The 57,671-nt window shown below is 38.1% G+C and carries 50 protein-coding genes (2 of these 50 cut by a window edge); 28 read left to right on the top strand and 22 right to left on the bottom strand.

What is annotated here, in order from left to right; genetic code table 11:
* Positions 1 to 339: the 5' portion of a copper resistance CopC family protein gene (locus MHI10_RS10905; RefSeq protein ID WP_340785414.1), read on the bottom strand. 213 nt of this gene lie to the left of the window's left edge; only the first 339 of its 552 coding nucleotides appear in the window; it begins with the start codon at positions 337 to 339; the stop codon falls past the left edge of the window.
* A gap of 389 nt (positions 340 to 728) precedes the next feature.
* Here MHI10_RS10905 and MHI10_RS10900 point away from each other — a divergent pair, with 389 nt between their 5' ends.
* From MHI10_RS10900 to MHI10_RS10840, 13 genes are all read left to right on the top strand, one after another.
* Positions 729 to 1,091, top strand: coding sequence for a rhodanese-like domain-containing protein (locus tag MHI10_RS10900; protein ID WP_340785412.1), 363 nt, complete (start codon positions 729 to 731; stop codon positions 1,089 to 1,091).
* A gap of 249 nt (positions 1,092 to 1,340) precedes the next feature.
* Positions 1,341 to 2,495, top strand: a complete 1,155-nt coding sequence (locus MHI10_RS10895) for an RNA-guided endonuclease InsQ/TnpB family protein (RefSeq protein WP_340785411.1) — start codon at positions 1,341 to 1,343, stop codon at positions 2,493 to 2,495.
* Positions 2,496 to 2,661: 166 nt separating this feature from the next.
* Positions 2,662 to 3,705, top strand: coding sequence for a beta-carotene 15,15'-monooxygenase (locus tag MHI10_RS10890; protein WP_340785410.1), 1,044 nt, complete (start codon positions 2,662 to 2,664; stop codon positions 3,703 to 3,705).
* 154 nt (positions 3,706 to 3,859) lie between these two features.
* Positions 3,860 to 4,693, top strand: coding sequence for a copper amine oxidase N-terminal domain-containing protein (locus MHI10_RS10885; protein ID WP_340785409.1), 834 nt, complete (start codon positions 3,860 to 3,862; stop codon positions 4,691 to 4,693).
* Between the two features lie 148 nt (positions 4,694 to 4,841).
* Positions 4,842 to 5,420, top strand: coding sequence for a dienelactone hydrolase family protein (locus tag MHI10_RS10880; RefSeq protein ID WP_340785408.1), 579 nt, complete (start codon positions 4,842 to 4,844; stop codon positions 5,418 to 5,420).
* A gap of 102 nt (positions 5,421 to 5,522) precedes the next feature.
* Positions 5,523 to 6,350 carry a copper amine oxidase N-terminal domain-containing protein gene (locus MHI10_RS10875; RefSeq protein WP_340785407.1) on the top strand — a complete coding sequence of 276 codons (828 nt, stop codon included), beginning with the start codon at positions 5,523 to 5,525 and terminating at the stop codon, positions 6,348 to 6,350.
* 215 nt (positions 6,351 to 6,565) lie between these two features.
* On the top strand, positions 6,566 to 6,997 hold the full coding sequence (locus MHI10_RS10870; protein WP_340785406.1) for a hypothetical protein: 432 nt from the start codon (positions 6,566 to 6,568) through the stop codon (positions 6,995 to 6,997).
* Between the two features lie 95 nt (positions 6,998 to 7,092).
* Entirely contained in the window at positions 7,093 to 7,938 is an 846-nt protein-coding gene (locus MHI10_RS10865) for a copper amine oxidase N-terminal domain-containing protein (RefSeq protein ID WP_340785405.1), read from the top strand.
* Positions 7,939 to 8,210: 272 nt separating this feature from the next.
* Positions 8,211 to 9,041, top strand: a complete 831-nt coding sequence (locus MHI10_RS10860; protein ID WP_340785403.1) for a GNAT family N-acetyltransferase — start codon at positions 8,211 to 8,213, stop codon at positions 9,039 to 9,041.
* Positions 9,042 to 9,806: 765 nt separating this feature from the next.
* Complete coding sequence (locus MHI10_RS10855) at positions 9,807 to 10,055, top strand: hypothetical protein (protein ID WP_340785402.1); 249 nt, start codon at positions 9,807 to 9,809, stop codon at positions 10,053 to 10,055.
* Between the two features lie 205 nt (positions 10,056 to 10,260).
* On the top strand, positions 10,261 to 10,542 hold the full coding sequence (locus MHI10_RS10850) for a hypothetical protein (protein ID WP_340785400.1): 282 nt from the start codon (positions 10,261 to 10,263) through the stop codon (positions 10,540 to 10,542).
* A gap of 124 nt (positions 10,543 to 10,666) precedes the next feature.
* Complete coding sequence (locus MHI10_RS10845) at positions 10,667 to 10,966, top strand: hypothetical protein (RefSeq protein ID WP_340785398.1); 300 nt, start codon at positions 10,667 to 10,669, stop codon at positions 10,964 to 10,966.
* A gap of 219 nt (positions 10,967 to 11,185) precedes the next feature.
* Positions 11,186 to 11,665 (top strand): hypothetical protein, encoded by a 480-nt coding sequence (locus MHI10_RS10840; protein ID WP_340785397.1) that lies wholly within the window; start codon positions 11,186 to 11,188, stop codon positions 11,663 to 11,665.
* Between the two features lie 94 nt (positions 11,666 to 11,759).
* Here the strand turns inward: MHI10_RS10840 and MHI10_RS10835 are convergent, their stop codons facing one another.
* From MHI10_RS10835 to cydD, 6 genes are all read right to left on the bottom strand, one after another.
* Positions 11,760 to 12,326, bottom strand: a complete 567-nt coding sequence (locus MHI10_RS10835; protein WP_340785395.1) for an NADPH-dependent FMN reductase — start codon at positions 12,324 to 12,326, stop codon at positions 11,760 to 11,762.
* 12 nt (positions 12,327 to 12,338) lie between these two features.
* Complete coding sequence (locus MHI10_RS10830; RefSeq protein WP_340785393.1) at positions 12,339 to 13,394, bottom strand: LLM class flavin-dependent oxidoreductase; 1,056 nt, start codon at positions 13,392 to 13,394, stop codon at positions 12,339 to 12,341.
* 32 nt (positions 13,395 to 13,426) lie between these two features.
* Positions 13,427 to 14,365, bottom strand: a complete 939-nt coding sequence (locus tag MHI10_RS10825; RefSeq protein ID WP_340785391.1) for a ring-cleaving dioxygenase — start codon at positions 14,363 to 14,365, stop codon at positions 13,427 to 13,429.
* 25 nt (positions 14,366 to 14,390) lie between these two features.
* Entirely contained in the window at positions 14,391 to 14,825 is a 435-nt protein-coding gene (locus MHI10_RS10820; protein WP_340785389.1) for a MarR family winged helix-turn-helix transcriptional regulator, read from the bottom strand.
* Between the two features lie 232 nt (positions 14,826 to 15,057).
* Positions 15,058 to 16,740, bottom strand: coding sequence for a thiol reductant ABC exporter subunit CydC (gene cydC / locus MHI10_RS10815; protein WP_340785388.1), 1,683 nt, complete (start codon positions 16,738 to 16,740; stop codon positions 15,058 to 15,060).
* Positions 16,724 to 18,439 carry a thiol reductant ABC exporter subunit CydD gene (gene cydD, locus MHI10_RS10810; RefSeq protein WP_340785386.1) on the bottom strand — a complete coding sequence of 572 codons (1,716 nt, stop codon included), beginning with the start codon at positions 18,437 to 18,439 and terminating at the stop codon, positions 16,724 to 16,726. The genes cydC and cydD overlap by 17 nt, the downstream gene beginning before the upstream one ends.
* 757 nt (positions 18,440 to 19,196) lie before the next feature.
* Between cydD and MHI10_RS10805 the strand changes: the two genes are divergently transcribed.
* The 3 genes from MHI10_RS10805 (at position 19,197) to MHI10_RS10795 (ending at position 28,760) form a co-directional block, all read left to right on the top strand.
* A complete protein-coding gene (locus MHI10_RS10805) occupies positions 19,197 to 23,849 on the top strand; it encodes an S-layer homology domain-containing protein (protein ID WP_340785384.1) in 4,653 nt (1,550 codons plus the stop codon).
* A 95-nt stretch (positions 23,850 to 23,944) separates the two neighbouring features.
* Positions 23,945 to 24,376, top strand: coding sequence for a hypothetical protein (locus MHI10_RS10800; protein ID WP_340785382.1), 432 nt, complete (start codon positions 23,945 to 23,947; stop codon positions 24,374 to 24,376).
* A 778-nt stretch (positions 24,377 to 25,154) separates the two neighbouring features.
* Entirely contained in the window at positions 25,155 to 28,760 is a 3,606-nt protein-coding gene (locus MHI10_RS10795) for a BapA/Bap/LapF family large adhesin (RefSeq protein WP_340785381.1), read from the top strand.
* A 210-nt stretch (positions 28,761 to 28,970) separates the two neighbouring features.
* Here the strand turns inward: MHI10_RS10795 and MHI10_RS10790 are convergent, their stop codons facing one another.
* The 7 genes from MHI10_RS10790 to MHI10_RS10760 form a co-directional block, all read right to left on the bottom strand.
* Positions 28,971 to 30,134: an aminotransferase class I/II-fold pyridoxal phosphate-dependent enzyme gene (locus MHI10_RS10790; protein ID WP_340785379.1), complete on the bottom strand. Its 1,164-nt coding sequence runs from the start codon at positions 30,132 to 30,134 to the stop codon at positions 28,971 to 28,973.
* Entirely contained in the window at positions 30,131 to 31,246 is a 1,116-nt protein-coding gene (locus tag MHI10_RS10785) for a methionine biosynthesis PLP-dependent protein (protein WP_340785377.1), read from the bottom strand. The genes MHI10_RS10790 and MHI10_RS10785 overlap by 4 nt, the downstream gene beginning before the upstream one ends.
* A 231-nt stretch (positions 31,247 to 31,477) precedes the next feature.
* The gene (locus MHI10_RS10780) at positions 31,478 to 32,158 is read right to left on the bottom strand and encodes an ABC transporter permease (protein ID WP_445683183.1); all 681 of its coding nucleotides are present in this window, start codon (positions 32,156 to 32,158) and stop codon (positions 31,478 to 31,480) included.
* Positions 32,155 to 33,054, bottom strand: coding sequence for an osmoprotectant ABC transporter substrate-binding protein (locus tag MHI10_RS10775; protein WP_340785375.1), 900 nt, complete (start codon positions 33,052 to 33,054; stop codon positions 32,155 to 32,157). The genes MHI10_RS10780 and MHI10_RS10775 overlap by 4 nt, the downstream gene beginning before the upstream one ends.
* Positions 33,051 to 33,698, bottom strand: a complete 648-nt coding sequence (locus tag MHI10_RS10770) for an ABC transporter permease (RefSeq protein ID WP_340785373.1) — start codon at positions 33,696 to 33,698, stop codon at positions 33,051 to 33,053. The genes MHI10_RS10775 and MHI10_RS10770 overlap by 4 nt, the downstream gene beginning before the upstream one ends.
* Positions 33,695 to 34,834 carry a betaine/proline/choline family ABC transporter ATP-binding protein gene (locus tag MHI10_RS10765; protein ID WP_340785371.1) on the bottom strand — a complete coding sequence of 380 codons (1,140 nt, stop codon included), beginning with the start codon at positions 34,832 to 34,834 and terminating at the stop codon, positions 33,695 to 33,697. Before MHI10_RS10765 ends, MHI10_RS10770 begins: the two co-directional genes overlap by 4 nt.
* A gap of 397 nt (positions 34,835 to 35,231) precedes the next feature.
* Positions 35,232 to 35,426 carry a hypothetical protein gene (locus MHI10_RS10760; RefSeq protein ID WP_340785369.1) on the bottom strand — a complete coding sequence of 65 codons (195 nt, stop codon included), beginning with the start codon at positions 35,424 to 35,426 and terminating at the stop codon, positions 35,232 to 35,234.
* 195 nt (positions 35,427 to 35,621) lie between these two features.
* Here MHI10_RS10760 and MHI10_RS10755 point away from each other — a divergent pair, with 195 nt between their 5' ends.
* Entirely contained in the window at positions 35,622 to 36,287 is a 666-nt protein-coding gene (locus tag MHI10_RS10755; RefSeq protein WP_340785368.1) for an HAD hydrolase-like protein, read from the top strand.
* Between the two features lie 86 nt (positions 36,288 to 36,373).
* On the opposite strand, the gene mscL is transcribed toward MHI10_RS10755, so the two are convergent.
* A complete protein-coding gene (gene mscL / locus MHI10_RS10750) occupies positions 36,374 to 36,766 on the bottom strand; it encodes a large conductance mechanosensitive channel protein MscL (RefSeq protein ID WP_340785365.1) in 393 nt (130 codons plus the stop codon).
* A gap of 416 nt (positions 36,767 to 37,182) precedes the next feature.
* Here mscL and MHI10_RS10745 point away from each other — a divergent pair, with 416 nt between their 5' ends.
* A complete protein-coding gene (locus tag MHI10_RS10745; RefSeq protein WP_340785363.1) occupies positions 37,183 to 37,872 on the top strand; it encodes a lytic transglycosylase domain-containing protein in 690 nt (229 codons plus the stop codon).
* Between the two features lie 86 nt (positions 37,873 to 37,958).
* On the opposite strand, the gene MHI10_RS10740 is transcribed toward MHI10_RS10745, so the two are convergent.
* From MHI10_RS10740 to MHI10_RS10715, 6 genes are all read right to left on the bottom strand, one after another.
* Positions 37,959 to 38,831, bottom strand: a complete 873-nt coding sequence (locus MHI10_RS10740) for a glycine betaine ABC transporter substrate-binding protein (protein WP_340785361.1) — start codon at positions 38,829 to 38,831, stop codon at positions 37,959 to 37,961.
* A gap of 16 nt (positions 38,832 to 38,847) precedes the next feature.
* Entirely contained in the window at positions 38,848 to 39,699 is an 852-nt protein-coding gene (locus MHI10_RS10735; RefSeq protein WP_340785358.1) for an ABC transporter permease, read from the bottom strand.
* Positions 39,692 to 40,891: a quaternary amine ABC transporter ATP-binding protein gene (locus MHI10_RS10730; RefSeq protein WP_340785355.1), complete on the bottom strand. Its 1,200-nt coding sequence runs from the start codon at positions 40,889 to 40,891 to the stop codon at positions 39,692 to 39,694. The genes MHI10_RS10735 and MHI10_RS10730 overlap by 8 nt, the downstream gene beginning before the upstream one ends.
* Positions 40,892 to 41,294: 403 nt before the next feature.
* Positions 41,295 to 41,930 (bottom strand): TrkA C-terminal domain-containing protein, encoded by a 636-nt coding sequence (locus MHI10_RS10725; protein ID WP_340785352.1) that lies wholly within the window; start codon positions 41,928 to 41,930, stop codon positions 41,295 to 41,297.
* 713 nt (positions 41,931 to 42,643) lie between these two features.
* Entirely contained in the window at positions 42,644 to 42,901 is a 258-nt protein-coding gene (locus MHI10_RS10720) for a GlsB/YeaQ/YmgE family stress response membrane protein (protein ID WP_340785349.1), read from the bottom strand.
* A gap of 96 nt (positions 42,902 to 42,997) precedes the next feature.
* The gene (locus tag MHI10_RS10715; protein ID WP_340785347.1) at positions 42,998 to 43,543 is read right to left on the bottom strand and encodes a cysteine hydrolase family protein; all 546 of its coding nucleotides are present in this window, start codon (positions 43,541 to 43,543) and stop codon (positions 42,998 to 43,000) included.
* A gap of 606 nt (positions 43,544 to 44,149) precedes the next feature.
* Between MHI10_RS10715 and MHI10_RS10710 the strand changes: the two genes are divergently transcribed.
* The 10 genes from MHI10_RS10710 to leuD all read left to right on the top strand — a co-directional run bounded on the left by MHI10_RS10710 (position 44,150) and on the right by leuD (position 57,561).
* The gene (locus MHI10_RS10710) at positions 44,150 to 45,325 is read left to right on the top strand and encodes an alanine racemase (protein WP_340785345.1); all 1,176 of its coding nucleotides are present in this window, start codon (positions 44,150 to 44,152) and stop codon (positions 45,323 to 45,325) included.
* Positions 45,313 to 46,632, top strand: a complete 1,320-nt coding sequence (locus MHI10_RS10705) for a D-arabinono-1,4-lactone oxidase (protein WP_340785343.1) — start codon at positions 45,313 to 45,315, stop codon at positions 46,630 to 46,632. Before MHI10_RS10710 ends, MHI10_RS10705 begins: the two co-directional genes overlap by 13 nt.
* 541 nt (positions 46,633 to 47,173) lie before the next feature.
* Positions 47,174 to 48,844 (top strand): dihydroxy-acid dehydratase, encoded by a 1,671-nt coding sequence (gene ilvD / locus MHI10_RS10700; protein ID WP_340785341.1) that lies wholly within the window; start codon positions 47,174 to 47,176, stop codon positions 48,842 to 48,844.
* A gap of 598 nt (positions 48,845 to 49,442) precedes the next feature.
* Positions 49,443 to 51,194: a biosynthetic-type acetolactate synthase large subunit gene (gene ilvB, locus MHI10_RS10695; protein WP_340785339.1), complete on the top strand. Its 1,752-nt coding sequence runs from the start codon at positions 49,443 to 49,445 to the stop codon at positions 51,192 to 51,194.
* Positions 51,191 to 51,706 carry an acetolactate synthase small subunit gene (gene ilvN / locus MHI10_RS10690; protein ID WP_340785336.1) on the top strand — a complete coding sequence of 172 codons (516 nt, stop codon included), beginning with the start codon at positions 51,191 to 51,193 and terminating at the stop codon, positions 51,704 to 51,706. The genes ilvB and ilvN overlap by 4 nt, the downstream gene beginning before the upstream one ends.
* A gap of 80 nt (positions 51,707 to 51,786) precedes the next feature.
* Positions 51,787 to 52,800 (top strand): ketol-acid reductoisomerase, encoded by a 1,014-nt coding sequence (ilvC, locus tag MHI10_RS10685; protein ID WP_340785334.1) that lies wholly within the window; start codon positions 51,787 to 51,789, stop codon positions 52,798 to 52,800.
* Between the two features lie 2 nt (positions 52,801 to 52,802).
* Complete coding sequence (locus tag MHI10_RS10680) at positions 52,803 to 54,347, top strand: 2-isopropylmalate synthase (RefSeq protein WP_340789206.1); 1,545 nt, start codon at positions 52,803 to 52,805, stop codon at positions 54,345 to 54,347.
* Positions 54,348 to 54,430: 83 nt separating this feature from the next.
* Positions 54,431 to 55,531 (top strand): 3-isopropylmalate dehydrogenase, encoded by a 1,101-nt coding sequence (gene leuB / locus MHI10_RS10675; RefSeq protein ID WP_340785332.1) that lies wholly within the window; start codon positions 54,431 to 54,433, stop codon positions 55,529 to 55,531.
* Positions 55,532 to 55,547: 16 nt separating this feature from the next.
* Positions 55,548 to 56,957 (top strand): 3-isopropylmalate dehydratase large subunit, encoded by a 1,410-nt coding sequence (gene leuC / locus MHI10_RS10670; protein WP_340785329.1) that lies wholly within the window; start codon positions 55,548 to 55,550, stop codon positions 56,955 to 56,957.
* 13 nt (positions 56,958 to 56,970) lie between these two features.
* Positions 56,971 to 57,561, top strand: coding sequence for a 3-isopropylmalate dehydratase small subunit (gene leuD, locus MHI10_RS10665; RefSeq protein WP_340785327.1), 591 nt, complete (start codon positions 56,971 to 56,973; stop codon positions 57,559 to 57,561).
* 102 nt (positions 57,562 to 57,663) lie between these two features.
* Here the strand turns inward: leuD and MHI10_RS10660 are convergent, their stop codons facing one another.
* Positions 57,664 to 57,671, bottom strand: partial view of a stalk domain-containing protein gene (locus MHI10_RS10660; protein ID WP_340785325.1) — the final stretch only. 1,381 nt of this gene lie beyond the right edge of the window; only the last 8 of its 1,389 coding nucleotides appear in the window; the start codon falls outside the window, past its right edge; it ends in the stop codon at positions 57,664 to 57,666.

Raw genomic sequence — 57,671 nt, 5'->3', positions numbered from 1 at the left:
TGTAAATGAATAATGTCCTGATAATGGGTGTCCGTCTTGGCTAATACTATTCCACTTTACTGTATACACGTCGTTTTTGAGCGGTTCCTCTAATTGGCCTGTTAATTTGCCGTTATCTACTGTAAACGAGCTGACAGGAATTTCATTGCCTTCACTGTCTTCGAGTGTAAAGAAACTACCCTCTTCAATTTTCCCAGAATAGTTTAATTCAATGGACTGAATGTCTGTTGTTACGATGTCTCCGTCTGCTGGTGTTGTTACATCCAAATAAGTATGTGCAAATGCTTGTGGTGAAAATAGTAAAAACAATGCAAATGCTGATAAAATGATTTTCTTCATAAGTGTATAAATCCTCCTGCTTGAAATTGTTATGACATTGATTATTGTAGCGGAAATATATTATCATTTCATTTTTTATGAATCTAAATTCATAGCAATCTTTGGACATTTGTCATATTAACGACCAAATTGTGAAATTCTTATGTTGAAATGAACATGCTATAATAAAAACATGAAGTTTGGAGGGAAAGAGATGTATATTTTATATATTATACTAGGCGTTTTTATCATCAATGTAGGCATTATGACACCAGTTAATTTCTTATTATCACTTACGCTAGGAATTGTGAGTATCGGTTTTGGGATCTATTACATGATGAAAATGCCAAAGCAGATCGAAAAACAGTCTGATAAATGATTTATGAAAAGAGATGTACGGAGGAAATAATATGGTAGAACTGATTATTATATTAGCCATTTGCGCGGGGATAGTCGTATGGAAAATGCGTCCGGTTGCTGGCGTGAAGACGATTACAACAGATGAATTGCAAACGATGCTGCGCGATCAACATAAGATTTTTATCGATGTGAGGAGTGCAGGGGATTTTAATAAAATGCACGTGGCACCGTTTTTGAATGATCCGCACGGGAAAGGCATTGCCGCGCTACCAAAGGATAAGGAAATTGTGGTCATGTGCCGCTCGGGTTTACGTTCATTGGAAACATGTAAAAAACTAAAAAAGCTTGGCTATGAGCGCGTGACGAATGTAAAAGGTGGGATTACGTCTTATCAGCAGCGGGGGGAGTTGTAGCGTGAGAAATTATGCGCGGTGAAATATGTTTTATTTGATTGGGTAAAAATGTATAATGGTGAAAAGGAGTAAATAACAGTTGTTTAAAGTGCGGAATTATGTGGTAAAACATATTATTAGATACCTATAAAGACAACTTATAAACGAAACAAATTCGCAAGTTTGATAAATGGTATTGTGAAAATAACGCAAAATTAGGATTATGCCAAAAAAGAACTCTTTATCGTCCCACAAAGGAGGTTAAAAGTTTTGAGGAAAGCCTATAAAACTGAACTCTTACTATCAGACACTCAACAACAAAAAGTGAATCAGACAATTGGTGTTTGTCGTTATGTTTATAATTTATACATTCAAACAGCCCAGGAAAACTATAAAAAAACAGGGAAACATTTATCGGGTTACGACTTTTCAAAATGGTTAAATAATGTGCATACAAAGGAAACAGATTCGTGGATTAAGGATGTTTCAAGTAAATCCGTGAAACAAAGCATTATGAACGGAGATAGAGCGTTTAAACAATTTTTTAAAGGAATAGCTAAGTTCCCCCGTTTTAAGAAGCGGAAAAATCAAGATGTGAAAGCTTATTTCCCAAAAAACAATGCCACAGATTTAACGGTTGAACGCCACCGCATAAAGATTCCGACAATCGGCTGGGTTAGGCTAAAGGAATATGGTTACATCCCGACTCGCGCTGAAGTGACAAGCTGTACCGTTTCTTACAAGGCGGGGCGCTATTTCATTTCAGTTTTATGCGAAGAAGATGCAATGCGAACTGTTGAACTATCCGAACATGACGGAATTGGAATTGATTTAGGTATAAGTATTTTTGCGGTTTGTAGTCATCACGTTGAATTTGAAAATATCAATAAAACGAAACGGGTGATTCAACTAGAAAAGCAATTAAAGCGTCAACAACGAAAATTAAGTCGCAGTTATGAACAAAATAAAAACCGAAAGAGAGGTGAATTCTGCGCTAAAAACAGGCAAAAACAGCAAATCGCTGTTCAAAAACTGCACGCTAGACTCGCAAATATCCGATTACAATACATTCTTTATGTTGTAAATATGCTGGTGAAAACCAAATCAACATATATTACGATTGAAGATTTGAACGTAAAGGGCATGATGAAGAATCGACATTTAGCCAAGGCAATTGCTCAACAAGGATTCTATACCTTTAAAAAATGGCTACTTGCAAAATGTCTGGAACACAAAATTGAACTAAGAATAGTTGATCAATGGTATCCATCATCGAAACAATGTTCAAGCTGTGGCACCAAGAAAGCTCGCTTAAGCCTTTCAGAGCGTATATTCAGCTGTGATCATTGCGGTATAGTTCATAGCCGTGATTTCAATGCTAGTTTAAATCTAAAATACGCGAAGGAATATACGGTACTCACTTAACGAAACCATATACATGTAGGATGGGCTACATCCGAATTTACGCCTGTGGAGTGCTAAAAAATTGTAGTAGCAAGCAATTGGCGAGGCAGAGTACGAAGAAGCAGGAAATTGTCTAGCGTAGGAGGATTTCTACATTCTTCTATGTTTTTAGTAGCAGTGATTTCAAATGACTTGGATTGAAAAGGGTAAACCGATTTGGCTCGTTCTGCTTCTACTCGTAGTTGGCAGTAATTTGGCACTTTATCAAACAACAATTGGCACAAGTATTTTACCGGAAGAATCGCAGTATGTTGTACTTGGTTCGTTATTCGATTTATTGCTTGTCGCACCAATATTATGGATGTTATACCGAAAACACTTTTCATGGAAAACAGCCATTGCGCTTATTGCATTCGGTTGTATAGGCATTCGTTTGTTTATTCCAAGTGACCTGTTAGCACCATTTTCGACGATTACATTAGTAGGCATCGGGATGGAAGTACTACTCGTTTTATTCGAACTTTTACTCATTGTTACATTGCTGCGCTATTTACCGAAAATTATTCAAGAAGTGAAGCATAACGAGCTACCTGTGTTATATACATTTAATACAGCCGTTGAAAAATATGTAAAAAACAACTTCCTTATTCAAATGGTTTGCTCCGAGCTGCTTATGGTGTATTATGCGCTAGCGAGTTGGAAGAAACCGATTCCAAACGGCATTACCTTGCATAAAAATTCAAGTTATATCGCATTTCAAGTGATGATGATTCATGCCATTATTGTGGAAACACTCGGCATTCATTATTTCTTACATGCAAAATGGCCGATTATTTCGTTTGTATTATTAATATTGAATGTTTATTCGATTGTCTTTTTCTTAGCGGATATACAAGCTGTGCGAATGAATCCAGTTCAAATTCAAGATGGAAAACTTTACATTTCACTCGGTTTAATGAAGCGAATGAAAATGGACTTACATAATATTGAAAGCATCATAGAAGACAGGGCGGTACTGGAACAAAAATGCACAAAAGACACACTTGAATTTGTCGCACGTGATTTTGAAAAAGTGTATCCTGATTTCATCTTAAAAATGAAACAGCCACAAAAGGCAACATTATTTTTAGGGAAGGAAAAGCACTACAACTATATTGCAATAAAATCCGATGACCCTGTGCGATTGAAACAAATGATTGCGTTAGGGATGGGAAGTAATACTGCAGAATAAAAATGAAATAATCTAATCTACTAAAAGGATATGGTGCTCAGTATAGCCGTATATCCTTTTTTCTTATGCGGGTTATATTTATTGAATATTTTAAATATGGTAAGTGGTGAATTAGTATAACGTTAATAAATTTACTGAAAGAAGGAGTGAAAAAATGAAAAAAATGTTCTTAGGTATGTTCCTCACGTTAGTTTTAATCCTTAACGCGTCACCTGGTTATGCGGCAACTACTCAAATTAAGGTGGACGGGGTAACGATTTCAACGGACGTGAATCCAGAAGTTAAAAATAATCGGACAATGGTTCCATTACGTGTCATTAGTGAAAATTTGGGCGCTACTGTCCATTGGTCGGATTCACAAGTCACACTTACTAAAAATGATATGAAAATAATCTTAAAACTGAATAGCAATAAAGTGGTGAAAAACGGTAAAACGGAACTTCTTGATGTAAAGCCCTATATGAAAAATAATCGTACTTTTGTTCCGATGCGTTTTATTGCGGAAACATTTGGCAGTAATGTTGATTACAAAAACGGCATAGTAACGATTGATACAAAGCCGTTTGCTATTGATGGTGTAATAGTAAGTGCGTTGCAATACGAATATCATATGACATTGGGGGGAGTAGTACAGAAAATCAATGGGAATGGTTATAACGAAGCTATTTACAATATATTTGTAGAAAATAATAGCCGAGAAGTCAAAGCTCCTATTTATCTTCCGTGGGACTTTTATCCTCTTCAATTAGAGGAATGGGACTATGAAAAGAATGCGCAATATGATTTTTTAGATCAAAATGGTGAAAGTATCAAACGTTTTGATACTTATTATTCGATACAAACAGGGCACTCCGAAATGTTAGTTCAAGAAGTTACCGAAAATCGTTGGTATGTGAATAGTGATTCCGCAAGATTATCTATACTCCAATTAATTGATAAAGCTGCGGAGAACGGCTTTGTAACAGTTATTAGTAATACAGTTCCATAATGAGAGAAGTGGTTTTTTGTTATGGAAACATATAGCGTAAGAAAGAAAAGGGCATAACATATGAGCTATGTTATGTCCTTAATTTTTTCAGTGTAACATAAGGTAAGCGTCTAAAAACGTAAAACTAAAAATGAAGGAATTCATGTTTATGGAATTAATACAAAAATCAAATCAATGCGTTATTTTACTACATGAAATATACGGAATAAATACGCACATTAAACATTATGCCCATGCATTTTATCAAAAAAGGTATGATGTTTATGTCCCGGATTTATTACAAAAAGATAAACCATTTTCATATGACGAGGAAGAACTTGCATATCAAAATTTTATGACAAACGTTGGTTTTGAAAAGGCGCAAAATGAAGTGAATTCTTTGATTTACCAATTATCAGGCAAATATTCACATATACGTATTGTAGGCTTTAGCATTGGTGCCACAATTGCCTGGCTTTGTAGTAATAATCCTTTCGTACACAAAGTAGTTGGCTTTTACGGCTCACGCATTCGGCAATATACAAAAGTAGTACCGAATGCAGAAACGATTTTAATATTCGGTACATGGGAGAAATCGTTTAATCCGATTGAATTGGAGAGGGAGCTTTCTAATCACTCTAATGTGGTTGTTGAAATTGTGGATGCTGCACATGGTTTTGCAGATCCTTACACTCCAAAATACGATGAAGAGATTACAAATAATCTACTATCCTATTTGTTTGATTAATTTACTGTGTATCCAATGTTTGATTGTTGCGCTTCCTTAGTTGGAAAATTGCTTTTTGTAGGAATGAAAATCATAAATTAGTCTAAAAAGGGGTTATCAAAAATGAAAAAAATGTTCTCAGGGGTGTTCCTAGCATTCATTCTAATCCTTACCTCGTCAACTAGTTATGCAGCAACTATTCAAATCAAAGTGGATGGAAAAACGATTGTAACGGATGCAAATCCAGAAATTAAAAATAATCGAACAATGGTACCTTTACGTGTAATAAGTGAAAATGTGGGTGCTACCGTTCATTGGTCGGATTCACAAGTGACGCTTACTAAAAACGATATGAAGGTAATTTTAAAACTGAAAAGTAATAAAGTCGTAAAAAACGGGAAAACGGAGTATTTAGATGTAAAGCCATATATGAAAAATAATCGTACTTTTGTTCCAATGCGTTTTATTGCTGAAACATTTGGTAGTCATGTTGATTACAAGAACGGCATAGTGTCGATTGGTACAAAGCCATTTACTATTGATGGTGTAATCGTAAGTGCATTGCAGCAAGAATATCATCTGTTTATGGGAGGGGTAGTAGAGCAAAGCAAGGGCAATGGTTATAACGAAGCCATTTATAATACTTTTGTAGAAAACAAAGGTAGTAAAGTCAAAGCTCCTGCTAATTACACGTGGGATTTTCATAATGTTTCTGCTGGGGACTATTATAAAAATGTGCAATTTGATTTTTTAGACCAAGAGGGGAACAGTATCAAACGTTTTGATCTTTATTCTTTACGCGGCTTGGAGCAACTTGAAATTTTACTTCATGAGCCTACAGAAGGTCAATGGTATTTATTTAGTGAAAATGCACAACAATCGATCTATCAATTATTAGATAGAGCCTCGATGAACGGCTTTGTGACGGTGATTAGTAATACAGCACCATGAGATAGACAAAGGTTTTTCTAGTTATGGTAATGAATTGCTTAAGAAGAGGCACAAAATAAAGAATGTTGTGTCCTTATTTTTTGGGGTTACCTTAATGTAATTGGATAATTTTGAATTAAACATTGTATACATCAATTATCAGAAAGTTGAAAAAGTGTAACTTCAATCCACTTGTTACGTCAAATTTATTAAGACCCTTAAGAAAGAGGAAATGGATGAAAACTTTTTATCATAGTTTAATCATGTGGATACCGTTTATATTGTTGTTTTCCATTGCAACAGTTGGATTAGAAACTGTAGAAGGGAATAAAATAAGGACAACAGAATATTTGGGGCTTGATGAAATAGGACCCGCATATTTGCTCCTTACAACAGCCTTATTTGTAATGTTATATCCGATTTCATTTTTATCTCTAACATTTATCGTAAACAAATATGTAATAAAATCAAAAGTTAAAATTGCTATGTTTACTTTACTTGGCGGTATGTTAGGCGTTCTTGTTTTTAAAATATTATACAATTCTCGTTTTGGTTTTATAGAAGAATATAATTTAAATATTTTAAGCGCCATTATTTTATTTGCCATTGCAGGTTTACTCTTTGCTTTAGCTGAAATTTCAATCAAAAAGAATATAAAATTTGTTTAGCTAAAGTAGAATGATCCCGAATGAACAAGTTTAAAAAGATTTAGATGCAATTGATCGTACGGTACAAATTTACTTAAAAATGGAGTGTTTAAATGATGAAAAAAGCAATCTCAGGGATTTTCCTTGCATTAATTCTAATCATTACCTCGTCACCTACTTATGCAGCAACCGCTCAAATAAAAATTGACGGTGTGACGATTGTTTCCGATGCGAATCCAACAGTTAAAAATAATCGTACAATGGTTCCATTACGTGTCATTAGTGAAAATTTGGGGGCTACTGTCCATTGGTCGGATTCACAAGTGACGCTTACTAAAAACGATATGAAAGTAATCTTGAAACTGAATAGCAATAAAGTGGTGAAAAACGGTAAAACCGAGCTACTTGATGTAAAATCATACATGAAAAATAATCGTACTTTTGTTCCAATGCGTTTTATTGCCGAAACATTTGGCAGTAATGTTGATTACAAAAACGGCATAGTAACGATTGATACAAAGCCGTTTGCTATTGATGGAGTAAAAATCAAAGCAATGCAATACGAATTTCATATGACAATGGGCGGAGTAATCCAGCAAATGAAAGGGAATAGTTATAACGAGGCCGCGTACAATATTTTTATAGAAAACAAGGGAAGTAAGGTTGAAGCGCCTGCTAATTATTCATGGTATTTCAATATTGATTCAGCTGGGGACTATTATAAAAATGCGCAATATGATTTTATAGACCAAGAAGGGAAAAGTGTAAAGCGTTTTGATATTTATTCTTTATCTCAGTCTTCAGATGGAACTGTGCTTAAGCAACCTCAAATTTTGATTCATGACGCTACTGAAAATCAATGGTATTTGTTTAGCCAAACCTCAAATCAATCAATAGATCAATTATTTGATAGAGCTTCGATGAACGGCTTTGTGACGCTTATTAGTAATACAGTTGTCTAAAGTAGAGAAAGTATTTAGTTGTAATAGTAATAGGAAGCTTAGTTGGCATAGTTAAGGACATAACGTAAATAATGTTATGTCCTTAACTTTTTTATAATGTAAAAGGTATTGGTTGATTTTGAATGAATTATTATTTTGTGTTTTTGCATTTTAGGGAGAGTCTAGTGGTTTTTAATACATGTGACCAAATGAAACTTTGGTAGTTTTCTTTAAAGTGTATTTGTAATTTATAGTTAAACTCTAATAAAACTAAAAAGTGAGGGGATTTTTTTATGATTACAGAATTAAATAGCTTAGAATTTTTCAAGTGTAAAGAACTATTATATGAGCATGGTCAATTAGAAGCAAATGCAATAATTGAAGGAATAAATCCAGGTAGAGTATTTGTAGATGATGTTGCTTCGCCAACATCTGGCCTTATTTGGCTAGGTAATAATGATGGTTTTATCTTTATTGGAGATGAAAAAAACGAAGCATTCAATAACGAATTAAATGCTTTTATTGACCAATTCATTATACCCGAGGCACTAAAGTTAGGTTTACATTGGTTTGAAGTTGTTGGTAATCATCCAAGATGGAATAAAGCGATTGAAAAATTGTTAAGTAATCGTGAATTAGGTAGCTGGAATCAACGTGTATATACGCTGCAAAAAGCTGATTATACATATAACAATGAACTCACAATTGGAAAAGAGTATAGAGCTGAGAAAATAACAAAACAGCTTTATGAAAATAAAGACAATGCAATAAAAAACATCGAATTTTTACATTCAAAAATTTTAGAGTTCTGGTCTTCGTCTGAACTATTTTTTGATCATGGAATTGGTTATTGTATCATTTATAAAAATGAAATTGTGAGTATTTGTGTTTCGTGCTTTGTCGTAAGAGAAGTGCATTGTATAAGTATTGAAACCTTAGAACTGCATCAAGGCAAAAAGCTAGGTCAAAAAATAGCAAAGTCTTATGTAGAAGAATGTTTACATTATAATCTCATTCCGTATTGGGACTGTATGGAATCAAACAAGCCCTCTATTGCTGTGGCTGAAAATTTAGGATTTACAATGACATTTAACTACATAGGATATGAATTTCCTTTTAAGTAAATTTAAATTTTCTATATAGAGCCTTCGTTCAATAAAGATTTATAAAATATACATAAATAAATTAAAAAACGTTCCCAAATCAAAGTTTGGGGACACAAAAAAAGCCAAGAACATTGGACTATCAGCGTTCTTGGCTTTTCTCGTGGCATATTGTTTATACATGATTTTATTCATGGATGTTAGAAATCCGTCATAGCGCGTGTTTACGAGTACGTGGCATCGGCCTACACATGCGAACGCCATGAATGAAATTGTGCATATTCTTAACGTCGTAAATACAGTTTTCTAACAGGACCGCTATATAATTCAAATTAATCCTGTAAATTGTCCTGTATTATTAATTATTTTATGTAATTTTCAACAAAATATCTTCCAAAGAAAGATGTTTTGCTAAAAGGTAATACAAAGATATTTCATTGGATGTAATAGAGTCTCTTAATGGCGAGCTTAATGCCGTTAAAAGTGAACCTGAAATCGTTGTTATAAATGATTTAGATGAATTCTAAGAAGGTGGCGATAGTAGCGACCCATAGTTATAACCTAAAAAGAAGCGAGTGATATTATTGAAAATTCAAGAGAGGGCTATGTTAAATAAAATTTTACAATTAATTGTCGTTTCGTTTGTTACTGCAATTATGTATTACTTATTAATTTCGTTTGATTTTCGATGTGGCAAATTTTTATCTTTTTTCCGTTAATGTGTGTTGTGTCCGTATTTATAAAGGGATGAAATTCTATATTTAATTCAATCAGTATTCCAATGGTGTGAAGCCAGAAGTATATGAGTTAAATAAAAAATGGACTGTTATTTATGAATTCGGCACACAAGAGGATCGTGAGAAAGGTGAAAAAGAATTTGCTACTAAGACTGCAAATTTCAATTTGGTTTCGTATACATCGTTTATTAAAAGAAATTTATTGATTTTTTACGTATACGAAGAGGATTTAAATTCAAATCAAATACCATTCTATACAGAAAAACAAGCAGTATTGGACAGTCTTTTTGAAGGGTAATCGGACAAAGTGTTACTGAATATGATACAAAATGTATATCTAAATAACGTTACCAAGTTAGGGAATCCTCCCATTCAATTGAATAGGGGAGCTGCTTATGAACAGTATGTAGCTTTTAAAGTCGTTGATTAAAGTTTTCTATGCAAATGATTTAAATTCGAAACTTCCATCATGTATATACGTATAAAGGGAGAGGAGGGTTTTTATGGGAATAAATATTATTGATGTTTTAATCCTGTTTATTTGTATTTATTTACTTGTTTCTGTCATTAAACTTAATGGTCGTATCAAAGGTTTAGAACATGTGATAGACCGGATATCTAGGCACATTGATGTACCTGAAATCTCAATAAATACTGAATTACGACAGCTTTTAAACGAAGATAATGATGTCAAAGCAGTAAAAAGAGTTAGAGAAACATTAGGGCTTTCATTAATAGAGGCGAAACAATATGTTGACGCTTTGAAACAGAAAGGGAATAAATAAAGGGGGCTAAAAAATGAAATTGCCTCATCTCAAATATGTTTTCTAAAATATATCTATCGCGAATGATTATGATATTTTTTTGGCTATGATGTTTACGAATGAATTTATAAAGTGAGGGATTATAATGGTTGGAATTATTATGACTGGTTTATTATTGATTTTCTCCATTATGAAATTTTATAAAAGCCGAGCTCTTTTTAAACAACTTTCAAAAAGGGAATGGTTACAGTATATTGTAGGTTTTTTATTTGCTTGGATTGTTGGTTTAATAATAATAATTGGTGGTTCGAAACTAACGAATAGTATTCAAATGGGCTGGTTCGATAATGTTTTTGCGATTTTATTTATTTTAATGGGATTAGCATCGGCTGGATTTATTATGAATAAAACTTTGCCAGAAAAGTTAAGAGGGTTTTACTCGTGATATTAAGGTTAAATAACACAATCGTACTGCATGGACTTCTACTAAATATACGGAATTTTGACTAAGTAGATAAATATGATAGTTCATAACATTTGAGTGAAAATTAATGGACTACATTTAATGTGTAAACAGGGGCATTACCACCAGTAATGTAAGGTGGGGGTTAATGGGGTCCACGGGAAACTGCAAAATGAATTTACATAGAAAGGTTCTGATTTTATGACACAATATACTGTTTTGGTTGCTGACAAACCTTTGAATGAGGCGGATTATACAGGATTTGACTACATTTCTGTACGTGAATTAAAAAAGCTATATCCAATTTCAGATGATTTCCCAGAGCAAGCATGGCATTCAATGGAGGATGATGTTGAAATTTTAAATGCTCCTGATGAAGATGCTTTTGCCAAATTAAATATTTTCCATTGGGAAAATCCATCTTATGATTTAGCATTGTATAGTGAAAAGCCGTACGTTTACGGTGTAGAAGGGCGTTGGGAAGGAGAATTTCTAGAGAATTTACTGACATATATAAGAGAACAGCTTACTCCTGATCAAAATGCCGAATTATTGCAATTTTGGGCGGGAGAAGATAAACCGCCAAAACTAACGAAACAAACAATTGCTATAAATGAAATCCAACATACGGACTTACAAAATTTTGCACAAAAGCAGTTTGCCCATGTTCAATTTGTCTAGTTGAAATATTTAGCGAAACCTAATAAAACACTTAAAACGTTGTTCTAGCAACGTTTTAAGTGTTTAATAATATTTATATATTTTTTATGAACATTCAAAAATCATACTGCTCATCCTTTTTCGCACGTAATGCTGCGTGGACTTCTACTAGATCCACCGTGTCGTCAATAAGGCGATCTAGGCGGAAGAGCACATCATCATTCACGATTTCTTTACGGTGAAAATCTTTTTCCTCCGCGAATACGTACGTTGGTACGATATGGGCTTTCATGTAAGATAAAATCGGTTTTAACTGCTGCTCGACCATCATGTAATGTTTTGAAGTACCTGCTGTTACAACGATGCTGACCACTTTATCGCGTAAGCCGTTAACAGGGAGTAGGTCAAACACATTTTTCAATGTCGCCGGGATCGATGCTTGGAATGTTGGTGTTCCGATAATAATAGCATCCGCCTGCATCATTTCCGTTGCAACAAACAATGTATCGCCTTCATATTCCGAATAATTGCGTCCATCACTAAAACGTACATCATAATTCGCTAAATCAAGCATTGTTACATCTGCTTGAGGGTATTTTTTTTGTAATAATTCGACTGTTGTTGCCATTGCTGTACGTGTTTTTGAGCCGATTGTTGAACCGACTAATGCTACGATTTTCATTGTACTGCCTCCTTATTTCGCTGTATGTTTTTTAATCGCTGGAATAATATCATTACCGATAATTTCAATATTTTTCATTAACTTATCGAATGGCACGCCGCCAAAATCGATTTGCGCCATAAAGCGTTGCATGCCAAATAATTCATGTTGATACAGGATTTTTTCAATGATTTCCTCTTTACTGCCGACCATTAATGCATCACGCACATCTGTTGATTGGGCAAATTGTTGCTTTGGATAGCCTGAGCCGCGGATTGCTTGGAAGCCTGCATTAATGTGAGGGTACATGCCTTGCAATGCTTCTTTTGTCGTATCGGCTACGTAAAATAAACTTGTCGTTGCAATCGGTAATGTCGCAGGATCAAAACCGCTTCTTTCTGCTGCTTCACGGTAAATATCAACAGAGGGCTTAAAGTTTATTGCTGGACCACCAAGTGTTGTTAACATCATTGGAATGCCCATGTAACCTGCTTTAATCGCACTTGCAGGAGGGCCACCAACCGCGCGCCAAATCGGTAATGAACCTTGTAATGGCTGTGGCAAAATTCGTGCATTTTCAAGTGGTGCGCGGTATTCACCTTGCCAATTCACAATTTCTTCATCATTAATTTTTTGCAGTAATTCTAATTTTTCCTCAAAAATTTCCTCGTAATCCTGTAAATCGACACCAAGTAAATGGTAGGCACCGACACGCGAGCCACGGCCTGCCACAATTTCTGCACGGCCATTTGAAATTAAATCGATTGTCGCAAAATCTTCATAGACGCGAACTGGATCAGAAACACTTAATACTGTTGCCGAGCTCGAAATTTTGATTTTTTCTGTTGCCTGCGCAATCGCACCTAGTACGACGGTATGGGCCTGCGTTGTGAAATACTGTTGATGACTTTCACCTACACCAAATACATCAATGCCCGCTTGCTCTGCTAATTGACTTAATTCAATGAGCTCCTGAATACGTTGGCGAGGGGATACTGTATGCCCTGTTAAAGGGTTTGGCATATGATCTCCTAACGAATAAAGTCCAAATTCCATGCCTTTTGATTGATCAATACGATATTTTTCCATTTTATATGCTCCTTTAATATATCCAATGTAAGTTAAACAATTGGGTGTAATTTTTCTACAATTTCATCACGGCGCGCTTCTAAAAAGTCTGGTAAATCTAATTGCTCGCCTAATGTTTCAACGTCACCATCTCGTAAAAATCCTGGTCCGTCTGTAGCGATTTCAAATAAGATGCCGTTTGATTCACGGAAATATAAGCTCTTGAAGTAGAAGCGGTCAATAATCCCGGATGATTGGAAGCCGCGCATTTTTACTTGCTCATCCCAATGCTGTAATTCTTCATCATTTTTCACACGGATTGCTAAGTGATGGATGCTACCTTTTCCTGGTTTTTCAGAAGGGCCATCTTGCTGAATGACATAAATTTCACCAAATACTTCGCCAGCTACTGATTGGAATAGGGCTTCCTGGTCATTGTTAAATACCTCATGATAGCCAAATATTTCAGTTAGTGTACGCGTTAATTTTGATAAATTTTTCACTGTCATTTCTACGGTACCCATTCCTTGAATTTGATGTTCATGAGGAACAGGGGAGCCATCATACGTTTCCCAATGTGCGATCTTTTCACCATTTGCAACGATAAGTGCCATGCGTAAACCTTCTTCATCTTCAAATAGCAGGGCAGGGCGGTTCGCATATGTGGAGATTCCTTCATGTTGTACTTCATACTCATCGAAGCGTTTCATCCAATAATGCAAACTTTCTTCAGATGGAACAATTAAGCCAATTTTTGTAATGGCATTTGTACCGCGATGTGTGCGTCCTACTAATGGGATTTCAAAGAACGATAATTCAGTACCTGGGCTCCCTGTTTTATCCCCGTAAAATAGGTGGTACATCGATGGTGCATCTTGGTTTACCGTCAATTTGACGCGGCGTAAGCCTAAAATTTCACGGTAAAAGTGGTTATTGTCATTTGCGTGTTTCGTAATCATTGAAATATGGTGATGTCCTGGAATGTTATACATAAAGTTTCCTCCTAATGTGTGATCGTTATTTAGTTTTATTTTCACTGTTTTTTTGTACACGAGATATTAATTCATATAATGTTTTTTGTTCATCCGTCGTTAAGCAATCATCAAAAAAGGATGATTGGAAGGCGAGCTGTGCATCAAATGCATTGGCTAAATGTTGTTTTCCTTTTTCAGTTAACGAAATGTATTTTGTTTTCCATTGTTGTGTGCGTTCGATCAATCCGTCCTGCTCAAGGCGTGACAACATACGAGAAATGCCACCCTGTGTAACGGTTACTTTTTGCGCTAAATCGGATTGTGTAATCGGTGCATAAGAATCAATTTGCATAAGCACGTCAAATTGGGCAGTCGTTAATCCAAATGGTTTTAGAAAATCATTGGATAATAAATTACTTTGATGCGTAAAACGCGTAATCCGTAACCAAATGAGCGAGCCGCGTGTGTTATTTTTCATGCCGTCACATCCTTTCGTTACTATCACTTTACTACTCAACTGATAAAATTGCAACACAAATATCTCGAATTTGAGATAAATTTTTAAAAGTTTTTTTGAATTACGGAAAGGTGAAAGGATTCTTCTATCATAGTGGACGTAATTTTGTTCGTTCATGCAGGATAAAAAGGAATGATTAAAAAGGGTGCTAGAAAATGTGAGATATGGCATATCTCGCATTTCCAGCATCCTATTAATTTGAATCTTGGAACGTATGAATATTTTTCATCTGATAAAATAAACCTTTTGCTACTAGAAGCTGTTCATAAGAGCCGCATTCCAAAAGTTGTCCATCTTGCATGACGAAAATCCGATCCATCTTTTCTAATCCGGCCAACTTATGCGTAATCAAAATGACGGTTCGTTCTTTCGTGCTCGTAAGTAATTCATGAAAGAGTGCACGCTCTGTTACGGTGTCTAGGCTTGTAAATGGTTCATCTAATAGCCAAATGGCACCATTTTTTAAAAGCACACGTGCAAAGGCCAGTCGTTGACGTTCACCACCGGATAAGTTTTCTCCTTTTTCTAAAATAGCTTCATCCAAGTTTTTTGGAAGCTGTGCGCGGTTTAATGCATCGACAAGTTGTTCGTCCGATGCTTGTTCATTCGCAAGTAATAAATTATCTCGAATCGTCCCTGAGAAAAAATGATTATGCTGCAATTGCACGCTTATCTGTGCCCACAAGGATGGTGCATATGTGTTAGCAAGGGGTTCACCACCGATCAATAATTCCCCACTCGTTGGCTCAAGTCCCTTTATAAGCAATTGAAAAAGGGTGGATTTTCCCGAGCCACTAGGACCAATAATGGCAATTTTTTCGCCGGGCTGTATCGTAAATTGAATCTCTTTTAAAATGGGTTTCGAAAGCCGGGCATATGAAAAATGCACATCATTCACTTGGATTGTGAAATCATTCGAAGATGGTAAAGGCTTTGTACCAGCTTCAGAATCTACTGCGACTTCCTGTAAGCGTGCCATCGCCCCCGCTGCACTTTTATAATGATGCGGCACAGTAGCGAGCGGAATCGCGGTTTCGAATACGGTGAGCGCGATTAATAACAGCATCGCCAAATAAAGTCCGTCTAGCTGATTTGTCGTCACAAAATAGGCACCAATTGTCACGATAAGAAATACCGTCAATAATGAGGCACTTTGATTGTAAAGTTGCATACGAACGAGTGCTTGCTGCTCTTTTTTGATTTCATCGGCATATGCATCACTTAACTGCAGCAGGTCTTTACTTTTTTGCGCGACTAGATGATGATTTTTCAATTCGCGAAAACCGTATAAAAACTCAGTTGTTTCGGTAAGCAGTTCACGTTTATAGGGGACAGGCTGTGTGTTCTTTGCGATTAAAAGCGTCGGAATAATGACCGCCACAAATAAAAAGCCAAGCACTAATAAAAGCGCTATCCAAATCGAAAAAAAGGATGTGAAAATGACCGTTCCGAAAAAGACGAGCAACGCAACGAGTGGGGGATAAACGACACGTAAAAAGAAATTTTGAAGCGTCGTCACATCATTCGTAATACGTGTTAACAATTCACCGCTTTGATAATGCAAAAATAACTGATTAGCAATAGGTTCTAGTCGGTCAAAAAATCGCATTCGAATCGCGGACAAAAGTGAAAACGTTACACGATGAGAAATAAAGCGTTCTGCATATTTACTCGTCGATTTTGCGACTCCGAATATTTTTAAAAAAGCGGTCAAAATTAAAATGACGTAAAACGGTGGCATGAGCGCGGCTTTTGAAATCAAAAAGCCACTTTGTGCAAAAAGGGCAACCGCTGTTAAGCCGCTGATTGTACCGGCAATTAACGCGAGAAGCATTTCTTTTTTCTCATGCCAAATCATTTCATAAAGCTCTTGCATCGGGCAAACCTCCTTTTTTCATCGCCTCAAAATACTTTTCCTGTTGCAATGCTTCCAGTGTCCCGCTCACATGAATTTTGCCATTTTCCAAAATGTATAACAGATCAGCATGTTGCAATGTTTCAAGGCGATGCGTGACGAGAACGACTGTTGCATGGGATTTTAATGTTTGAATCGCATGGGCAATGAGTTGCTCGGTTAATACGTCCAGTCCAGCAGTTGGTTCATCGAAAAATACGATAGTAGGCTGATGAATAAAAGCCCGAGCAATCGCAATCCGTTGTTTTTCTCCTCCAGACAGCCCGCGACCGGCTTCCCCAATTTTCGTATTGAAACCATCTTGTAAAGTAGTAAACCAATTACCTAATTGTGCTTTTTGTACTGCATGCCAAATTGCGTCATCGTCCATATTTTTTCCCATCGTTAAATTGTCCCGCAGTGTACCGGCAAAAACGTATGGATGCTGTGAGATCATTGTCATTTGTGCATACCAGCTTTGTTCACTGCATTTACTGCGCGCGATATCGTTAATGAAAAGAGAGCCGTCCGTTAGTTCCACCGCACTTGCTAGCATATTTAAGAGGGTCGTTTTGCCATGTCCAGTCGGTCCGATAATGGCTACCGTTTTCTTTGACGGGATGTCCATCGAAACCGGTCCAATCGTAGTACCGTCTGGATAATGGTACTCAGCATCCCTTAGTGCAAGAGCGGGGGCGGGCATGATTTGCTGTTGTCCCCATGTGACCGTCTGAACCTCTTTTTCAAGCTCTGTTTGAATGAGCTGCATTGCGCCAAGACTACCTTTTCCCGCATGAAACGCCGTACCTAATTCCTTTAAAGAGCTGTAAAATTCAGGTGCTAACGTTAAAACGAAAAATGCCGCAGCAAAGCCGAGCGTTTCAAATACAATCATTTGAAAGCCGATTTCAAGTGCGACAAGCCCGACACCAAGCGTAGTAATAAGCTCGATAAACAGCGTTGATGCAAACGCAATTTTTAACACATCGAGCGTCGTTTCCATAAAACGTGTATTGTAATGTTGCAAAATAGTTCGTTGTTTGGCGCTTTGCGAAAACAGCTTAAGCGTCTGCAAGCCTTGTAAAACATCTAAAAATTTTCCGGAAAAGCGGTTCATATTTTCAAGCTGTTGTTCCGATTTTCTTTTCGTTTGCACACCGATAATAATATAAGAAAGGGGAATAAATGGTGCCGTTATGAGCAAAATGACCGCGCTCATAGGATGGGCAAAAAATATGGCGATGAATAAAAACAATGGCACAACGAACGTTTTCATCGTTTGCGGTATATACTCCCGAAAATACGCATCAAGCTCATCGACCGTATCGACGAATAGCGAAACTTGATAGCCCGTTTGCTGTAATTTTATATTTTCAATAGAATCTTGCTCCCAGCGCGTTAAAAGCTGAGCGCGAATCTCCTTTTTAACATGTGCGGAAAGTTGATTGCCCGTCCAATGAAGAAGGAAATTAGACGCAACCCGAAGTGATATCGCCAAAAGTAGCGCAACTATATAAGGTAAAGTAGCTGAGAACTCGGTTTTTTGAATAAATACGAAATCAACAATTTGAATGATGCTATAAGCTTGTAAAACGATGGCAAGCCCGAGCAGAAGGGCAATAAAGATGAGCGTCAGACGGTATTTTTTCATTGCTGGCATCCATTTTTGAAACTGGCGCATTCTATTCCCCCTAAAATAAGCGTTATTGTTATTTATTTCACTCTTTTGGGTAGATTAAACACAAAAAAGATTAATGGTATGGGTTTTTTGGCTTTATTAATTCATTGCTGGATTATATAGAGAATTAAAAATAAGTTTGGTATTCAACTTCTAAAAAAGTGAAGGGCTTCAGTTGAGTAAAATTAATAAAGTGAAAAGTCATGTGTTTGCTTATAACACATGACTTTTTTGTTTTTTATATTCCCTTTTGGCATGCATATTTAAACTGCTTTTTCCTTTTTAGGTAATTAATATGTTTAAAGATTTTTATTTGAAGGTATATACTACCAGACCCTATTAATTGAGAAAGGAGTATATTGTAAAGCTGTGTTTCTCTTGAAGAAATTACAGCACATTTGAATAAAAATCGGAATGTAATCGATTTACCAATATCAAAATGGTCTAACAGAACAAAAATTTTAAATTTCTCACTTTTACTGCTTAGTTTGCACTATAGAGATTATGTAAATAAGGGAAATTAAAAGAATGGGGTGAATTTGCATTTTATTTTAAGGGAATCGTGAAGAACAATTGAAGAATGGTAGATTCATATTGGGTTCACGGGACTATGAACTTAAAACCATTTACATAGGATTTTATATACCTATAACTTTACTCGTGAATTTTTTAATTATGGATATATTTATTTTTATATAATTTTATGTTTGTAGTTCAGTTATCGTGATGTTGAGTTGATTAGTCTGGGAGGTTGGGGAAAATGAAGAAAATTTTTAGTACTCATTATAAAATTTATAAAGTATTAATTTCATTACTGCTTGTATTAGGTTCAGTAATTGTTGGTTTTTCGAATGTCGCAGATGCGTCTCAGATTACTAGATATCCTGATGTTAAAACGAGTGATTATTATTATGAATCAATAACAACCTTAACAAATCGAGGGATTCTCAATGGTTTTCCTGATGGACAATTTAAACCTGGTAATTTCGTAACCCGTGGACAAACCGCAAAGATTATTGCATTGTCGCTAGGTGTGGATGTAGAAAATGTTCAAAATCCAGGTTTTCGAGATATAAATAAATCGAACCCATATTACGGGTCGATTGCAGCGTTAGTTGAAATGGGGATCATTAATGGTTTCCAAGAAGATTCTACTTTCCGTCCAAATGAACTTTTAACGCGTGCGCAAATAGCTAAAATTCTTGCTATTGGATATGGCTTGAAAAATACGCCTTATAAAAATAATAAATTTATTGATGTGCAACCAAACAAGTGGTATTCGGATTATATAGAAACACTTGTCGCATATGAAATTACAAAAGGAAAAACGGCAACAACTTTTGAGCCGAATGCATATGTCACGAGAGGAGAAATCGCTTCATTTGTTATTAGAAGTGAAAATGCAAAAAATTCGGAGCAAGAAGAAGCGCCAAATGAAGTAGGAGTTAATGAGGCGGATGTTGAAGTTGCTGTAGCTAAAGCAGAAATTAGTAAAACAAAAGAAGATGTGTATGCTGCACAGCAACTCATTGATCAATTGAAAGAAGGGGCTGTAAAGGATAATCTCCAAAATCGACTAGATCAAATTAATACTTCAGATCTTGCAGGAGATTTTGGTCAAGGAGAAGCAAGTAGCGGTGGAAGTGGAAATGTAAGTGGTGGAGGTAGTGGTGGAAGTGGTGGTAGTAGTGGTAGTAGTAACGGCGGTGGTAGCGATGGCAGCGGAACTACAAATCCAAACCCACCAGACAATAACAACGAGATAGCGTATAGAAATGCTGAAATTGCGGTTAAAAAAGCAGAAGCATCTAAAACCCAAGCAGATAAAGATGTTGCACAAATCTTAGTAAATGGTTTGCCGAATGGTGCAGTTAAAAACGGACTCCAAGCTCGCCTTGATGCCATTGTGGTAGCAGGTGGTACAGGAAACGGAGGTGCATTGCAAAAAGCAACGGATGCTGTTCAAAAAGCAGAAACATCTAAAACGCAAACTGATAAAGATGCAGCACAAATATTAGTAAATGGCTTACCGAATGGAGCAGAAAAAGATGCGCTCCAAAATCGTTTAGATGCCATTATTGTAGATGGTGGTACAGGAAACGGTGGTGCCTTACAAGCAGCAACAGCAGCAGTTGAACAAGCAGAAATAAGTAAAACGCAAGTAGATGTAGATGCGGCGCAAACATTAGTCACTGCATTACCAGATGGAACAGAAAAAGATGAGCTCCAAAATCGTTTAGATGCCATCATTGTAGATGGTGGTACAGGGACAGAAGTAGTAGAAAAAGATATTCTGAAAATTGCTATCGCAGAAGCGACTGCATTACTTACGACTACGGATGTAGGTACGGCAGTTGGTGAAGTATCGCAAGAAGCGAAAAACGAGTTGGATCAGTCTATCACGGAAGCCAAAGCAGTAGTTGATAATGATACTGCAACGCAATCAGAAGTAGACGCTGAAATTAATAAGCTAGTTCAAGCGATTACGACATTTATTGCAGCTATAGAGAAAGACCCAGCAGTAAGTTTAGATGACTTAATTCAATCCATAACAGATGCCTCCAACTTACTTGCGTCTACAAATACGGGGGTGGGTGTAGGCGAAGTATCACAATCCGCAAAAGATGTGCTGGGCCAAGCCATACTAACTGCTCAAACAGTTGCTGGTAAAGCAGGGGTATCGCAAGCAGAAGTAGACGATGCGAAAGATGCATTAGCTGAAGCAATTGCGACATTTGAAGAGGTGATAGTGAAGACCCCATCAGTAAATTTAGGTGACTTAAACCAAGCAATCATAAAAGCAGAAGATTTATTTGCTAACACTGAAGTAGGTATGGGTGTAGGTGAAGTGTCGCAAGAAGCAAAAGACGCGTTATCTCAAGCAATTGAGGCTGCCAAAGAAGCAGTTGGTCAAGCAGATGTAACACAAGCGGAAGTAGATGCAGCGAAAGATTTATTAACTCAAGCAATTGCGACATTTGAAGAAGCGATAGTGAAAGATTCAACAGTAAATTTAGGTGACTTAAACAAAGCAATCACTGAAGCAGAAACTTTACTTGAAGATACAAATGTAGGACCAGGTGTAGGTCAAGTATCGCAAGAAGCAAAAGACGCGTTATCTCAAGCAATTGAGGCTGCTAAAGAAGTAGTTGGTCTAGCAGATGTAACACAAGCGGAAGTAGATGCAGCGAAAAATGCATTGAATCAAGCAATTGCAGCATTTGAAGACGAAATAGTGAAAGATCCATCAGTAAATTTAGGTGACTTAAACCAAGCAATTACAAAAGCGAAATCCTTACTTGCCAACACAGAAGAAGGAACTGGTGTAGGTCAAGTATCGGAAGCAGCAAAAGATGCGTTGAACCAAGCAGTTACAGAAGCTCAAGCAGTAGCGGATAAAGCAGATGTAACACAAGCGGAAGTAGACGCAGCAAAAGATGCATTGAATCAAGCAATTGCGGCATTTGAAGACGAAATAGTGAAAGATCCATCAGTAAATTTAGGTGATTTAAATCAAGCAATTACTGAAGCAGAAACTTTACTTGAAGATACAAATGTGGGACTGGATGTAGGTCAAGTATCGGAAGCAGCAAAGAATGCGTTGAGCCAAGCAGTTTCAGATGCTCTAGCAGTAGCAAAAAAAGCAGATGTAACACAAGCGGAAGTAGACGCAGCAAAAGATGCATTGAATCAAGCAATTGCGGCATTTGAAGACGAAATAGTGAAAGATCCATCAGTAAATTTAGGTGATTTAAATCAAGCAATTACTGAAGCAGAAACTTTACTTGAAGATACAAATGTAGGACCAGGTGTAGGTCAAGTATCGCAAGAAGCAAAAGACGCGTTATCTCAAGCAATTGAGGCTGCTAAAGAAGTAGTTGGTCTAGCAGATGTAACACAAGCGGAAGTAGATGCAGCGAAAAATGCATTGAATCAAGCAATTGCAGCATTTGAAGACGAAATAGTGAAAGATCCATCAGTAAATTTAGGTGACTTAAACAAAGCAATTACAAAAGCGAAATCCTTACTTGCCAACACAGAAGAAGGAACTGGTGTAGGTCAAGTATCGGAAGCAGCAAAGAATGCGTTGAGCCAAGCAGTTACAGATGCTCAAGCAGTAGCAAATAAAGCGGATGTAACGCAAGCAGAAGTAGATGCAGCGAAAAATGCATTGAATCAAGCAATTGCAGCATTTGAAGACGAAATAGTGAAAGATCCAGCAGTAAATTTAGGTGACTTAAACCAAGCAATTACAAAAGCGAAATCCTTACTTGCCAACACAGAAGAAGGAACTGGTGTAGGTCAAGTATCGGAAGCAGCAAAGAATGCGTTGAGCCAAGCAGTTACAGATGCTCAAGCAGTAGCAAATAAAGCAGATGTAACACAAGCGGAAGTAGACGCAGCGAAAGATGCATTGAATCAAGCAATTGCGGCATTTGAAGACGAAATAGTAAAAGATCCATCAGTAAATTTAGGTGACTTAAATCAAGCAATTACTGAAGCAGAAACTTTACTTGAAGATACAAATGTGGGACTGGATGTAGGTCAAGTATCGGAAGCAGCAAAAGATGCGTTGAATCAAGCAGTTTCAGATGCTCTAGCAGTAGCGAAAAAAGCAGATGTAACACAAGCGGAAGTAGACGCAGCGAAAGATGCATTGAATCAAGCAATTGCAGCATTTAAAGACGAAATAGTGAAAGATCCATCAGTAAATTTAGGAGATTTAAACCAAGCAATCACAAAAGCAGAAGCCTTACTTGCCAACACAGACGTAGGTGAAGTGTCGAAAGAAGTAAAAGACGCGTTATCTCAAGCAATCATAGCTGCCAAAGAAGTAGTTAGTCAAAAAGATGTAACACAAGCTGAAGTAGATAAAGCAGTAACAGATTTGAATTCGGCAGTAGCAGATTTCAATCAAGCAGTTAAAGATGCAGAACTAGCGGATGCTAAAGGTGCACTTGATTCAGCAATCGAAGAAGCTGGAAAACTTAAAGAGTCAGACTATGAAGCAGATGGCTGGACAAAGTTCGAAGAAGCTTTAGATGATGCGAACATAGCACTTGAAAACGGAAATTCAACAAAAGAAGAGTTAGATAAAGCATTAGAAGATCTAAACACTGCGATTGAAAGCTTAGTGGAAGTTGTAAGTATGACAGTAGCGGATCTTATATCTATTAATGCAGTCGAAATCGTGGCGAATCAATTCGGACATCAAATTGTTACGGTTATCCAGTCGGAATTACCTAAGGGTATGAAGATTTCTGAGGTTTATTATATAAATATCGAAGGGAGATCACCAGAAGAGATGGTGAAAAACCCATTTGCTCAAGGAAAGTTCACCGTGTCATTTGAACAAGAAGGTCATATTCCAACTGAGGAAGAGATTTTAAAGGCTACAGTTTCTATTAAATAATATCGGATTTGATAGAAGTGAAAAGAGATTTTTAATATAAGGAACAGCAAGGCTGTTCCTTATATTAAATTAAAAATAATTAGGGGTGTTAAGAAATGGCGAAAAATCGTTATAAAATATTATCTGCAGCAGCGATAGCGTCAGTTTATGGTGCATCAGCATTAAGCCCAGTAGCAGCTGAATCACCAGTGGTGAAGAAAATCGATACTGTATTTCTGGAGTACGAGGGTTTACCGTATGAGATATCATTAGAGAATTATAACTTTGCTTTAGCTGCGGGTATTACATTTAGTGGGGGAATTATTTATATTTCTTCAAATAAAAAGGTATATGATGTCAAGGATTATAATTTAGCTTATGCGGTAGCGAAAAGTATAAGTGGTGCCATTGAATTATTAGAACAGAATGGTGGATTCCATAAAGATATTATTGCTGGTGAGATTGAGATTGATGAAGATGGAAACGTAAGTTATATTGATTCAAACACTACTAAAGAAAATGAAACGAAACGTTACTTTATAAACTAGGAAACTGGTGAAATAAGTGGGGAGAATTTCTCTAACTATCATATGGAATAGATTGGTGAAATTCCAATCCATGATAACAGTCTATTAAGGTCATGGTGTCTAATCCTCCTGCATCCGGAGCGCGTCTAACAACGCAAAGGGGTGAAGTCAGGTGAAGTCGTACTCGGTAGTGCTGAGGCGGGGCTCCTTAAAAGGTCGCTATGGCTAGGTTGACGAATCCATGTAGAAGCACGGTAAGTTAGTGGATGTTGCGTATTGCTAGTAGTTCAGCATTCATCTAATTGTATGAAATGACAATTAGCGTTCAGTATAATTGAGACTGTTAAACTGAGACGTCCTTGCACGTGGAGAGTGGAAGCCTAAGGTGATCAAAAAAAGGGATACATATGGTGGAACGTTTGAAGTCTTATGTAAATAGGTGTGTTAGCGCCAATGAAGTACATAAGATGGCAGCGGGTTCGTAGTAGTGTAGATTGTTAGCCGTTTGTATTTGTATGGTAACATACGAAGAGGGAAAAACTAACAGGAGCGAAGGAACCTAGTCAATTGTCTAAGAAATAGTAGGAGTTTCCGTAGACAATTGATGGCACGCCGTATGCGATGAAAGTCGCTTGTGCGGTGTAGGCCCGAATCGAAATCCGTGAAAATGGTATAAGACGGGAATAGCGAACAATTACAAGCCGCAATTAATGCCGTTGTTCAAGCGGAAACAAGTAAAACACAAATAGATGTAGATACAGCGAATGTCCTTGTTGAGCAGTTATCAGATACAACAGAAGTGGAAGTAGCGAATAAACAGGAACTATTAGATCGCTTAGCAACGATTCAGGGCGATATTGATGCATTTAAAGCAGCAGAACAGGCCGTAAAAGCAGCGGAAAATGCATCCGATGAGGTGCAAGCTCTTGTTGATGCTGCGAAAGCTCTTGTAGAAAAACTCCCACAAGATACGGAAAATGAAAAAAAAGATAAAAAAGACCTTGATAATAGATTAAATACAATTCAAGAAAAAATAGATTTGGATTTATTTTCAGCTGCAAGGAAAGCTGTTGATGCCGCGCAAACTGCAGTAAATGAAGTAAAAGTAAAGTTGGAAAATGGAACTGATGGGCAAGACCTATTAAATGCAGTTGAAGAAGCGGAGCAAAGACTTAACCAGGCACAAATATTAGTAAGCGCACTATCTAATAAAGTAGAAAAGTCTATCCTTCAAAGGGAACTAGAAGACATTTTATTTAGTTATGTTGAAGAATACGTGATTCTAGCAGAAGATAAAATTACTCAGCAGTCTATTAATAAAGCGCAAGAACTTGTAAATAGGTTACCGAACGAGAAAAAGGACGATCTTCCGGTTAGATTGGCAGCTGTACAAGTACTAGTCAATACAATTAATGATGCGATTAAATTAGTTGATCAGCTTGAGAAAAACCCAAATCGTGATGAAATTACTGATGCCAGATTGAAAGTGGCTGAGGTTGGCAAAATACATGGTAAAGCGAGTTTAAGTGAATTGTTGGAAAGCCGTATAGATAATGTAGAGAGAAAGCTGTTAAAAACTGATTTAGAGTCGCTAATTGGTCAGGCAGAAGCAGCTGTAGTAGCCACATCTGATAATAATGGTAATGATATTTTAGTAGGCAATGATTGGGTAGATGCAGAAACTCAAGCAACATTTACAAACGCAATTGCAACTGCAAATAATGTGCTTAGTAATGAGAATGTAACTTTGGAACAGTATAAAGTAGCAATCGCTGAATTAAGCGCAGCCATTGCAAATTATAATGGGAAAAAGGGGAAGGGAACTTATACACTACTAAATGCAGCAATTACAGCAGTGGAAAAAGCAGAAACAATAGATGATAAAACTGCAAATGTAGAAGCTATGGCTTTATATGACACTGCAAAAAATTTGGTTGAACAATTAGAAAATGAACCAGAAAAATCAGGATTAGAAGATCGTCTCGTAGCAGTTGCTGCAATTATTAAGGCAACAGCTGCAGTTGAAAAGGCAGAGGCAACTCTAACTTTAACCAACATTAAAGCAGCAGAAGACCTCGTCAAGCTAATACAAGATAAAAATAAAATTATTAGAACTGCACTAGAAAATCGTTTGGAAAAACTTAAAGCAGGAGAGAAAGATGCAAACGATTTAAATGATGCAATAGCTGCAGCAAAACCGCATGTTGATAAGCAAAATGAAAATAATAATTTTTATACAGAAGAAACATTTGCAAAATTTAAATTAGCATACGATGTGGCGGTAAGCTTGAAAGAGAAGTTAGAACAGTCACCAGAGGAAGTTACATTAGAAGAAATCACCTTGAAAACAGAAAGTCTACTAGAAACAACGGTTAATCTAATAGAAGCACAAGGACCAGTTTTGAAAAATGATAATGAAAATCCGACTCCTGCTAGAAAAAAGTCAGTTGAATTAAATCTTCATCCAAGCATCACTAAGATAGCGGACAAAGAAGTGACTTCTGGTGGAGTACTAGGACTTGATATTGGAATTGTAGATCTTGGATTACTATCAGCAAGTCAATTGAATAAAGTGGCTGAAACGAACAAACATTCAGTTACGGTTGAGAAAGGCACTACGTATAATGCGAATGTAACGGTTGCAATTCATACGATACTAGGTGGGCAAGCATTCGATATTGGTATTTATAAAAAGGATATGACAGACGGAAATTATAAACAAATTAAAGTTCTTTCGGGTTCAAGTGGAGGGCTTTTAGGTATTGCAAATACTGCAAAATTTACATTAGACACACTTGAAGAAGGGGAATATGTATTTGTCCTCGATATAGGCGGTGGATTAGCCGTTGTTCAAGTGGCACCATTTAAACTTACAAATCAAGTAGTCCTCAACTATAATAAAACTGCTGAGGGGGTAAGTGTCACAGGTGATTTATTATCGGATTGGGATTTAGGTGGAAGGAATAAAGGTATAGTTTCCCATATTAAAGTTGGTGCGACGGATAGTAAACCGCAACAATTAGAGCAGTCAGAAGAAACAGTCATTCAAGGTCGTTATGGACAGCTCTTTATAAACCAAAATGGCACTTATAAATACTTACCAGCCAATGTACCGACGAATATCGGTAAAGTGGAAACCTTCGAATATGAAGTAACAAATACTCATAATGGTGTATCGGCGACAGCGGATTTACAAATTCGTATCAGTGCTGAAACGGTCGAATGGAATGAAGGAAACTGGGGGCAAGATGTAACAGTTGTGAAAGCTCAGCCTAAGGAACAATCAACTAAAATTGAAGTGAGTAATGCGACAAATACAGTCACATCACCAGACGCAAGAACACAATGGGCTTTATGGTATGATGGGACTTTACAATCTGGGGATATTAAAGTTCAAGACAAATCCTCAGTACTCACATTCGATGTTAGTAAAAACTTACCAGCCCAAAAAACTGCTACAGTACGAGTAATAAATTCAAGCAATGGAAATGTAGTTTATAATGAAACGATGGATATTTCGACGAATGCACAAAGCATTGTCGTTAGAGACTTAGATGCAGGGGCTTACAAAATTGCTGTGAAAGGCACGGGCTCAATGGGAGGTTCGACAGGTTGGTTAAAGAATATTAAAGTGAATTCATCAACTTGGGGACAATATATTGTAGACGAACTGACACCTTTAACAGGGAACATACGTAAAATCGAAGGGAATAAACTGGGCGAAAGTGATAGTCTGAAGACCGTTTTATCTATTTGGGGCTACTTAGTAGAAGACGATAATGTTGCAACTGTACAAACTTACCACAAGCTTGATAACGGATCGAAAGTTATTGCTGGAAAATATGGCGTGTTAACTGTTCAATTAGATGGTTCGTATAGTTATAAGCCTAATGCCAATATTAAAGTCGCAGGTCAGACAGATGTCTTTAATTATAAATTAACACATGCAAGTGGTATTGAATCGGAATCAACACTAACATTCAAGATTAATCCGCTTACAACTTATACAGACCAAGATGATATTTTAGCAGGAACAACAAATATGGATACATTTACAGGGGGACAAGGCTCTGACACGCTCGCGTACAATACGTTAAATGAGGATGCAACAGGTGGAAACAATCATGATATATGGTCAGATTTCCATTACGGTACAATTGCAACTGATCGCAATGCAGATCGTGTAGATTTACGCTTACTCTTTGAAGGTCAACATATTAATGATGTTTCTCAATATCTTCAATTAACTAAAAATGGGCAATCATTCATTTTAAAGGTTGACCGTGATGGTGCAGGCAGTTCATATGGATTTACAGATTTACTAACACTTAATATTTCTAATGGTACTGGTGAAGGGATTTCACTCAAAAGCTTAATTGATAATGGTCAATTGATTATACAATAAGCCGGTACAGTGTCCTAGGTGTACAACCAATCTGAAGTTTCCTTTACGTGGGATCAGCCCTTATACGTTGTAACTACTCCTTTAATACAATAATCAAAGCAAAAATCCATTTTGAGTGTTTTTCAAAATGGATTTTTGGTTATTATAAGATATTTTGAATTAATCTTTTTTCAAGACAACAAAATTTTGCTATTCCAAATTAATAAGAATTTATAAAATAGTACTAGCTTTCTCCAATGCTTGTTTAAAATCTTCCAGTAAATCATCTTCATTTTCCAATCCAACAGAGAAGCGTAGAAGTCCATCTGTAATCCCACGTTTTGCACGTTCTTCAGGTTCCATTGCCGCGTGACTCATTTTCGCTGGGTACGATAAAATGGATTCGACTCCGCCAAGACTTACGGCGAATACAGGAATTTTCATAGCTTCCACAAAAACTTTTGCCACATCATAGCTTGGTAAAGTAAACGATAAAACTGCGCCAGCCGATGTGCTCTGGCTTGCGTGAATTTCGTAACCTGGATGTGTTTTCAGCCCAGGATAATACACTTTTTCCACAAGTGGATGCGCATCTAAATATTCGGCAATACGCATGGCAACACGTGATTCTTCATTAAAACGAACGGCAGTTGTTTTAATATTTTGAATAAGTGTATAGCAATCTTGCACACCTAAAACAGAGCCAAAAGAGTTTTGGATGAAATAAATGCGATCAGCAAGTGCCTCATCTTTTGCTACGACAAGTCCTGCAAGAATATCGGAATGACCGGATAAAAACTTCGTTGCCGAATGAATGACAACATCCACTCCCATATCAAGTGAACGTTGATGAAGTGGTGTCATAAACGTATTATCTAAAAATGTCATCGCACCGTTCGCCTTCGCAATATCCACAACTGCTCGGATATCCGTAATGCCTAGCGTTGGATTAGAAGGCGTTTCAAGATAAATAAGCTTCGTTTCCGGTTTTACTGCTGCTTTAATTGCTTCGATATCCGTAAAGTCTACAAACGTATGCGTAATGCCAAAGCGCGGCAATATTTTCGTCACAAAGCGGTAAGTCCCACCGTATACATCTTCGGTAATGACGATGTGATCACCAGCAGATAAAATCATAAAGCACGCAGATACAGCCGCCATGCCCGTAGCAAACGCAAATCCGCGGTGACCACCTTCCAGCTCAGCAATCGCTTTTTCAAGGGCTGCTCTTGTTGGGTTGCCTGACCGCGCATAGTCGTACTCGCCAAATTCATCGATTGATTCTTGATGGAACGTCGAGGATAAATACATTGGCACATTAACCGCGCCTTTTTTATCCGCAAAACCTTCACGAACGGCACCGTGAATTAATGCAGTTTCGATGTGACTACTCATGCAAATTCACCTCGTAATGTGTCAAATACTTGCTGTAAGTCTGCAATTAAATCGTCTGCTTCCTCAACGCCAATCGAGAAGCGCAGGAGACGGTCACAAACACCGCGCGCGACACGTTCTTCATATGGAATATCCGCATGCGTTTGCGTTGCAGGGTATGTGATGAAGCTTTCCACACCGCCTAAACTTTCAGCAAATGTAATGAGTTGCATCGCTTTTAAAAATGGATTGACCATTTCGGCATCCTTTACGCGGAATGATAGCATGCCACCTTTTCCTGTATATAAAACATCTGTAACAAGTGGTTCAGTTGCTAAATAAGCAGCAATTTTTTTGCCATTTGCATCATGTTGTTTTAAGCGTAAATGCAATGTTTTTAATCCGCGAATTAAAAGCCAAGAATCCATTGGTGATAGTACTAACCCCATTCCGTTATGCATAAAGGCAAGCTTATCACAAAGTTCAGCACCTTTGGCAACGACAATTCCTGCAAGTACATCATTATGTCCACCAATATATTTCGTTGCACTATGTAATACAATGTCAGCACCTAATTCAATCGGACGTTGGAAATACGGTGTGTAAAATGTATTATCCACAATTAACAACAGGTCATGCTTTTTCGCTAACGCGGCATAGGCAACTAAATCAATTTCCTGCATTAACGGATTTGTCGGTGTTTCAATGAATAGCGCTTTCGTATTTTCTGTAATTAAGGCTTCCACTTCATTTAAATGAACAAAGGCATTATAAATAGGGCGGATATTGTAATTTTCCGCATATGTTTTAAATAAGCGGTAAGTGCCACCATATAAATCGTCCGGTACGATAATTTCATCGTTTGGCTTGAAAATAGAAAGGACTAATTGTACTGCTGCCATCCCAGAACTACATGCAAATCCTGCATCGCCATTTTCTAAATCGGCCATGCCACGCTCTAACAGTTCGCGTGTTGGATTTTTTGTACGTGAATAATCATAGCCTGTCGATTCACCAATCCCAGCATGCTTATATGCAGTCGACATATAAATAGGTGGGTTTACCGCGCCTGTTTTCGGATCGCTTAAATTACCAAGCTGCACTAATTTTGTATCAATTGAACGTTGTGACATGAAAAACACTTCCTTTTTGAATTTACGAAACATTTGCAATGAATCGATTATTACCTCAATTTAACATGAGAATGGGTTCGGGACAATAGGGGTTACAGCTGAAATGTGAAAAACAATGAAAATTCGATAAGAAAAGAAGGAATTAGTATGCAAGTAGGGAATGAATTAATAAAAAGAGGCATCTTCTATTTAAAATAGGTGATGCCTCTTCTTAATGAAAAATAGATTCGATTACACCGTACGAAGTTTTTTCCGTTTCGTAGGATCAAGGCGACGTTCTAACCATAAAAGTAAGATGTCTGCCAAAATCGCCATAAGAGCAGTAGGAATTGCACCTGCTAATATGATCGCTGTCCCATTCGTTGCATTCGTCCCGCGAATAATGATATCGCCTAAACCACCTGCACCGATAAAGGCACCGATTGCGACAATCCCAATCGCGATCACTAACGCAATGCGAATGCCCGTAATGATGACGGAAATGCTAAGTGGTAACTCTACCATATAAAGCACTTGAAGCTTCGTCATGCCCATCCCGCGTCCTGCATCCGTTAAGCTGCGATTAATCGTTGTAATGCCGACATGCGTATTTTTAATAATTGGCAATAATGAATAGAAAAAGACGGTTACAATGACGGTCGTTTTTCCAAGACCTAAAACAAGCATAATCATCGCCATTAATGCGAGCGTCGGAATGGTTTGAATAATATTTGCTAATGTAGTAATCGGTCCTGTGAAGCGCGGGAATTTCGAAATATAAATACCGATTGGAATACCAACAACCGAGGCGAGTAAAACACCATAAATGGATAACAAAAAATGACTTACAAATTGCGAAAAAATATACGAACCATTTTCGTTCATGTAGAAGAGAAATTGCTCTATAACAGATAGCTGTGTCATATCCGTCATGGCGTGTCACCTCCTGAGAAGTAATTATGTTCCATTAAAAAGTTTTTAGCGACAATACGAGGTTCAATTAAGTTGTTATCCGCTAAAAAGTTTAAGCGCTGCATTTCTGCGTTCGAAATTTGTCCGACAAGTAGTTGTAATATTTTTTCTACTTCTGGCTTTTCTTCTAATAAAGCGTTCGTTGCAAATGGAGACGCATCATATGGCGGGAAAAAATGAAGGTCATCTTCTAAAATGACTAAATCATACGATGCGATTCGGCCATCTGTTGTGTAACCAAGTACTGCATCAAGCTCGCCTTGTGCAACGGCATCATAAACAAGTCCGATTTGCATTGGGAAAACACGCCCAAATTCAAAACCATATGTGGTACCAAATGCTTTGTAGCCATCACCTTCACGATTCATCCATGACGTATCCACACCAACTTCCAAACTGGAGGCAATATTTTTAAAATCACTAACCGTTTTAAGTTGATATTTTTCTGCGGTTTCCTTTGTGACCATAAAGGCATACGTGTTATCGAAGCCGTAGGAATCATAAAATGTCATATCAAATTTCTCTTGGAAAAGTCGTTGAACAATTTCGAGTGCCTGCCCCGGATCGCTTATTGGCTCCTGTTTAAGCGCACCCATTAAATCTGTTCCGGTGTAGCGAACCGATGAAATATTCGCGTCTCCATTGACCATTGCTTGATGGAGTACGGTTGATGAGCCGAGATTATTAATAAGCACAACATCTTCATTCGTATAATGTTCAATCATATCTTTCAGCATATAACCTAAAATTTGGCTTTCTGTTGTAACGGCAGAAGCGATGCGAATTGTGCTGCTGTCATTACTTTTACACGCTGTTAGCAACATGATGACTAGGAAGAGAGGCAGTAATTTTTTCATGATGATCGTCCTCCTTGTATACGAAGCCCTTTTGGAATCATATTGCGTTCGATACGGCTTAAAATGAAATCAATCACGAGTGCTAATAGTGTTACGACAATCGCACCACCAACAATGAGGTCGATTTTAAATAAATTTAATCCATTAAAAATATAGTCCCCTAAACCACCAGCACCAATATAAGAGGCGAGTGTTGCCCAAGAAATGACATACACCGCAGACAGCCGAATACCAGACATAATGACGGGCATTGCTAGTGGCAGCTCAATCATACGAAGCGATTGAGCAGGTGTCATCCCCATCGCTTTCCCAGCAGCCTTGACACTTTCGTTGACGGACTGCATGCCTGTAAAGGTGTTATTTAAAATAGGTAGGAGGGAGTATATACACAATGCAACAATGGCAGGTACTTTCCCAATACCTAAAAACGGGATCATAATGGCGAGCAGTGCGAGGGAAGGAACTGTTTGCAGCATGCTTGTAATCGTGAGTACGATTTTTGTAACCTTTTTTGTTTTGGATAACAGGACACCTAAAGGAACGGCAATAAGTGTACCGAACAATAAGGCAATGAATGAAATATAAAGATGTTCCCACGTCTTAAATAAAAGTTCCGAAGCATTTTCTGTGAAGAAACTAATCATGAGTTCTTCAACTCCTGTTCTTCATCGCCCCAAATTGTTTCATAAACGATATCTACAATGTTCGCACGTGTAATAAGCCCGATTAAACGGTTATTATCATCGACTACGGGAATATTATTTAAATTACGCTTTAAAATACGGCGAACCGAATCTTGTAATTTAGAGCCGGTCTTCATATAAACAATGTCTTTAATATAAACTTCCGACACGCTTTTTTTCGACCTTGCATCACCTGTTAAGCTTTCTACGTTTAAATAACCGAGCAAGCGATTGTTGCCATCTGTCACAAATAACGTATCGACACGGGATTTGACCATTAATCGAATGGCTTCATCCAAACTGCGCTCAATCGTAATTGAAATGGCTTTAATCATTACTTCATCCACTGTTTTAAAGTTTGGTTTTTGCTGAATGAGACGGTGAGAGCCGATAAATTCCTTGACAAAATCATTGATGGGATTGGCTAAAATATTATCTGGCGTATCGAATTGAATGAGCTTTCCATCATGCATAATCGCAATTTTATCCGCTAATTTAATCGCTTCGTCCATATCATGCGTAACGAAAATAATTGTTTTATTTAAGTTTTTTTGCAGTTCTTTAATTAAATCTTGTAATGTATCGCGCGTAATGGGGTCAAGTGCTCCAAAAGGCTCGTCCATTAAAATGATATCTTGTTCGGCGGCTAATGCACGGATAACACCAATCCGCTGCTGCTGACCACCAGATAATTGAGAGGGGTAGTAATCTAAATAGGCTTCTGGCAAGTTTACTAATGAAATTAAATGTTTTGCCGTAGCTTCAGACTTGTCTTTTTGCCATTGAAGTAAACGAGGAACGAGCGTGATATTATCTCGGATGGTCATATGCGGCATTAAACCGATTTGTTGAATCACATAACCAATACTACGTCTCAGTGTAACGGGATTGATCTTCATCATATCTTTGCCGTTGATTGTTACGGTCCCACTTGTTGGTTCAACCATGCGATTTAGCATGCGAAGTGCGGTTGTTTTCCCGCTACCACTTGTACCTATGAAGGCGATGAATTCTCCTTTTTGAATGTCGAGTGTTAAATCATCGACGGCGACTTTTCCACCGCGATAAACTTTCCTTAACTTTTCAATATGTAGCATATTCTTCATCTCCTTGTGTGAATTGACGTTCTCTTTATAACTTATCCAAAATTCGAAAAACTATAAAGTGTTCTTTTATAATACCTTATTATTCTGAAAAATGACAATTAATCTTCATTAAATGCATATTTAAACACCTATTTATTGGTAGAATATTGACTCAAAAAGTCGAATCTCGAGATAATAGCAGAGTGAGGAATATCCGATTCATGAAGAGTTCAGGCTAAATATTTAGCTATTTTTTACTTTGTAGAAATTTCTGAAAATAAAAAAGGGAGGACTTTTGTAAAATGTAGAATACTAACCATTTACAAAAGAGTCCTCCCTTAGGGAAATTTCATTAATATTAAGATAATACTCTGTCTGTCATATGAATTCGGTTAGAATTTAATGTGAATTAAGCAGCTTTTTTGTCACTTTTCTTTTTCGCTTTTTTCTTCGCTACTAGTTTCGTAACTTTTTTCTTTTCTAATTTCTTCTCAGCTTTTTTCTTTTCTAACTTTTTCTCAAGTTTCTTTTTGTCAGCTTTTTTCTTTGCTTTCTTTTCTAGTACAACTTCTTCTACTTTGTTTTTTTTGATTTTTTTTGCCATGTTATTCTCACCTCTAGTTTATATTTGTGAAGAAAACATTCGACTTTAGTAGAATGCTTACATACTAGGATATATTATCCAGTTTATAAAAGCAATGAAGGTGTTTCGATATATTTGAATAATTAGTGAATTTATTCATCCAGGAACTTCCATGGAAAAGGAAACGTCCAATATAAAAAAGGGGAGGTAAACGTTATGCAAAATGCAATTATTTTTGATATGGACGGCACATTATTTCAAACGCATCTTATTTTAGAAGGGGCACTCGAACAAACATTTGAAAAATTGCGTGCTGAATCGTTGTGGGTGGATTCAACACCCATCGAAAAATATAAGGAAATTATGGGTGTACCGTTAGCGGTTGTGTGGGAAACGCTTTGTCCACAACATTCATTTGTCATAAGAGAGCGCAGCAATGAATGGTTCCAACAGTTTTTGGTACAGCAAATTGAAGCAGGGCGAGGTGGCTTATATGAAGGGGTTACAGAAACGCTCCAGCAGCTTTCAGAAGACTTGCCAATTTTTATTGCAAGCAATGGGCAGCCTGCCTATTTACAAGCGATTGTGACGCATTATGGGCTTGATCGCTGGATTAAAAAGGTTTACAGCATCGAACAAATAGCTTCACGTGATAAATCACTGCTTGTACATAAAGTTATCGAGGAAAATAAGTTAGTACGCGGCTATGTTATTGGAGACCGCTTATCGGATTTTCAAGCGGCTAAAGATAATAATTTACAATCCATCGGCGTGCGTTTTGATTTTGCACAGCAGCAGGAGTTGGAGACAGCTGATTTTGTTGTCGATCAATTTTCGGCAGTTCTTCCTATTATAAAAGAGGAGATAAAAATTCAAAAGTGATGGATAAATTAATTTTTCCGATATGCTAATTGAAAACTCCATACAAAAAGCTATTTTGACCGAAATCAAAATAGCTTTTTTAACTATTACTCAGCTTGTTCTTTCTTCAATAAATCGCGAATTTCTTTTAATAATTCTTCTTTTGGATCTACTGGAGGTGCCGGAGCTTCTGCAACTGCCGCTTCTTTTTTATGATTCAACTTCGCAATAATTCGTAAAACGATAAAAATAGCAAAAGCGATAATTAAGAAATCAATAATCGACTGGACGAATACGCCGAGTGCCACTTGTGCATCACCTCTACCAAATTTCCATTTATCCGTAAGGTCAATGCCACCTGTTAATATCCCAACGATGGGCATAATGATATTTTTTACTAAAGAATCAACAATTTTACCGAACGCCGCACCAATTACTACTGCAACGGCTAAATCCATCACATTCCCGCGCATCGCAAATGCTTTAAAATCTTTCCACATATGTTTCACTCCAAATTCTCGTACATTTCTTTATAACTATCTACTATACCAATTGTAGAAATGATTTTCAACTATGAAAAAAGTTGGCATAAGCCTTATAATAGAATAGAGTAATTCGTTTTTTAACTTGATTCAGCAATCCCGGCTTGAGGTAGGGGAACCTAGGCTAAGAACGCAGCATCGTGTGGCAACGCCTAAGTGACCAACGTCGTGTTGACCCAAACCCCAGCGGATGTCACAGATTTTTAAGAGAGGTTTTTAAAAGAGGAAGTCAGCCTAAAGACGTCACATCGTGTGACAACGGCTGACTGACCCACGTCTTGTGTGGGCCCTCGAAAAAATCTGGACGCAATTACACCTCGGTGTAATTGATTACAACAATTCATTACATAACTAGAAGAAGATTGGTGGCAATTATGGCAGCTAAGAAAAAGAAAAAACCATTCCTTTCACCTAAAGTGAAGCTATTTTTAATCGTGTTATTAATTCCGGTTGCGTTGACGCTTTATGTATTTACTTATTTTACGTGGCAACAATTTAAAGGACTTCCATTTGGGGATCAATTTACCGAAAAGTCCGTGTATCATCAAATTCAGGAGCATTTTGATTTATCTATTCCGATTGAATACATACCGATTTATGTCGCAGCTGAAGAAAAATATAATGTACCGTGGACATTACTGGCGGCCCATCACCGTGTGGAAACGCGTTTTTCGTCGATGAAAACACTTGTGTCTCCAGTTGGGGCAGAAGGGCATCTACAGTTTATGCCATGTACATTCGTTGGTTGGAAACACCCATCATGCAAAGGGCTCGGTCAAGGAGATATTCCCGAGAAGGATAAAACCAATCCTGCTGTTATTAAAAAGTATGGGGGCTACGGCATTGATGCGAATGGGGATGGGCTAGCAGATCCATTCGATATTGAGGACGCTGTTTATAGTGCAGCGAATTTTTTAGCGATTGCAGGTGTTAATAAAGGACAATTCAAAAAAGCAATTTATCAGTATAATCATAGTGATGCGTATGTTGAAGATATATTAAAATACTATAATCAATATAAAGATTACGATGATCAGCTGAAGCAAATTGCGTTAAAAGAATGAAAATAGTGCTAATGAAATGAAAAATGCCAAGTAGATTACTTCATCTACTTGGCATTTACTCTTTTACAATAGAAATTACGGACGTTTTATTTTACGTCTGCTGTCCATTGTTTAACAATATCTTGATTTTCTTTAATCCAATCAGCAGCAGCATCTTTCGGTTTTTTCCCATCATTTATTTCTAACATGACTTTTTCCATATCATCTGCTGTCCAGTGGAAGGCATCGAGTACTTTATATGCTTCAGGAGCTTTTTCTTCTAATTTTGTACTCACAAACGTATTAATCGTCTCTTCGCCACCAAAAACACCTTGTGGATCTTCTAAGTATTTTAAGTCATACGAAGCGAATTTCCAGTGTGGTGACCAGCCTGTAACGATAATATCTTCCTCATTGGCAATCGCTTGTTTTAAAGCAACTGTCATAGCACCTGATGAAGAAGGGAGTAATGACCATGAATTCAAGTTTGGATACTCTTCTAGTGCTTTTTCAGTAGCCATCATAATACCAGCACCAGGCTCGATTCCTGTAATTGTAGAACCCGCTTCATCTTTTAAGTCTGCAATCGAATTCACGTCCATATAACTAGGTACTACTAATCCGATTTTTGCACCAGATAAGTTTTCACCTAAATTTACTAAATTATCTCCGTACTTCTCTAACTGCGCAGCATGGGTAGCAGGTAACCAGCCAGCGACCATTGCATCCGCTTCACCTTTTGAAACAGCCTCCCACATAATCGCGTTATCAAGCGGTGTAAGTGATACATCGTAGCCAATGTCTTCTAAAACTTGACCTACAACATGAGTTGAGGCGATTTCCGTATCCCATTCTACATAAGCAAGATTAATTTTCCCAAGTGAATCGTCTTTTTCTGAAGAAGAACCACCTCCACAAGCAGCAAGCAGAAGACTCGCACCAATTGCTATTGAACTTAATAAATAGTTTCGTTTTCTCATCTAACATTCTCCTATTCTATATTGATTTTTTATTTAAGCTTTGCGTTAATCGGTCAACGATAATTGCAAAAATAACTAAACTAATTCCAGCGACAAAGCCGTTTCCGACTTGAGCACGTTGTAAAGCAGATAATACTTCGCGTCCTAAACCAGGAGCTCCAATCATTGAAGCGATTACGACCATTGATAATGAAAGCAATACCGTTTGGTTGATCCCAGCCATGATGGTAGATTTAGCAATTGGAAGCTCTACTTTTAGTAACTTTTGAAGACCCGTACTTCCGTATGAATCAGCTGCTTCTACTAATTCCTTTGATACTTGGCGAATACCTAAATTCGTAAAGCGAACAGTAGGGGGCAGAGCAAAGATTACGGATGCAAACACACCTGGTACAACACCAATCCCGAAAAATGCAACAGCTGGAATTAAATAGACGAAACCAGGCATTGTTTGCATAAAATCAAGAATAGGCTTAATAATATTGTCGGCAAGTGTGCTCTTAGACATTAAAATCCCTAAAGGAATCCCAATAATAATCGCAACGATACTAGCGAATAATACGAGTGTAAAAGTGTTCATTAATTGCTCCCAAAGCTGTTGGTTATAAATGAACAGTAAGCCGATTATTGAAAAGATTGCTAAACCAAATTTCTTTCCAGTAGCGAAAAATGCGAGTATCGCAACGAGTAATATAAAAATAATCGGAGGGATTGAAATGAGTAAATTTGTAACGGAATCCATTAACGCGGTTCCGTCCGTTTGTATAAACTTAAATACAGTTGAAAATGTATTTGTAAACAAATCCATTACTTTTTCTACTGCATCCCCAACAGGTAATGCAGGAATTTGATTTAGAAAATTACTCATGATCTTCCACCTCCTGAGTTGCAGAGGCAAGTGACTCAATAATGACACCACGGATAAGTATTCCGCGAAGTTTTCCTTCATCTACGACTGCTACCGGTGTTGGACAATCCGATATAATTGGTAATACGTCTTGAATGAGTGTTGAAGGTTCAACGATAGGCATATCGGTTTGAACAATTTCACGGATCGTTTTCTCACCACTTTGCGAAGCTTTAAGTGCATCATTCGCTGTAATATACCCTTTAAATTGGCGTTGTTTGTCAACAGCGATAAGCACACTAATTTCTTCCTCGCGCATGCGTTGTAACGCTACTTTCGGACCGTCATTTTCAACGTTAATCGTCATTGGACGGACCATCACATGTTCAGCAGTTAATACTTTAGATCGGTCAACATCCTCTAAAAACGTGCGGATATATGCATTTGCAGGGTTCGTTAAAATTTCTTCCCCAGTACCGATTTGAATAATTTTCCCGTCCTTCATAATCGCAATCCGATCGCCTATGCGAAGTGCTTCATTTAAATCATGTGTAATAAATATGATCGTTTTTTGGACATTTGCTTGAAGTTCTAATAATTCGTCTTGCATTTCTTTTCGAATTAATGGATCGAGTGCAGAAAAAGCTTCATCCATAAGTAATATTTCAGGATCATTAGCAAGCGCTCTTGCTAAACCAACGCGCTGCTGCATTCCGCCGGATAATTGGTGCGGGTACTGATCTTTATAATCAAGTAAACCTGCATTTTTTAAAGCCTTTTCTGCTTTCAATCTTCTTTCTTCCTTTGCAATGCCACGCACTTCTAAGCCGTATTGTGTATTATCCAAAATTGTGCGGTGAGGGAATAAGCCGAAATTTTGAAAAACCATGCTCATTTTTTCGCGACGGATAAGTTGCAGTTGGTTTTTCTTAAGGTGCGTTATTTTTTCTCCATCAATGTAAATTTCCCCGCCAGTCGGGTCAATGAGACGGTTTAATAGGCGGATGAGCGTAGACTTCCCGCTGCCCGATAATCCCATAATAACGAAAATTTCTCCTTCATTTACGGTAAAGGATGCATCATATACACCGACCGTTGCTCCTGTTTGTTGCAGGATTTCTGTTTTGCTCATTTTATTCTCGACAAGCTTCATTGCGTTAGCAGACTGCTTGCCGAAAATCTTGGTGACATTTTCCACCTTTAGTTTTTCCATGCCATCACTTCACCTTTCGTTTTACTGATCAATTGCGCCTCGGCGTAATGGCGTCCAGATTTTTTTGAGCGAGCTCGAAAAACTCCCTTAAATAAAAAAACTGTGACATCCACCGGGCTTGATCCTCGCTGAATTATGTTAAATTACTATGCTATGAATAAAGTAACAACCTAATGTTAACGCTAGGTTGTTACTATTGTCAAATAATTGATTCAAACTTTAAATCAATCCAAAATAAAGTGAAATTTCAATTAGTGGGAGACTTTTCCGAATGATTGGAAGCCTTCAGAAATCGAGTGTATACCTTGCTATGCTTGAATTCTCACTGCTTTATGGAAGCGCTTTTATGGCATAAAAAAACAGTTGAAACAATGTAGTTAATCCTACTTGTTTCAACTGTTAGCTATGGATGAAGTTGTAAAAATTGTTGAGCATTTGCCAAGGATTCATCATCACCAATGAAGTAAATTACATTTCCTGCATCGAGTGTTGCATAGGGACCAGGGGACATAATTAAATCGTCACCTTTTCTAATACCGACAATTGTTGCTCTTGTATTTTGCCAAAAATTAATTTCCCCAATGTTTTTTTTGAGGAAAGGGCAATTTTCCGTAATTTCTAATTGGGAAGGGATGAACGGATTAATGTTGCGAAATCGGTTCGTTCGATTAATCAATTCTTTTGTTGTTTCTTTTAAAGTATTTAATTCGTTAATTTGTTTGTTGATGCTTTGTTGCAACGTCGATTGCAATTCCCAAATGGATTGAACGCCTTCAAGCCGTTGAACAAATTTCGCGGCATTTTCATACGACGTAATAATAACGCCACTCCCTTTTGTTGCTTCTACAATTTCTAAATCTTGCAAAACGGCAATGGCACGGCGAGCGGTCTCTGCAGATACACCGTACTGGGATGCGAGTGACGAGCGTGCATAAATTTTTTCACCAACGATATATTTTTTTTCGACAATTTTGGAAGCGATATCTTCGGCAATTGTTTGATATTTAGGTTGTTTGATTTGTAGTTTCTTTGATTCCATTTGTTGAACCTCTTTCTATCGATCATCATTCCTATCGTACATCATTTTAGAGAAGAAGCATACTTAGTTTTTACAGGGGCGTTTTGGTTTCGATTCTTTTTTGGTTAAAGTAAATTTTATATTTCTCCGACAGAAGACTCCACCTGATTCGTGTTACGGACAAAGCCCAACGATTCAGGGGGAGATGAATGTCGGTTGGCGTTAGCTGAAACGTTTGTTCTGTGTTAAAATAATACGATACGTTGTTCCTTGATAACTGGATAGAGGGGGGTTGTGACAAGAAAAAGCTTTGTCACGTAAAATATCCAAGCACTTGTGAAAAACACGTAAAACCGTTGCTTAGGCACGGTCTAGTGGGTACGTCAACCATCCTTGTGTACTCGACTTGTCGGGGCTTGTACAGCTCTTCTTAGGGTAGTGCAAGTGGTACATTAAGTGCCGACCAAAAACAGTGATTTGAAAATCGTCACTTAGAGCGTCACTCGTCTCTCAGACGGAAAGACTTGAACTGGCGTTTTCAAGCCCCTACTGAATTGCTTTACCTCAGTGGGGGTTCGTTGACATTGCTATTAAAGGGATTTTCCCCTGTAATATTATTTTTCAAACTTGTATTGTTTATCAAATATCGTATAAACGCCTTTATTTTATTCATGACAAAAGGCACTCAGATGAACTTGCTTCTGAATGCCTTTTTTGAGTTGTTATTAAGCGAATTACATTGCTTTGCGCATTGATCTTAAAGCAAAGCTGACAATAAAAATTAAAACAACGGCACCGATTAGAGCAGGGAATACATAGAAGTCGGATACTTTCCAACCCCAGTTACCTAAAACCATACTACCAATCCAAGAGCCGACGATACCAGCGATAATATTACCTATAATTCCCCCTGGAACATCTCTTCCTAAAATAACGCCCGCTAACCAACCTAGCAAACCACCGATGATTAAAAACCAAATGAAACTGATCATGTTGTTCAACTCCTTTTGAAAGATTAAAATGATAACGGCATCTACTTAATTATTGCCTAACATTTTAAAAGTTAAACACAAGTTTTAAAAAAAAATTTAAATTAGTTTTGCACCAAGTGTGGATTGGAAATGCTGAAGTGCCCAATCATGCCCAACCGCGTTAAAGCTCGCCACTCCATCTTTTGGAACGGTAATCGTATATCCTAAATTATATGCATCAACGGCCGTATGTAATACACAAATATCGGTACAAACGCCGACGAGCACTACTTCGGAAATTTTGCGTTCCATCAATAATATGTTTAAATTCGTTCCCGCAAATGCGCTATAACGTGTTTTATCAAAAGAAATGACTTGATCTTTATATTTTTCATAGGCATCCTTAACTGTTCCGTATAAATCGCGCCCAGGTGTACCAATAATATTATGAGGTGGGAATAGCTTCGTTTCGGGATGAAATGGATCTTCTTTATAATGAATATCATTGGCAAACACGACCAATTCTTGCTGCTTCATAAACTGTTCGATGAACGAAGTAATAGTACCTTCGATTGCTTGTCCGGGTGCACCGCTCGTTAAGTTTCCATCTGTAGCAACAAAATCATACGTGTAATCAATTACAATTAAAGCTTTTTTCGACATTGGAAATTCCCCCTAAAAATGTATTGCTTCTATTATGACATGAAATGGGAAATACGGTATGAAAAAAACGTTCACAAATTGTTCGAAAAGTTTTGATTTTCCGCCTTGAATGTTGTATAGTTTAAATTAATTCAGCAGAAACCATTACTTGAATAAGTGGAAGGTGCATGCTGAATAGAGAACTTAGGCTAAGAACCCAGCGTACTGCGGTAACGCCTGAGTGGCCAACATCATGGTGGTCCAATGCCCCTTGGTGGATATCACAGATTTTAATTCAAATGAAGAGGTGATGAACATGGACTTAGCTGTAATGAAAAAACTAAATCGTCAAGGACTTGTTTTTGTTGGAATCCATAGTTTATTTATATTGAATTTTGCGTTTGAATTAATGTTATTAAAATAGAAAAATTAGAAAAGCTATTTTGATTGATTTCAAGATAGCTTTTTTTTGGTATAAGAACAAAAATTACGTTTACTTTTTTACATTCATTGGATATGTTTGTAATGTAACTTTACTTCTTTTTTAATTTGATTTCCGGTCAATAGCTACATTTATTACTCATTTTTTCGTAAGAATTAATTTTTAAAGTATGAAGGAGAATAAAGTTGGACAAATATGAACAAGCCTTTTCAGAAATAGAACGACCTTTTGCATGGCTTGATCTCGATGCGCTAGAGCAAAATATCGCATTTGTGAATGAAGCATGTGAACAAAAGAAAATTCGTATCGCGACAAAATCAATCCGTTCAGCGCCTATGTTGAATTATATTTCAAAGCGAATTCATCATTTCGCAGGCTTTATGACATTTACAGCAAGTGAAACGTTATTTTTACTTGAACAAGACTTGGATGAAATTCTAATCGGCTACCCAGTATATGAAAAACAGTCGATTACACGTCTTGCCGAATGGGTGAAAAGCGGTAAATCGATTACGTTTATGGTTGATGCGATGGAGCAAGCTGCTTTATTAAATAACATTGCACAAGCAGAAGGAATCGTTTTTGAAATTTGCATTGATGTCAATGTATCAACGGATTTCCAAGTGTTGTACTTTGGATCGAAACGTTCACCGATTGCCAATTTCGAAGCATTAAAAGAACTGACCGATCAATTACAAGCATTTAAATCGCTAACAGTTACTGGTGTGATGGGTTATGATGCACAAATAGCTGGGGTAGCGGATCAATCTTCGCAACTATTAGGTTTACAAACAACGCTTATCCGAACATTGAAAAAGCAATCAAAAAAGAAAGTAACGGCATTTCGTCAATTCGCTGTGGCACATGTGAAAAGCTTATATGATGTAAAATTTGTCAATGCGGGTGGTTCAGGGAGTATGCAATATACAGCACAGCAGCAAGATGTGACGGAAATTACAGTAGGTTCCGCATTTTTTGCACCAGCGTTATTTGATCGTTATGATAGCCTAGCTTTAGCACCAGCAGTTGGTTTTGCGCTTCGTGTGACACGCCAGTTTGCACCAAATATTGTCGTTTGCCATGGTGGTGGTTATATTGCATCAGGTGCGGTAGGAAAAGACCGATTGCCCACTTTTATGGAAGCGGATCGTTTTGAATTTTTACCTTTAGAGGGTGCCGGAGAAGTCCAAACACCAGTTGTCGTCAAAAAAGGCACGATCAGCATTGGTGATACGCTCTATTTGCGCCATTCAAAAGCTGGGGAATTATGTGAGCGATTTCAAGTATTACATGCAGTAAAAGATGGCAAGTACTTTGGCCAGATTCAAACCTATCGGGGGGATGGACAATGTTTTCTATAAAAAAATGGCGCAATGGAGCCAAGTGGACAAATTGGTCGGGAAATTATTTATCGTATCCAAGTCAATTTTATGCGCCACAATCAATTGAAGAAGTTTGTTCAATTGTTCAGGAGCACACATTTTCAAAAAGAACAATTCGCGTGACAGGTGCTGCGCATTCATTTAGCCCAGTTGCTATGCCGGAGCAATCCGCCTTAACATTACATAATTTAAGAGGACTCATTCATGTGGATAAAGCGGCGCACACAGCGACGTTTTATGCAGGGACTTATTTACATGAAGTCGGACCAATTTTAGCGGAACATGGATTAGCCCTTATTAATATGGGGGATATTCAATATCAAACATTAGCTGGAGCCATTTCGACGGGGACGCACGGAACGGGAATTACACTTGGTTCGTTCTCCTCAATGGTGAAACGTTGGGGTATTGTGACAGGTGAGGGGGATTATATCGAGCATGAGCGCGGACCGGATGCATTGTCAGAGGCATTGCATGTATCGCTTGGCTTAATAGGCATCCTCGTAACGGTCTCGATCCATGTTATGCCGTTATATAGTTTAGAATATACATCGGAAAGAAGTGATTTCCAAACAGAGGTAAATCATTTTAGGCAAACGATCCGTGAAAACCGTAATGTGGAATGGTTTTACTTCCCAGGAAGCGATCAAATCCAAGTGAAAAAAATGAAACAAGTGGAACCGATTACTCAACCCAAATTGCAAAAGATGGTGGACCGTACGAAGCTACAAATCATTGAGAACGGTGCATTTTTTGTTGCATCGGAAATTTGTAAGTGGAAGCCTTCTCTTAGTATACCGGTTAGTAAATTATGTGCCATAGCGGTTGGACAAGAGCAGCGCACGGATATTAGCTATGAAGTTTATCCGTCACCGCGCAGCGTAAAATTTGTAGAAACGGAATATGCGATTCCTGTGGATCAGTTTGAAGCGTGTATTGAAGAAGTGAACTCCGTATTTGCGCGTCAGCAATTTGATGTCCATTTTCCAATCGAATGTCGTACTACAGCCGGGGAAACGGGCTATTTAAGTCCAACTCAAGAAGAGGAAAGTGCATTCTTAGCGTTCCATATGTATAAAGGAATGGACGAATCGAGCTATTTTGCTTGGGTGCATGACATGATGAGAAAATACAATGGGCGACCACATTGGGGGAAAATGAATAAATATCATCGCGATAATATTGAAAGTTATTACCCAAATGCGGTAAAATTCAATGAACAGCGCAGAATTTATGATCCACATGATATCTTTTTAACATCATATTTTAGAAATATATTTAAATAGTCTTTTACTATATGAAGAGAAGGAATTTACGAGAAATCGTATTTCCTTCTCTTTTTTTGTTTGGATATTACAGTTGTTCGCATTTTATTGCATTTAGATTAACGTGATTATTAAGAAAAAACAAAAAATTCAAATTTCCGTAATAAAGTATTTTACGAGCAAAAACCGTCCAGTTTCCACGATGAAAGCGATTTCAAGTGGAGTAAAAATTTCGAATTGTTTAAATAATTCAAAAAATAGTATTGACGACCACTATTCATTCGTACTATGATAACAACAATTTAATACACCACTTCAATTATTCCGCTACAAGTTCATAGCTTGAAAGAATTATTGAAAAGGTGCACGTTAGAAGTTCAAGGGAGATCGAAGGACTAACGGATGTTACAGATTTTCGAGAAGAGCTTTTCAAGCAAACTCAAAAAATCTGGACGCAAGTAGGATGATAGATAGAAAGTCATAATCATCTTAATATCTAATAAATACATTCGTATATACATGAACTTTAAGTAAATGCAATACGTTGAGGGGCGTTTAGTAAATGAGAAGCGATATGATTAAATTAGGGGTTGACCGAGCTCCACACCGTAGTCTTTTATATGCTACAGGAAAAGTGAAGGCGAGAGATTTAGAAAAGCCATTCATCGGTGTTTGTAACTCTTATATTGATATTATTCCAGGACACGTTCATTTACGCGAATTCGCAGACGTCGTGAAGGAAGCCATAATTGAAGCAGGCGGTATTCCATTTGAGTTTAATACGATCGGTGTTGACGATGGGATTGCGATGGGACATATTGGGATGCGTTATTCCTTACCATCACGTGAAATTATTGCAGACTCGGCTGAAACAGTTATTAATGCGCACTGGTTTGACGGTGTTTTCTACATTCCAAACTGTGACAAAATCACACCAGGAATGTTAATGGCAGCGGTACGCACGAACGTTCCATCTGTATTCGTATCAGGTGGTCCAATGGAGGCAGGTACATCGGCAAGTGGGAAGCAATTATCACTGACGAGCGTATTTGAAGGGGTCGGTGCTCATAAAGCAGGTACAATGACTGCTGAAGAGTTACTTGATATTGAAAACAATGCGTGTCCAACATGCGGTTCTTGTTCAGGAATGTTCACAGCCAACTCGATGAACTGCTTAATGGAGATGCTCGGTGTAGCGCTTCCAGGTAACGGTACAATCGTTGCAACAAGTGAAGAGCGTCACCAGCTTATAAAAGATGCAGCCAAACATTTGGTTCGCATGATTAAAGAGGACGTAAAACCTCGTGACATCATTACAAAAGAAGCAATTGATGATGCCTTCGCGTTAGACATGGCAATGGGTGGCTCGACAAATACAGTGCTACATACATTAGCTATTGCCAATGAGGCGGAAATTGAATATAACATTGAAGAAATTAATAAAGTAGCAGAGCGCGTACCATATATCGCGAAAATTATGCCAGCATCGGATATTTCGATGGATGATATTAATAAAGCAGGCGGCGTGCAAGCGATTATTAATGAATTAACTAAAATTCCAGGTGCCATTCATCCAGATCGCCCAACAATTACAGGCTTAACGATGCGTGAACTTGTGAAGGATTACCATATTACAAACGAAAATGTCATTCGCACGAAAGATAATCCATATAGTGCGGTAGGTGGTTTGTCCGTATTATTCGGTAATATCGCACCAGAAGGCTCGGTTATTAAAGTTGGTGCCGTGGATCCATCTATTAAAGTATTTACGGGTGAGGCGATTGTATTTGGCTCACAAGAAGATGCACAAGAAGCGATTGATAAAGGTGAGGTACGTGAGGGGCATGTCGTTGTCATCCGATATGAAGGGCCAAAAGGTGGTCCAGGAATGCCGGAAATGCTTGCCCCAACATCAGCAATTCAAGGGCGCGGTTTAGGAACAAAGGTTGCGCTTATTACAGATGGCCGCTTTAGTGGTGCATCACGCGGAATTTCTATCGGTCATATTTCACCAGAAGCAGCAGAAGGCGGTCCAATCGCTTTAGTTGAAAATGGCGATATAATCGAAATTGATTTACCAGCCCGTACGATTAATTTACAAGTATCCGATGAAGTGTTAGCGGAACGTCGTACAAAATTACCAGTATTTGAACCAAAAATTAAGCGCGGCTGGTTAGCTCGTTACTCAGCTTTAGTAACGAATGCTTCTCAAGGCGGCGTCATGAAAATCTAACTTGATTCAGCAAAATTCCCTTTCATATAGTGGGATGGATGAATGCTAAATATGCAATTCTATTCAATTTGGATTTGAAACTATGCTGAATCAAGTTGCCCCCGGCGGATGTCACAGATTTTTAAGGGAAGTTTTTCGAGCAAGCTCGAAAAAATCTGGACGCAATTCCACCAAGGCGTAATTGAATAAACTAAAACGTTGATGAGGTTAAAGGTTACAGAGCATTGTATTTACCAGAGAGCCGGCAGTGGTGGAAGCCGGCGATACAACTGTATCCGACATCCCCTCGGAGTGAGCTATTAAACGCATTTTGCCATTAGATAGCTCCGGGCACATTCGAAGTGCTCGTTATTAATGAATCGTCCGCCAGAATTTAATTTAGGAATAGCTAAATTGAAAAATCTAGTACGAGGGGCGATTCACGAGGTAGCAGGGTCAATAAGTAGCTTTTCACGAGCAATGTGAAAAGACCGTTTATTGCCGCTACAAACGAGGGTGGTACCATGAAAAGTCTTTTTCATCCCTACGCAACAGGTTTTCTTTTGCGTGCGGATAAAAGGCTTTTTTATTTTTTTAAAAAAGAAAGGAGAATTCAATTATGAGTGCAAACGTTTCAATGAAGCAAGAAATCGAACGTACTGAGGAAGCTCAGCAAGTAAAGAAACCGAGAGATGGTGCAGACATTTTAGTTCAGTCTCTCCATGATCAAGGTGTTGATATAATTTTTGGTTATCCAGGTGGTGCTGTATTACAAATTTATGATGCACTGTATCGCAATCCAATTCGGCATATTTTAACAAGACATGAGCAAGGAGCGATTCACGCAGCAGAAGGTTATGCACGTATAACAAATCAGCCAGGCGTCGTAATCGCGACGTCAGGACCAGGCGCGACAAACCTTGTAACAGGAATTGCTGATGCAATGATTGATTCGATTCCATTAGTCATTTTCACAGGGCAAGTGGCAACATCCGTTATTGGGACGGATGCTTTCCAAGAAGCAGATATAATCGGTATTACAACACCGATTACAAAACACAATTATCAAGTGCAAGATGCGGCGGATATTCCACGAATCGTAAAAGAGGCATTCCATATTGCGAATACAGGTCGTAAAGGTCCGGTATTAATTGACTTCCCGAAAAACATATCTCAATCGATTTTCCAGGAAGATCAAATTACAACACCGGATGAAATTTATTTACCAGGTTACCAGCCAACGACGAAGCCAAATTACTTACAAATTCAGAAGGCGATCCAAGCATTATCATTAGCGAAAAAACCGCTAGTACTTGCAGGTGCAGGTGTATTATTTGCCGATGCACGCGAACAATTAACTGAATTTATTGAAAAGTATAATTTACCTGTTGTGAATACTTTACTTGGTTTAGGAAGCATTCATGGGGATCATGAGCAATTTTATGGCATGGCCGGGATGCATGGTTATGCAACAGCCAATGATGCAATTACCAAATGTGACCTGCTAATTAACATTGGCGCACGCTTTGATGACCGTTTAACTGGCAACTTGGCGACGTTTGCACCAAATGCAACGATTATCCATATCGACATCGACCCAGCGGAAATCGGCAAAAATGTGCCAACGGATATCCCAATTGTGGGAGATGCGAAGGAAGCATTACATGCATTAATGAAAAAAGACTTTACGATGATGGATACATCTGAATGGATGACTTATTTAGACGAAAGTCGCAAAGCGTATCCTTTATGGTACGAAGAAGCGGGCGAAGAAATTTTACCGCAGCAAGCACTTGAAATCATTCACAAATTAACAGAAGGTGATGCCATTGTTACAACCGATGTTGGACAGCATCAAATGTGGGCAGCTCAATATTACCGCTTAAACAATGATCATAGCTGGATTACTTCAGGTGGTTTAGGAACGATGGGCTTCGGTTTCCCAGCAGCGATTGGCGCTCAGTTTGCATGTCCTGATCGAAAAGTTATTTCAATTGTAGGGGATGCAGGTTTCCAAATGACAAACCAAGAACTTGCGTTGTTAAAAGAGTTTAACTTACCAGTAAAAGTCGTAATTTTAAACAACAGTTGCTTAGGAATGGTCCGTCAATGGCAGGAAACGTTTTACGAGGAACGCTATTCTCAATCGTTAATGCCAATTCAACCTGATTTCGTTAAGTTAGCGGATGCGTATGGAGTTAAAGGGTATCGCATTGAGAAGTTATCAGAAGCTGAGGCAATTTTTGCAGAAGCCATTTTATCTGATGAACCAGTTGTGATTGATTGTCGTGTGAAGCAATTAGAAAACGTCAATCCAATGGTGGCACCAGGTAAAGGGTTACATGAAATGATTGGAGTGAAAAAGCCATGAAACGTGTTATTAACGTAACGGTAATCAATCAAAGTGGCGTGTTGAATCGTGTTACAGGTTTATTAATGAAACGCCAATTTAATATTGAGTCGATTACTGTTGGCCATTCAGAGCAACCAAACTTCTCAAAAATGACATTTGTCGTACATGTAGAAGATGAAAGTAAAATTGAACAATTAATTAAGCAATTATCGAAGCAAATTGATGTGCTAAAGGTCAATGATATTACAGAAAAAGCGATTGTTCTACGTGAGTTGGCCTTAGTAAAGGTCGTATCACCACCGAACTTACGACTTGAAATGAATTCAATTGTTGAACCATTCCGCCCGCAAGTTGTTGATACAGCTAAAAATGTTGTGACGTATGAAGTAGTCGGACATCCAGAAAAAATTGATGCCTTTATCGAATTAATTCGTCCATATGGCATTAAAGAATTAACACGTACTGGCGCAACGGCAGCGGTTCGTGAAACGCAAAAAGTAGAAGGTCCACAATTATCCATTTTAAAATAAAATAAGATTCCTTAGGGTGGAGGATGTCATCTGAAGCCCTAATTTCTAAAAAAAACTTAAACTAATTGGAGGAAACAAAAATGTCAAAAATGTATTATGAAAGCGAAATTAACGAAACGGTACTAAAAGGTAAAAAAATCGCAATTATTGGATACGGTTCACAAGGTCATGCACATGCACTTAACTTAAAAGAATCAGGTTTTGATGTAGTAGTTGGGATCCGTCCAGGTAAATCATATGATGCAGCAAAAGAAGATGGTGTAGAAGTAATGACTGTAGCAGAAGCGGCAGCAGCAGCAGATGTTATCCAAATCCTACTTCCAGATGAGCGTCAAAAAGCAGTGTATGAAGCAGAAATCGCTCCGCATTTAACAGCTGGTAAAGCGTTAATGTTTGCACACGGTTTTAACGTTCACTTTGATCAAATCCAACCACCTGCTGACGTAGACGTATTCTTAGTAGCACCAAAAGGCCCAGGTCACCTAGTTCGTCGTCAATTTACTGAAGGTGCAGGCGTACCAGGATTATTCGCAATTCACCAAGATGCAACGGGCAATGCTCGAGATATCGCACTTGCATACGGTAAAGGAATTGGTTCTGCACGTGGTGGTTTACTTGAAACGACATTCGCTGAAGAAACAGTTACAGACCTTTTCGGTGAACAAGCGGTACTTTGCGGTGGTACAACAGAACTAGTGAAAGCTGGTTTCGAAACATTAGTAGAAGCTGGCTACCAACCAGAGCTTGCTTACTTTGAAACATTACACGAACTAAAATTAATTGTTGACCTAATGTTTGAAGGCGGTATGGCAACTATGCGCTACTCAATTTCAGATACAGCAGAGTGGGGAGACTATGTTTCAGGTCCACGCATTATTGATGCATCGGTTAAAGCGCGTATGAAAGAAGTACTGACAGACATTCAAGACGGTACATTCGCAAAACGTTGGATTAAAGAAAATGAAACAGGTCGCCCAGAATATACAAAATTCAAGGAAGCTGGCGCTAACCACCAAATCGAGGAAGTTGGGGCAAAATTACGTGCAATGATGCCATTCATTAACCAAGGGAAACAAAAGGTTACTGTACAATAATGATGAGAAAAATTGACATTTTCGATACAACATTACGAGATGGCGAGCAATCAGCAGGTATTAATTTAAATACAGCTGAAAAAATCGAAATCGCAAAACAACTAGAGCGTTTAGGTGTCACAATAATCGAGGCGGGATTCCCTGCCTCATCTCCTGGTGATTTTGATGCGGTTAATCGGATTGCTAGCACGGTGAAAAATTCGATTGTAACGGGTCTTGCACGCTGTGTCCAAAAAGATATTGATACGACGTGGGAAGCGATTAAAGTTGCCCAGCAGCCGCATATACATATTTTCTTGGCAACGAGCCCGATTCATATGGAATATAAGCTGAAAAAAACACCTGAGCAAGTGATTGAACAAGCTGTGGAAGCGGTAAAATACGCGAAGAAATTTTTCCCGCTAGTACAATGGTCTGCAGAAGATGCTTTCCGATCAGATCGCGAATTTTTAGCGAAAATTATTGGCGAAGTGATTGCGGCCGGTGCAACAACGGTAAATATACCAGATACAGTTGGTTATGCATCACCAAATGAATATGGTGAACTATTCAAATATTTACGAGAAAATGCGCGGGGTGCTGATAATGTAAAATTTTCTGCTCACTGTCATGATGATTTGGGGATGGCAGTCGCCAATTCAATCGCAGCCATTCAAAACGGTGCCGATCAAGTGGAATGTACGATTAACGGAATCGGCGAACGTGCAGGAAATGCGGCATTAGAAGAAATCGGTGTTGCGATGCATATTCGTAAAGATTTATACCAAGTCGAAACAGGCTTAAATTTAAAGGAAATAAAACGCACATCCCAAATGGTGAGTCGCTTAACGAATGTTGTTATTCAACCGAATAAAGCGGTTGTCGGAAAAAATGCATTCGCGCATGAATCGGGCATCCATCAAGATGGCGTCTTAAAAAATCCGGAAACGTACGAAATTATTTCACCTGCATTAGTAGGGGAAGATGAAGTACCTTTAGTTTTAGGGAAACATTCAGGCCGTGCCGCTTTCCGTGACCGTGCACAAACAATGGGCTTTGAATTATCCGATGAAAAGCTAAATAAAGCATTCGCAGAGTTCAAAAAACTAGCGGATCGCAAAAAAGAAATTACCGAAGAAGATTTAACGACAATCTTAACAGAACAACAAGTTTCGATTGAAGATGTGGCATTATTTGAACTGAAAAGTGTCCAAGTGCAGTATGGTACAGAAAATATCCCAACAGCGACAGCATCCGTTGTTACGCCAGAGGGAGACACTAAAACACTTGCTGCAACGGGCTCTGGTTCAGTAGAAGCCATTTTTAATACGTTAGAACTGCTTGTTAATGGCAAGGTCAACATTTTAGACTACCGTGTAAAATCGGTTGGTAAAGGGCGCGATGCGTTAGGGGAAGCGGTAGTCAACTTGAAATACAATGGCTATACTTCAACAGGCCGTGATTCCGCACAAGACGTGTTAGAAGCCTCAGCCAAAGCCTATTTAAACGCTATTAACCGTCAACTCATTCAACAAAAAGTACGAGAAGAACAATTACAAGTTCAATAAATAAGTATGGAGCGCCATCAAGCGAAATGGTTTGGTGGCGCTTGGATTCAAGTGATATTGCGAAGAAAGAAGGGTGTTTTCAAATGGAAAAGAAAATTACAGTACTGCCTGGTGACGGCATCGGTCCCGAAGTTGTTGCAAGTGCAGTTAAAGTATTACGAGTAATTGGGAAGCGATTTAATCACGAATTTCATTTAGATTATGCGTTGATTGGTGGCGCAGCAATCGATCAGGATAATAATCCATTACCAGATGAAACGATTGCAAAATGTGAAGCAAGTGATGCCATTTTATTAGGTGCGGTAGGCGGACCGAAATGGGATAATAACCCACCAGAATTGCGTCCGGAAAAGGGCTTATTAAAAATTCGCAAGCACTTTGATTTATTTGCTAATTTACGTCCAGTCAAAGCCATCCCAAGTTTACTCGCTTCTTCTCCATTAAAACGTGAAGTCGCGGAAAATGTAGACTTAATGATCGTTCGTGAATTAACAGGAGGCTTATACTTCGGCGAACCGCGTAATAAAACAGATCTAGGTGCTGTTGATACATGTGTGTATTCCCGCATGGAAATCGAACGTATCGTAGACAATGCGTTTCAGCTAGCAAGACTACGCCGTGGCAAACTTTGCTCGGTAGATAAAGCCAATGTATTAGATACGTCTCGTTTATGGCGTGAAATTGTAGAAGAGAAGAAAAAGCAATACCCAGATGTAGAAACAGAACATAATTTAGTCGATTCCGTAGCGATGAAGCTCATTACGAATCCAGGTCATTATGACGTGGTCGTAACGGAAAACTTATTCGGCGATATTTTAAGTGACGAAGCATCTGTGATTACAGGTTCTCTAGGGGTACTACCTTCTGCATCGATTCGCGGTGATAATTTTGGACTATATGAGCCAGTGCACGGTTCAGCACCTGAAATTGCGGGGCAAGGCATTGCCAACCCAGCAGCGACAATTCTTTCTGTAGCAATGATGCTACAATATTCATTTGGTTTAAAAGAAGAAGCAGCTGAAATTGAACGTGCTGTAAGTGCTGTTTTTGAAGATGGTTACTATACAGCAGATCTTGCTCAAGAAGGCGCGCGTGTCCTTTCGACAGAAGAATTCACAGAAAAAGTAATCAACGAAATTGACGCAAGCTTTGTTTCAGATAGCATTATGATTTCATACAATTAAGGAACGGTGAAAAACTATGGGGAAAAATATAATTGAAAAAGTGTGGGAGCAGCATGTTGTGCATCGTGAAGAAGGAAAGCCAGATTTACTGTACATCGACCTCCATTTAATTCATGAAGTAACAAGTCCGCAAGCGTTTGAGGGACTGCGCCTTGCTGGACGAAATGTGCGTCGTACGGATTTATGTTTCGCGACGATGGATCATAACGTACCGACGAAAAACTTACCGACAATTAATGATCCAATTGCCAAAAAACAAATTATGACACTAGCGGAAAATGCCAAGGAATTTGGTATTGAACTAGCGGATATGGGTCATCCAGATCAAGGAATTGTACACGTAATCGGTCCAGAGCTTGGTTTAACACAGCCAGGTAAAACGATTGTGTGTGGGGATTCTCATACAGCGACACATGGTGCATTTGGTGCCATTGCCTTTGGGATTGGTACATCTGAAGTTGAGCACGTATTATCAACACAAACTTTATGGCAAATAAAACCGCCAACGATGGAAATCCGTGTAAATGGTGATTTAGGCATCGGTGTAACGGCGAAAGATATCATTTTAGCGATTATCGCAAAATGGGGAATCGGCATTGGCACAGGCCATATCGTGGAATATACAGGTGAGGCTATTCGCAACTTATCAATGGAAGAGCGTATGACGATTTGTAATATGTCGATTGAAGCAGGGGCAAAGGCAGGTTTAATTTCTCCAGACGAAACGACTGTAGAATTTTTACGTGGTCGCCGTCATGTTCCAAAAGGCGAACAGTTTGAAGAAGCGGCAAAATACTGGTTAAGCCTTGCATCAGATGCAGATGCAACGTATGATGTCGTGTTAGAAATTGATGCAGGGGATATCGAGCCAATCGTTACATGGGGAACAAACCCGGCAATGGGAGTTGGCGTATCTAAAACAGTGCCAACAGCTGGTGATTATGACAATGAAGCGGACAAATCAGCTTTAGATAAAGCACTTGAGTATATGGATTTACAAGCAGGTCAAAAAATTACCGACATTGAAATTCAACACGTATTCATCGGTTCTTGCACTAACTCTCGTATTAATGACTTACGTGCAGCCGCTGAAATCGTCGAAGGTCACACTATTGCAACAGGCGTAACAGGTATTGTTGTACCAGGCTCTTGGTCAACAAAGGCGCAGGCTGAAAAAGAAGGGTTACATAAAATCTTCTTAGAAGCAGGCTTTGAATGGCGCGAATCGGGATGTTCTGCTTGCCTCGGTATGAATGAAGATGTCATTCCATCAGGTGAACGTTGTGCGTCAACTTCAAATCGTAACTTTGAAGGACGACAAGGTGCGGGTGCGCGTACACACTTAGTATCACCAGCAATGGCAGCAGCAGCGGCAATTCATGGCCGTTTTGTAGACGTACGTCAATTACAAAAGCAAGAAGCGTAAGGGGAGAGTATTTATGGAACCAATTAATATCGTCAATAGCGTGTATGCGCCGCTTGACCGTAAAAATGTCGACACCGATCAAATTATTTCCAAAGAATTTTTAAAGCGCATTGAACGCACAGGATTTGGAGAGTTTGTCTTCTATCACTGGCGTTTTGATAAAGAGGGCAATCCAGTTGAGGATTTCGTATTAAATAAACCGCAATATAAAGGCGCGGAAATACTTGTTGCACAAGATAATTTTGGCTGTGGTTCTTCACGTGAACATGCACCATGGGCTATTTTAGACTATGGCTTCCGTGTAGTCATTGCACCGAGCTTTGCCGATATTTTCTACAATAACTGCTTCAAAAATGGGATTCTTCCTATTAAATTAACAGAGGCAGAATGCGATGATTTATTAGCAAAAGGGTTAGCAGAGGCGCAAGCAATTGAAGTGAATTTAGAGTCCCAAACGGTAACAACAGGCTGTGGTCAAACATATACATTTACAATTGATCCATATTATAAAGAAATGTTATTAAACGGCTGGGATGAAATTTCGCTAACGTTTAAGTATGAAGAGCAAATTGCCGAGTATGAGAAGAATCGGATTGCTTATTAAAACGTGTTAGCTTGAACTGAAAGGCACCTTGAACCATTCATTTATGGGCTCAAGGTGTTTTTTAATTGTTAAAAATTTTATATACTTTGGTATTGAGGAGAACTAGTTAG

It is taken from the genome of Solibacillus sp. FSL K6-1523, assembly GCF_038005225.1.
GTDB lineage: Bacteria > Bacillota > Bacilli > Bacillales_A > Planococcaceae > Solibacillus.
Note: the sequence above shows the minus strand (reverse complement) of the source record. Positions and strands in the feature narration are given on the sequence as shown.

Bases quoted from the DNA above. Each gene is read 5' to 3' on its own strand.
- cydC (WP_340785388.1), bottom strand. From the start codon at position 16,740: ATGCAAGAGCTTTATGAAATGATTTGGCATGAGAAAAAAGAAATGCTT.
- MHI10_RS10845 (WP_340785398.1), top strand. From the start codon at position 10,667: ATGGTTGGAATTATTATGACTGGTTTATTATTGATTTTCTCCATTATG.
- MHI10_RS10705 (WP_340785343.1), top strand. From the start codon at position 45,313: ATGTTTTCTATAAAAAAATGGCGCAATGGAGCCAAGTGGACAAATTGG.
- MHI10_RS10805 (WP_340785384.1), top strand. From the start codon at position 19,197: ATGAAGAAAATTTTTAGTACTCATTATAAAATTTATAAAGTATTAATT.
- MHI10_RS10885 (WP_340785409.1), top strand. From the start codon at position 3,860: ATGAAAAAAATGTTCTTAGGTATGTTCCTCACGTTAGTTTTAATCCTT.
- ilvD (WP_340785341.1), top strand. From the start codon at position 47,174: ATGAGAAGCGATATGATTAAATTAGGGGTTGACCGAGCTCCACACCGT.
- MHI10_RS10875 (WP_340785407.1), top strand. From the start codon at position 5,523: ATGAAAAAAATGTTCTCAGGGGTGTTCCTAGCATTCATTCTAATCCTT.
- MHI10_RS10765 (WP_340785371.1), bottom strand. From the start codon at position 34,834: ATGCTACATATTGAAAAGTTAAGGAAAGTTTATCGCGGTGGAAAAGTC.
- MHI10_RS10830 (WP_340785393.1), bottom strand. From the start codon at position 13,394: ATGGAAAAATATCGTATTGATCAATCAAAAGGCATGGAATTTGGACTT.
- MHI10_RS10735 (WP_340785358.1), bottom strand. From the start codon at position 39,699: ATGAGTAATTTTCTAAATCAAATTCCTGCATTACCTGTTGGGGATGCA.
- MHI10_RS10760 (WP_340785369.1), bottom strand. From the start codon at position 35,426: ATGGCAAAAAAAATCAAAAAAAACAAAGTAGAAGAAGTTGTACTAGAA.
- MHI10_RS10900 (WP_340785412.1), top strand. From the start codon at position 729: ATGGTAGAACTGATTATTATATTAGCCATTTGCGCGGGGATAGTCGTA.
- MHI10_RS10780 (WP_445683183.1), bottom strand. From the start codon at position 32,158: ATGACGGATATGACACAGCTATCTGTTATAGAGCAATTTCTCTTCTAC.
- MHI10_RS10860 (WP_340785403.1), top strand. From the start codon at position 8,211: ATGATTACAGAATTAAATAGCTTAGAATTTTTCAAGTGTAAAGAACTA.
- mscL (WP_340785365.1), bottom strand. From the start codon at position 36,766: ATGTGGAAAGATTTTAAAGCATTTGCGATGCGCGGGAATGTGATGGAT.
- MHI10_RS10835 (WP_340785395.1), bottom strand. From the start codon at position 12,326: ATGAAAATCGTAGCATTAGTCGGTTCAACAATCGGCTCAAAAACACGT.
- leuD (WP_340785327.1), top strand. From the start codon at position 56,971: ATGGAACCAATTAATATCGTCAATAGCGTGTATGCGCCGCTTGACCGT.
- MHI10_RS10790 (WP_340785379.1), bottom strand. From the start codon at position 30,134: ATGAGTAGTCACATCGAAACTGCATTAATTCACGGTGCCGTTCGTGAA.
- MHI10_RS10725 (WP_340785352.1), bottom strand. From the start codon at position 41,930: ATGGAATCAAAGAAACTACAAATCAAACAACCTAAATATCAAACAATT.
- MHI10_RS10865 (WP_340785405.1), top strand. From the start codon at position 7,093: ATGAAAAAAGCAATCTCAGGGATTTTCCTTGCATTAATTCTAATCATT.
- MHI10_RS10850 (WP_340785400.1), top strand. From the start codon at position 10,261: ATGGGAATAAATATTATTGATGTTTTAATCCTGTTTATTTGTATTTAT.
- ilvC (WP_340785334.1), top strand. From the start codon at position 51,787: ATGTCAAAAATGTATTATGAAAGCGAAATTAACGAAACGGTACTAAAA.
- MHI10_RS10820 (WP_340785389.1), bottom strand. From the start codon at position 14,825: ATGAAAAATAACACACGCGGCTCGCTCATTTGGTTACGGATTACGCGT.
- cydD (WP_340785386.1), bottom strand. From the start codon at position 18,439: ATGCGCCAGTTTCAAAAATGGATGCCAGCAATGAAAAAATACCGTCTG.
- MHI10_RS10770 (WP_340785373.1), bottom strand. From the start codon at position 33,698: ATGATTAGTTTCTTCACAGAAAATGCTTCGGAACTTTTATTTAAGACG.
- MHI10_RS10720 (WP_340785349.1), bottom strand. From the start codon at position 42,901: ATGATCAGTTTCATTTGGTTTTTAATCATCGGTGGTTTGCTAGGTTGG.
- ilvN (WP_340785336.1), top strand. From the start codon at position 51,191: ATGAAACGTGTTATTAACGTAACGGTAATCAATCAAAGTGGCGTGTTG.
- MHI10_RS10890 (WP_340785410.1), top strand. From the start codon at position 2,662: ATGACTTGGATTGAAAAGGGTAAACCGATTTGGCTCGTTCTGCTTCTA.
- MHI10_RS10745 (WP_340785363.1), top strand. From the start codon at position 37,183: ATGGCAGCTAAGAAAAAGAAAAAACCATTCCTTTCACCTAAAGTGAAG.
- MHI10_RS10880 (WP_340785408.1), top strand. From the start codon at position 4,842: ATGGAATTAATACAAAAATCAAATCAATGCGTTATTTTACTACATGAA.
- leuB (WP_340785332.1), top strand. From the start codon at position 54,431: ATGGAAAAGAAAATTACAGTACTGCCTGGTGACGGCATCGGTCCCGAA.
- ilvB (WP_340785339.1), top strand. From the start codon at position 49,443: ATGAGTGCAAACGTTTCAATGAAGCAAGAAATCGAACGTACTGAGGAA.
- MHI10_RS10740 (WP_340785361.1), bottom strand. From the start codon at position 38,831: ATGAGAAAACGAAACTATTTATTAAGTTCAATAGCAATTGGTGCGAGT.
- MHI10_RS10755 (WP_340785368.1), top strand. From the start codon at position 35,622: ATGCAAAATGCAATTATTTTTGATATGGACGGCACATTATTTCAAACG.
- MHI10_RS10825 (WP_340785391.1), bottom strand. From the start codon at position 14,365: ATGTATAACATTCCAGGACATCACCATATTTCAATGATTACGAAACAC.
- MHI10_RS10800 (WP_340785382.1), top strand. From the start codon at position 23,945: ATGGCGAAAAATCGTTATAAAATATTATCTGCAGCAGCGATAGCGTCA.
- MHI10_RS10785 (WP_340785377.1), bottom strand. From the start codon at position 31,246: ATGTCACAACGTTCAATTGATACAAAATTAGTGCAGCTTGGTAATTTA.
- MHI10_RS10680 (WP_340789206.1), top strand. From the start codon at position 52,803: ATGAGAAAAATTGACATTTTCGATACAACATTACGAGATGGCGAGCAA.
- MHI10_RS10870 (WP_340785406.1), top strand. From the start codon at position 6,566: ATGAAAACTTTTTATCATAGTTTAATCATGTGGATACCGTTTATATTG.
- MHI10_RS10775 (WP_340785375.1), bottom strand. From the start codon at position 33,054: ATGAAAAAATTACTGCCTCTCTTCCTAGTCATCATGTTGCTAACAGCG.
- MHI10_RS10715 (WP_340785347.1), bottom strand. From the start codon at position 43,543: ATGTCGAAAAAAGCTTTAATTGTAATTGATTACACGTATGATTTTGTT.
- MHI10_RS10730 (WP_340785355.1), bottom strand. From the start codon at position 40,891: ATGGAAAAACTAAAGGTGGAAAATGTCACCAAGATTTTCGGCAAGCAG.
- leuC (WP_340785329.1), top strand. From the start codon at position 55,548: ATGGGGAAAAATATAATTGAAAAAGTGTGGGAGCAGCATGTTGTGCAT.
- MHI10_RS10840 (WP_340785397.1), top strand. From the start codon at position 11,186: ATGACACAATATACTGTTTTGGTTGCTGACAAACCTTTGAATGAGGCG.